The sequence below is a fragment of the Phaeobacter sp. 11ANDIMAR09 genome, assembly GCF_001294455.1.
Lineage (GTDB): Bacteria > Pseudomonadota > Alphaproteobacteria > Rhodobacterales > Rhodobacteraceae > Pseudophaeobacter.
Map to the genome: position 1 here is coordinate 1 of NZ_LIKT01000023.1, position 55,984 is coordinate 55,984.

The 55,984-nt window shown below is 58.7% G+C and carries 56 protein-coding genes and 1 tRNA gene (1 of these 57 cut by a window edge); 36 read left to right on the forward strand and 21 right to left on the reverse strand.

The features are described from left to right. Positions 1-210 precede the first annotated feature (210 nt). Positions 211-402, forward strand: a complete 192-nt coding sequence (locus tag AN476_RS22910) for an AlpA family transcriptional regulator (protein WP_157063792.1) — start codon at positions 211-213, stop codon at positions 400-402. A 95-nt stretch (positions 403-497) separates the two neighbouring features. Here the strand turns inward: AN476_RS22910 and AN476_RS17060 are convergent. The 3 genes from AN476_RS17060 to AN476_RS17070 all read right to left on the reverse strand — a co-directional run bounded on the left by AN476_RS17060 (position 498) and on the right by AN476_RS17070 (position 1,920). Next, positions 498-584: transfer RNA gene (locus AN476_RS17060), tRNA-Leu, on the reverse strand. A gap of 111 nt (positions 585-695) precedes the next feature. Then, positions 696-1,361 (reverse strand): tetratricopeptide repeat protein, encoded by a 666-nt coding sequence (locus AN476_RS17065; protein ID WP_253279923.1) that lies wholly within the window; start codon positions 1,359-1,361, stop codon positions 696-698. Between the two features lie 88 nt (positions 1,362-1,449). Further along, complete coding sequence (locus tag AN476_RS17070) at positions 1,450-1,920, reverse strand: Lrp/AsnC family transcriptional regulator (protein WP_054462854.1); 471 nt, start codon at positions 1,918-1,920, stop codon at positions 1,450-1,452. 125 nt (positions 1,921-2,045) lie between these two features. On the opposite strand from AN476_RS17070, the gene putA reads away from it, so the two are divergent. Genes putA through AN476_RS17085 form a run of 3 tightly spaced genes read left to right on the forward strand, consistent with a single transcriptional unit; the run spans position 2,046 to position 6,706 of the window. Next, entirely contained in the window at positions 2,046-5,453 is a 3,408-nt protein-coding gene (gene putA, locus AN476_RS17075; RefSeq protein WP_054462856.1) for a bifunctional proline dehydrogenase/L-glutamate gamma-semialdehyde dehydrogenase PutA, read from the forward strand. 57 nt (positions 5,454-5,510) lie between these two features. Beyond that, positions 5,511-6,296, forward strand: coding sequence for a rhomboid family intramembrane serine protease (locus AN476_RS17080; RefSeq protein WP_054462859.1), 786 nt, complete (start codon positions 5,511-5,513; stop codon positions 6,294-6,296). Between the two features lie 11 nt (positions 6,297-6,307). Further along, entirely contained in the window at positions 6,308-6,706 is a 399-nt protein-coding gene (locus AN476_RS17085) for a GFA family protein (protein ID WP_054462997.1), read from the forward strand. 110 nt (positions 6,707-6,816) lie between these two features. On the opposite strand, the gene AN476_RS17090 is transcribed toward AN476_RS17085, so the two are convergent. Then, positions 6,817-7,602, reverse strand: a complete 786-nt coding sequence (locus AN476_RS17090) for an inositol monophosphatase family protein (protein WP_054462861.1) — start codon at positions 7,600-7,602, stop codon at positions 6,817-6,819. A gap of 238 nt (positions 7,603-7,840) precedes the next feature. Between AN476_RS17090 and AN476_RS17095 the strand changes: the two genes are divergently transcribed. Together AN476_RS17095 and AN476_RS17100 are read left to right on the forward strand one after the other, a co-directional pair. Further along, positions 7,841-8,881, forward strand: coding sequence for an NADP-dependent oxidoreductase (locus AN476_RS17095; protein ID WP_054462863.1), 1,041 nt, complete (start codon positions 7,841-7,843; stop codon positions 8,879-8,881). A gap of 231 nt (positions 8,882-9,112) precedes the next feature. After that, positions 9,113-10,147 carry a GAF domain-containing protein gene (locus AN476_RS17100; RefSeq protein ID WP_054462865.1) on the forward strand — a complete coding sequence of 345 codons (1,035 nt, stop codon included), beginning with the start codon at positions 9,113-9,115 and terminating at the stop codon, positions 10,145-10,147. A gap of 54 nt (positions 10,148-10,201) precedes the next feature. Here the strand turns inward: AN476_RS17100 and AN476_RS17105 are convergent, their stop codons facing one another. Then, positions 10,202-11,107 carry a LysR family transcriptional regulator gene (locus AN476_RS17105; protein WP_054462866.1) on the reverse strand — a complete coding sequence of 302 codons (906 nt, stop codon included), beginning with the start codon at positions 11,105-11,107 and terminating at the stop codon, positions 10,202-10,204. Between the two features lie 96 nt (positions 11,108-11,203). Here AN476_RS17105 and metF point away from each other — a divergent pair, with 96 nt between their 5' ends. Together metF and AN476_RS17115 are read left to right on the forward strand one after the other, a co-directional pair. After that, entirely contained in the window at positions 11,204-12,073 is an 870-nt protein-coding gene (gene metF / locus AN476_RS17110) for a methylenetetrahydrofolate reductase [NAD(P)H] (RefSeq protein WP_054462869.1), read from the forward strand. A 100-nt stretch (positions 12,074-12,173) separates the two neighbouring features. Further along, positions 12,174-12,665 carry a PaaI family thioesterase gene (locus AN476_RS17115; protein ID WP_054462872.1) on the forward strand — a complete coding sequence of 164 codons (492 nt, stop codon included), beginning with the start codon at positions 12,174-12,176 and terminating at the stop codon, positions 12,663-12,665. 93 nt (positions 12,666-12,758) lie between these two features. Here the strand turns inward: AN476_RS17115 and AN476_RS17120 are convergent, their stop codons facing one another. Genes AN476_RS17120 through AN476_RS17130 form a run of 3 tightly spaced genes read right to left on the reverse strand, consistent with a single transcriptional unit; the run spans position 12,759 to position 17,314 of the window. Beyond that, complete coding sequence (locus tag AN476_RS17120) at positions 12,759-13,838, reverse strand: DUF2235 domain-containing protein (protein ID WP_054462874.1); 1,080 nt, start codon at positions 13,836-13,838, stop codon at positions 12,759-12,761. Then, entirely contained in the window at positions 13,819-16,113 is a 2,295-nt protein-coding gene (locus AN476_RS17125; RefSeq protein WP_054462876.1) for a xanthine dehydrogenase family protein molybdopterin-binding subunit, read from the reverse strand. The genes AN476_RS17120 and AN476_RS17125 overlap by 20 nt, the downstream gene beginning before the upstream one ends. A 49-nt stretch (positions 16,114-16,162) precedes the next feature. Continuing rightward, positions 16,163-17,314, reverse strand: coding sequence for a type III PLP-dependent enzyme (locus AN476_RS17130; protein ID WP_054462878.1), 1,152 nt, complete (start codon positions 17,312-17,314; stop codon positions 16,163-16,165). Positions 17,315-17,421: 107 nt separating this feature from the next. Between AN476_RS17130 and AN476_RS17135 the strand changes: the two genes are divergently transcribed. From AN476_RS17135 to AN476_RS17205, 15 genes are all read left to right on the forward strand, one after another. Beyond that, positions 17,422-17,856 carry an Lrp/AsnC family transcriptional regulator gene (locus tag AN476_RS17135; RefSeq protein WP_054462880.1) on the forward strand — a complete coding sequence of 145 codons (435 nt, stop codon included), beginning with the start codon at positions 17,422-17,424 and terminating at the stop codon, positions 17,854-17,856. A gap of 121 nt (positions 17,857-17,977) precedes the next feature. Further along, positions 17,978-21,088 (forward strand): valine--tRNA ligase, encoded by a 3,111-nt coding sequence (locus AN476_RS17140; protein ID WP_054462882.1) that lies wholly within the window; start codon positions 17,978-17,980, stop codon positions 21,086-21,088. A 203-nt stretch (positions 21,089-21,291) separates the two neighbouring features. Further along, positions 21,292-21,585 (forward strand): DUF1330 domain-containing protein, encoded by a 294-nt coding sequence (locus tag AN476_RS17145; protein WP_054462884.1) that lies wholly within the window; start codon positions 21,292-21,294, stop codon positions 21,583-21,585. 146 nt (positions 21,586-21,731) lie between these two features. Next, on the forward strand, positions 21,732-22,193 hold the full coding sequence (locus AN476_RS17150; protein ID WP_054462886.1) for a TerB family tellurite resistance protein: 462 nt from the start codon (positions 21,732-21,734) through the stop codon (positions 22,191-22,193). Continuing rightward, the gene (locus tag AN476_RS17155; protein WP_054462888.1) at positions 22,193-22,633 is read left to right on the forward strand and encodes a TerB family tellurite resistance protein; all 441 of its coding nucleotides are present in this window, start codon (positions 22,193-22,195) and stop codon (positions 22,631-22,633) included. Before AN476_RS17150 ends, AN476_RS17155 begins: the two co-directional genes overlap by 1 nt. Continuing rightward, positions 22,630-23,400, forward strand: a complete 771-nt coding sequence (locus tag AN476_RS17160) for a phosphate/phosphite/phosphonate ABC transporter substrate-binding protein (protein ID WP_054462890.1) — start codon at positions 22,630-22,632, stop codon at positions 23,398-23,400. Before AN476_RS17155 ends, AN476_RS17160 begins: the two co-directional genes overlap by 4 nt. Before the next feature lie 132 nt (positions 23,401-23,532). After that, a complete protein-coding gene (locus tag AN476_RS17165; protein ID WP_054462892.1) occupies positions 23,533-24,321 on the forward strand; it encodes an ABC transporter ATP-binding protein in 789 nt (262 codons plus the stop codon). A 75-nt stretch (positions 24,322-24,396) separates the two neighbouring features. After that, positions 24,397-25,104: a transporter substrate-binding domain-containing protein gene (locus tag AN476_RS17170; protein ID WP_054462894.1), complete on the forward strand. Its 708-nt coding sequence runs from the start codon at positions 24,397-24,399 to the stop codon at positions 25,102-25,104. A gap of 107 nt (positions 25,105-25,211) precedes the next feature. Further along, on the forward strand, positions 25,212-26,093 hold the full coding sequence (locus tag AN476_RS17175) for an ABC transporter permease (RefSeq protein ID WP_083464378.1): 882 nt from the start codon (positions 25,212-25,214) through the stop codon (positions 26,091-26,093). Beyond that, complete coding sequence (locus AN476_RS17180; protein ID WP_054462900.1) at positions 26,090-26,896, forward strand: ABC transporter permease; 807 nt, start codon at positions 26,090-26,092, stop codon at positions 26,894-26,896. The genes AN476_RS17175 and AN476_RS17180 overlap by 4 nt, the downstream gene beginning before the upstream one ends. Positions 26,897-27,054: 158 nt before the next feature. Continuing rightward, entirely contained in the window at positions 27,055-28,374 is a 1,320-nt protein-coding gene (locus AN476_RS17185; protein ID WP_054462902.1) for a glutamine synthetase family protein, read from the forward strand. Between the two features lie 60 nt (positions 28,375-28,434). Further along, positions 28,435-29,115, forward strand: a complete 681-nt coding sequence (locus AN476_RS17190; protein ID WP_054462903.1) for a type 1 glutamine amidotransferase — start codon at positions 28,435-28,437, stop codon at positions 29,113-29,115. Then, positions 29,115-30,473 carry a glutamine synthetase family protein gene (locus tag AN476_RS17195; protein ID WP_054462905.1) on the forward strand — a complete coding sequence of 453 codons (1,359 nt, stop codon included), beginning with the start codon at positions 29,115-29,117 and terminating at the stop codon, positions 30,471-30,473. Before AN476_RS17190 ends, AN476_RS17195 begins: the two co-directional genes overlap by 1 nt. A gap of 120 nt (positions 30,474-30,593) precedes the next feature. After that, positions 30,594-31,904 (forward strand): FAD-binding oxidoreductase, encoded by a 1,311-nt coding sequence (locus AN476_RS17200; protein WP_054462906.1) that lies wholly within the window; start codon positions 30,594-30,596, stop codon positions 31,902-31,904. Between the two features lie 232 nt (positions 31,905-32,136). Continuing rightward, the gene (locus tag AN476_RS17205; RefSeq protein WP_054462908.1) at positions 32,137-33,348 is read left to right on the forward strand and encodes a DegT/DnrJ/EryC1/StrS aminotransferase family protein; all 1,212 of its coding nucleotides are present in this window, start codon (positions 32,137-32,139) and stop codon (positions 33,346-33,348) included. A 214-nt stretch (positions 33,349-33,562) separates the two neighbouring features. On the opposite strand, the gene phaR is transcribed toward AN476_RS17205, so the two are convergent. Then, positions 33,563-34,138: a polyhydroxyalkanoate synthesis repressor PhaR gene (gene phaR / locus AN476_RS17210; RefSeq protein WP_054463000.1), complete on the reverse strand. Its 576-nt coding sequence runs from the start codon at positions 34,136-34,138 to the stop codon at positions 33,563-33,565. A gap of 210 nt (positions 34,139-34,348) precedes the next feature. On the opposite strand from phaR, the gene AN476_RS17215 reads away from it, so the two are divergent. Then, the gene (locus tag AN476_RS17215; protein ID WP_054463002.1) at positions 34,349-35,221 is read left to right on the forward strand and encodes an NAD-dependent epimerase/dehydratase family protein; all 873 of its coding nucleotides are present in this window, start codon (positions 34,349-34,351) and stop codon (positions 35,219-35,221) included. 167 nt (positions 35,222-35,388) lie between these two features. On the opposite strand, the gene AN476_RS17220 is transcribed toward AN476_RS17215, so the two are convergent. Then, positions 35,389-35,832 (reverse strand): phasin, PhaP, encoded by a 444-nt coding sequence (locus AN476_RS17220; protein ID WP_054462910.1) that lies wholly within the window; start codon positions 35,830-35,832, stop codon positions 35,389-35,391. 132 nt (positions 35,833-35,964) lie between these two features. Next, complete coding sequence (locus tag AN476_RS17225; RefSeq protein ID WP_054462912.1) at positions 35,965-37,770, reverse strand: alpha/beta hydrolase; 1,806 nt, start codon at positions 37,768-37,770, stop codon at positions 35,965-35,967. 141 nt (positions 37,771-37,911) lie between these two features. Between AN476_RS17225 and phaZ the strand changes: the two genes are divergently transcribed. After that, a complete protein-coding gene (gene phaZ, locus AN476_RS17230; protein WP_054462914.1) occupies positions 37,912-39,216 on the forward strand; it encodes a polyhydroxyalkanoate depolymerase in 1,305 nt (434 codons plus the stop codon). A gap of 4 nt (positions 39,217-39,220) precedes the next feature. Then, positions 39,221-39,793 carry a DUF6151 family protein gene (locus tag AN476_RS17235; protein ID WP_054462916.1) on the forward strand — a complete coding sequence of 191 codons (573 nt, stop codon included), beginning with the start codon at positions 39,221-39,223 and terminating at the stop codon, positions 39,791-39,793. 42 nt (positions 39,794-39,835) lie between these two features. Here AN476_RS17235 and AN476_RS17240 read toward each other — a convergent pair whose 3' ends face one another. From AN476_RS17240 to AN476_RS17250, 3 genes are all read right to left on the reverse strand, one after another. After that, complete coding sequence (locus AN476_RS17240) at positions 39,836-40,573, reverse strand: alpha/beta fold hydrolase (RefSeq protein ID WP_054462918.1); 738 nt, start codon at positions 40,571-40,573, stop codon at positions 39,836-39,838. Between the two features lie 195 nt (positions 40,574-40,768). Then, a complete protein-coding gene (locus AN476_RS17245) occupies positions 40,769-41,194 on the reverse strand; it encodes a VOC family protein (RefSeq protein ID WP_054463004.1) in 426 nt (141 codons plus the stop codon). Between the two features lie 46 nt (positions 41,195-41,240). Further along, positions 41,241-41,981 (reverse strand): alpha/beta fold hydrolase, encoded by a 741-nt coding sequence (locus AN476_RS17250; protein ID WP_054462920.1) that lies wholly within the window; start codon positions 41,979-41,981, stop codon positions 41,241-41,243. A 233-nt stretch (positions 41,982-42,214) separates the two neighbouring features. Between AN476_RS17250 and AN476_RS17255 the strand changes: the two genes are divergently transcribed. The 6 genes from AN476_RS17255 (at position 42,215) to AN476_RS17280 (ending at position 48,350) form a co-directional block, all read left to right on the forward strand. Next, on the forward strand, positions 42,215-43,219 hold the full coding sequence (locus AN476_RS17255) for a DUF4105 domain-containing protein (protein ID WP_054462922.1): 1,005 nt from the start codon (positions 42,215-42,217) through the stop codon (positions 43,217-43,219). A gap of 214 nt (positions 43,220-43,433) precedes the next feature. Beyond that, on the forward strand, positions 43,434-45,380 hold the full coding sequence (gene thrS, locus AN476_RS17260; RefSeq protein WP_054462925.1) for a threonine--tRNA ligase: 1,947 nt from the start codon (positions 43,434-43,436) through the stop codon (positions 45,378-45,380). Positions 45,381-45,600: 220 nt separating this feature from the next. After that, positions 45,601-45,906 (forward strand): DUF2282 domain-containing protein, encoded by a 306-nt coding sequence (locus tag AN476_RS17265; protein ID WP_054462927.1) that lies wholly within the window; start codon positions 45,601-45,603, stop codon positions 45,904-45,906. Between the two features lie 200 nt (positions 45,907-46,106). Then, positions 46,107-47,000, forward strand: a complete 894-nt coding sequence (locus AN476_RS17270; protein WP_054462929.1) for a DUF692 family multinuclear iron-containing protein — start codon at positions 46,107-46,109, stop codon at positions 46,998-47,000. Continuing rightward, complete coding sequence (locus AN476_RS17275; protein ID WP_054462931.1) at positions 46,997-47,782, forward strand: DUF2063 domain-containing protein; 786 nt, start codon at positions 46,997-46,999, stop codon at positions 47,780-47,782. Before AN476_RS17270 ends, AN476_RS17275 begins: the two co-directional genes overlap by 4 nt. Positions 47,783-47,786: 4 nt before the next feature. Next, on the forward strand, positions 47,787-48,350 hold the full coding sequence (locus tag AN476_RS17280) for a DoxX family membrane protein (protein WP_054462933.1): 564 nt from the start codon (positions 47,787-47,789) through the stop codon (positions 48,348-48,350). 90 nt (positions 48,351-48,440) lie between these two features. On the opposite strand, the gene AN476_RS17285 is transcribed toward AN476_RS17280, so the two are convergent. Beyond that, positions 48,441-48,755 (reverse strand): ArsC/Spx/MgsR family protein, encoded by a 315-nt coding sequence (locus AN476_RS17285; RefSeq protein ID WP_054462936.1) that lies wholly within the window; start codon positions 48,753-48,755, stop codon positions 48,441-48,443. A gap of 229 nt (positions 48,756-48,984) precedes the next feature. On the opposite strand from AN476_RS17285, the gene AN476_RS17290 reads away from it, so the two are divergent. Then, positions 48,985-49,203, forward strand: a complete 219-nt coding sequence (locus tag AN476_RS17290; protein ID WP_054462938.1) for a cold-shock protein — start codon at positions 48,985-48,987, stop codon at positions 49,201-49,203. 187 nt (positions 49,204-49,390) lie between these two features. Here the strand turns inward: AN476_RS17290 and AN476_RS17295 are convergent, their stop codons facing one another. Together AN476_RS17295 and AN476_RS17300 are read right to left on the reverse strand one after the other, a co-directional pair. Next, entirely contained in the window at positions 49,391-49,879 is a 489-nt protein-coding gene (locus tag AN476_RS17295) for a dihydrofolate reductase (protein ID WP_054462940.1), read from the reverse strand. Positions 49,880-49,957: 78 nt separating this feature from the next. Further along, positions 49,958-50,791, reverse strand: coding sequence for a thymidylate synthase (locus AN476_RS17300; RefSeq protein ID WP_054463006.1), 834 nt, complete (start codon positions 50,789-50,791; stop codon positions 49,958-49,960). A gap of 318 nt (positions 50,792-51,109) precedes the next feature. Here AN476_RS17300 and AN476_RS17305 point away from each other — a divergent pair, with 318 nt between their 5' ends. Next, positions 51,110-51,538 carry a VOC family protein gene (locus AN476_RS17305; RefSeq protein WP_054462942.1) on the forward strand — a complete coding sequence of 143 codons (429 nt, stop codon included), beginning with the start codon at positions 51,110-51,112 and terminating at the stop codon, positions 51,536-51,538. Positions 51,539-51,756: 218 nt separating this feature from the next. On the opposite strand, the gene AN476_RS17310 is transcribed toward AN476_RS17305, so the two are convergent. The 3 genes from AN476_RS17310 to AN476_RS17320 form a co-directional block, all read right to left on the reverse strand. Beyond that, positions 51,757-52,254, reverse strand: coding sequence for a MarR family winged helix-turn-helix transcriptional regulator (locus AN476_RS17310; protein WP_172684845.1), 498 nt, complete (start codon positions 52,252-52,254; stop codon positions 51,757-51,759). A 71-nt stretch (positions 52,255-52,325) separates the two neighbouring features. Further along, positions 52,326-52,595: a succinate dehydrogenase assembly factor 2 gene (locus AN476_RS17315; RefSeq protein WP_054462945.1), complete on the reverse strand. Its 270-nt coding sequence runs from the start codon at positions 52,593-52,595 to the stop codon at positions 52,326-52,328. Positions 52,596-52,605: 10 nt separating this feature from the next. Further along, a complete protein-coding gene (locus AN476_RS17320; protein WP_054462947.1) occupies positions 52,606-53,007 on the reverse strand; it encodes a helix-turn-helix domain-containing protein in 402 nt (133 codons plus the stop codon). 98 nt (positions 53,008-53,105) lie between these two features. Between AN476_RS17320 and AN476_RS17325 the strand changes: the two genes are divergently transcribed. Next, entirely contained in the window at positions 53,106-54,308 is a 1,203-nt protein-coding gene (locus AN476_RS17325) for a pyridoxal phosphate-dependent aminotransferase (RefSeq protein ID WP_054462949.1), read from the forward strand. A gap of 18 nt (positions 54,309-54,326) precedes the next feature. After that, positions 54,327-54,740 (forward strand): hypothetical protein, encoded by a 414-nt coding sequence (locus tag AN476_RS17330; protein WP_054462951.1) that lies wholly within the window; start codon positions 54,327-54,329, stop codon positions 54,738-54,740. A 10-nt stretch (positions 54,741-54,750) separates the two neighbouring features. Here the strand turns inward: AN476_RS17330 and AN476_RS17335 are convergent, their stop codons facing one another. After that, a protein-coding gene (locus AN476_RS17335) for an MATE family efflux transporter (protein ID WP_054462953.1) crosses the window boundary here: on the reverse strand, positions 54,751-55,984 show its 3' portion. Its footprint extends 161 nt past the window's final position; the window shows 1,234 of its 1,395 coding nt (coding positions 162-1,395); the start codon falls outside the window, past its right edge; the stop codon is at positions 54,751-54,753.

Here is a 55,984-nt window from a genome sequence, read left to right on the forward strand (position 1 = left end):
AGCTTGGTGGACCACTTTCAGGGGGCTATTCCACCTTGCCCCATCAGAACTTCAACCTGCCGCAACTTCACGACAATCTCTTCGGGCTTCGGTCCCTTAATGGCCATCTCAGGTCCTCCGCTTTCCTAATCATAGGGGCGGACCACTTCATTGGGGGAGGCTCAACACCAGGCACCGACCCCAATCACATCCAATAAACGGAGCCCCGACATGACCACAGGTGTATTTCAATCGTCGCCTTCACTGAAAATCTACGCTCGGATCAAAGAGGGCAAAGAACTTTTGGGCCTGAGTCGTGCGACGGTTTATCGCCGCGCCAACGAAAGCTGTTTTCAGATCTATAAGAAGAATGGCGTATCTGTGGTGAAGGTTTCGGAAGTATGCGCGTGGCTAGAGAGCTGATTGCAGCAGCACTTAGCCTGGGGGGGGGGCATCTGGGGGCTACTGCAGCTCACTTAGGAAAAATCGACCAAAAACAAAGACTTAACGATTGTAAGTGGTGCGGGCGGTGGGACTCGAACCCACACGGGCACAAGGCCCAACAGATTTTAAGTCTGGTATGTCTACCATTCCATCACGCCCGCAGAGGCGCGCCTCGCTGCAGCGACGGCCTGTGCCAATTCTCTAGCGGCCCTGCACCAAGGGCACAATCAATAATCTGATCCGGAGCCAAATTTTCGCACCACATTGTGATACTAGAGATCTTCCCCTTCAGGGGCTTGCCTCGCCGGAGCCTTTGGCGACAGCGGGCCGCCGGGACTGGCAAGGTTGCGCTCTGGCAGCCAGGGGTTCAGCGCCAGTGCGGACTGCAGGGCGACACGCGCCTCCTCCAGTCGCGACAGCCCATAAAGGGCAAGCGCCCGTCCGCTTAATGCCGCTACATGACGCGGCGATCTGGCCAGGGCGCGATCTAAGTCAGCCAGAGCCGCGGCAAAGTCGCGGCGCAGATAGTGAACAAAGGCGCGCTGATTGTAGCCTTCGGAATAGTCCGGGCAATAGGCGATGAGCTGATCAAAATCCTCTAGCGCGCCTAAGAAATCAAAGGCAGCACGCCGGGTCATCCCACGGTCCAGGATCGCCTGCGCCCTCTCATCCGGTGCGTCCGCCCAGAACTGCCACATCTCGTTTGCCAACAGACGCGCCGCGCCTTGGTCCGGGGCGCCCTGTATCTGGGTGATCAACTGCTCCAGCGCCGCCGAATGGTCCTCGGCGGGTGGGCAGGCTTCTTGGGCAAGGGCCGACTCGGGAACCAGAACCGGGCTGCCGAGGCAGATCAGGCAGACACTGCGCCGCAGCAGGTCCAAGAGCGGCTGACGGATGCCCCCGAAATGGGGAGGGATTGAAGCAGAAACAATAGACATGCCTCATGCTGCAAAATCCCCTGCCCCGCTGGCAAATCAACTTTCCGCGCGCGGGAGGAGACCAGTCCGCCACGGCCCTGCCGCCGCTTTAGACGGGTGCCAAGCCCGCGTCTTCTTTGACGGCCTGCATCGCAACATAGGTTGAGGTCGCCGAGACATGCGGCAGGGACGAGATTTTTTCGCCCAAAACCTGCCGGTAATCCGACATCGACCGAGTGCGCACTTTGAGCAGATAGTCAAAATGTGAGGCCATCATATGGGCCTGTTCGATTTCAGGAATACGCGCCACCGCAGCATTGAACTTGGACAGTGCCGCTTCACGCGTGTCTTCCAGCCGCACCTCAACAAAGGCGACATGATCAAGTCCCAAACGAATTGGATCAATCAGGGCCCGATACCCCATGATAATGCCTTCGGCTTCCAGCCGCTTCAGTCGCGCCTGGGTGGGGGATTTTGACAGGCCGATGCGGCGCGCCAGATCCGCTACAGAGATACGGCCATCTTCGCCCAAGACATTCAGAATCTCACGATCAAACCGATCAAGGTCAGAAAAACCCATTTGAACTTCAATTCCACGATAATTCCGACAATTCACACCGAACTTCTCACAACTTCGGTCGATTGTCCCGCTAAAAAGTCAGTATTCTTGACAAAACACCCTCCGCAGCGAACTGGAGCCACCAAATGACCCTGCACAGCAAATTGCGCGACCGGATTGATGCCGGGACCTATGTCGACCAACAGCAGATGTTTGCTCAGCTCTGTAGCACTGCTGCGCTGAGCGAGGCAGATCGCGCCAAGATCAGCGCCAAGGCCGCAAACCTGGTGCGCGATATTCGCGGCCATTCCAACCCCGGTCTGATGGAGGTCTTTCTGGCCGAATACGGCCTCTCCACCGATGAGGGCGTGGCGCTGATGTGCCTGGCCGAGGCGCTGCTACGCGTGCCGGATGCGGATACCATCGACGCGCTGATCGAAGACAAGATCGCTCCTTCGGATTGGGGCAAGCACCTTGGACGGTCCTCTTCCTCGCTGGTCAATGCTTCGACCTGGGCCCTGATGCTCACCGGCAAGGTTCTGGACGAAGAACGTAGCCCCGTGGGCGCCCTGCGTGGCGCCATCAAACGTCTGGGCGAGCCGGTGATCCGCACGGCCGTTGGCCGCGCCATGAAGGAAATGGGCCGTCAGTTTGTGCTGGGCGAAAGCATTGAATCCGCCATGAAACGCGCCGCCGGCATGGAGGCCAAGGGCTTTACCTATTCCTATGACATGCTTGGCGAAGCCGCCCGCACCGAGGCCGATGCCTCACGCTACCATCTGGCCTATTCCAAGGCGATCTCGGCGATTGCTGCAGGTTGCCCTCATGATGACATCCGCAAAAACCCCGGCATTTCGATCAAGCTCTCGGCGCTGCACCCGCGGTATGAGCTGGCGCAGGAAGAGCGGGTCATGGAAGAACTGGTGCCCCGTATCAAGGCGCTGGCGCTTTTGGCCAAGGCGGCCAAGATGGGGCTCAACATTGATGCTGAAGAGGCCGACCGCCTGTCCCTGTCACTAGAAGTGATTGAAGAGGTTGTCTCGGACCCGGCGCTGGCGGGCTGGGACGGCTTTGGCGTGGTGGTGCAGGCCTATGGGCCGCGCACCGGGCTGGCGATTGATGCGCTCTACGAGATGGCCGAGAAATATGACCGCCGGTTCATGGTGCGTTTGGTCAAGGGCGCCTATTGGGACACTGAGGTCAAACTGGCTCAGGTCGAAGGCGTCGATGGCTTCCCGGTCTATACCAACAAGGCGCTGACCGATGTCAGCTATATCGCCAACGCCCGCAAGCTTTTGGGGATGACTGACCGGATCTATCCGCAGTTTGCCACCCATAACGCCCATACGGTCAGCGCCATCCTGCATATGGCAAACGACCCCGAAAGCTACGAGTTCCAGCGCCTGCATGGCATGGGCGAGACCCTGCACACCATGGTATTGGAGCAGAACCAGACCCGCTGCCGCATCTATGCCCCCGTCGGCGCCCACCGTGACTTGCTGGCCTATCTGGTGCGTCGCCTGCTGGAAAACGGCGCCAACAGCTCCTTTGTGAACCAGATCGTCGACGAGGAGGTCTCGCCGACAATTGTTGCCGCAGATCCCTTCATTGAAGCCTCAAACTGCGCCAATCAAATCCCCACAGGACCAGAGCTTTATGCGCCGGAGCGACCCAACTCCAAAGGGTTTGATCTGGGCCACGCCCCGACACTGGCCCGCATTGAAACGGCCCGTGCGCCCTGGCGCAAGCATGCCTGGCAGGCAGGACCGCTGATTGCCGGTGAGGCCGCACCAGAAGCACCAGAGGATGTTATCAACCCCTCGGATCTGACCGCTATCGGTCAGGTCTCCGCCTCCAGCGCTGCAGATGTAGAACTGGCTCTGGCCTCAGCCCAACCCTGGGCTGCTCCGGCGGCTGAACGCGCCGCGACGCTGAACAGGGCCGCCGATCTCTATGAAGAACACTTTGGCGAGCTTTTTGCCATTTTGGCGCGTGAAGCAGGCAAAAGCATCCCCGACGCCGTGGCTGAACTGCGCGAGGCCGTGGACTTTCTGCGTTACTATGCGGCGCGCATCCCCGATGCCGCCCCCGCAGGCTTGTTCACCTGTATTTCCCCATGGAACTTCCCGCTGGCGATCTTCTCGGGTCAGGTTTCTGCGGCGCTCGCCTGTGGCAATGCGGTGCTGGCGAAACCGGCAGAGCAAACCCCCCTGATTGCCCACCGGGCGATCTCGCTGATGCATGAAGCAGGTGTGCCGCGCGCGGCGCTGCAACTGCTGCCCGGACGCGGCTCCAAGATTGGCGCGGCCCTCACCGGAGATGCCCGTGTGAATGGCGTGGCCTTTACCGGCTCCACCGCCACTGCGCTGCGCATCCGCACCACCATGGCGGACAATCTGCAGCCCGGCGCGCCGTTGATTGCGGAAACTGGTGGTCTGAACGCAATGATCGTCGACAGCACCGCCCTGCCCGAACAGGCGGTGCAGTCGATCATTGAGAGCGCCTTTCAATCCGCCGGCCAACGCTGCTCGGCGCTGCGCTGCCTCTACCTGCAGGAAGATGTCGCCGATGGCGTGCTGACCATGCTCAAAGGCGCGATGGATCTGCTGAACCTGGGCGATCCCTGGCACCTGAACGTGGACAGCGGCCCGGTGATTGATGCGGGCGCGCGAGCGGGCATTCTGGCCCATATCGACCTGGCCCGCAGCGAAGGCCGGGTGCTAAAAGAGATGCAAACTCCCCAGGGCGGAACCTTTGTGGCCCCCACCCTGATCGAAGTCTCAGGCATCGGTGATCTGGAACAGGAGATCTTTGGCCCAGTCCTGCATGTGGCCCGTTTTAAAGCGCAGGACCTGGACAGCGTTATTGCTGACATCAATGCCACCGGCTATGGGCTGACCTTTGGGCTGCACACCCGGATTGATGACCGGGTGCAGCATGTTTGCGATGCCGTGCATGCGGGCAATATCTATGTGAATCGCAACCAGATTGGTGCCATTGTCGGCAGCCAGCCCTTTGGTGGCGAAGGCCTGTCTGGCACCGGCCCCAAGGCGGGTGGTCCCAACTATCTGGCACGGTTCTGCGCGCCGAACCGCCAGCAGGCTGCTGAGACCTGGGGCGATACTGTGGCCGACCTGCCCGGCGAAAGTGGTGTTCCGGGGCGTCCCGTGACCACCTCCCTACCCGGCCCCACTGGCGAGTCGAACCGGCTGACCACCTCTGCCCGTCCGCCGCTTTTGTGCATGGGTCCAGGGCAAGAGGCCGCAGCAGCCCAGGCCAAAGAGGTGATTGGCCTGGGCGGCACCGCGATCGAGGCCCATGGCATGTTTGACCTGCACCGGCTGGAGTTCATCCAGGGCATTTCCGGCGTGCTGTGGTGGGGCGACGAGGTCACTGGCCGCGAGATCGAGCAAACCCTGGCAAAACGGCAAGGCCCGATCCTGCCGCTGATCCCCGGCCATCCCGACCGCGCCCGCGTCCTGGCCGAGCGCCATGTCTGCGTCGATACCACCGCCGCCGGCGGCAATGCCGCGCTGCTGGGCGGTCAGGGCTAGGTCAGAAACCTGCCATAAGATCTTGACGTTGGGCCAAAATCGGCCCAGCGTCGCCTCATGTTTCCTCTGCGCGATCATAACCCGTCAAACTGCACGCCCTATGTCGTCTATGTCCTGATTGCGGCCAATGTCCTGGCCTTTGTGCTCTATGCCGGGCTGAACAACGACCCCCGCGCACTGATGCAATTCTATCAGACCTATGCCATCATCCCCGCCGAAATTGTCGGTGGCGAAAACGCTTCGACCCTGCTGACCTCAACCTTCATCCATGGCGGGTTGATGCATCTGGGGGGCAATATGCTGTTTCTCTGGATCTTTGGCGACAATCTGGAGGATGAGATGGGGCATCTGCCCTTCCTCGCCTTTTACATAGCCTGTGGCCTTGGCGCGGGGCTGATCCATGTGCTGGCGGCGCCGACCTCGCAGGTGCCAACCATTGGCGCCTCTGGGGCGATTGCCGGCGTCATGGGCGGCTATCTGTTGCTGTTTCCCAAAGCCCGCGTCGATATCTTGCTGATCCTGATCATCTTTTTCCGCGTCATCACGGTTCCCGCTTCGCTGATGTTGGGACTGTGGCTGGTGTTGCAGATCTTTGGCGGCTTTGGTTCCAACCCCGATGAGGGCGGTGTCGCCTATTGGGCCCATGCCGGCGGCTTTGCCGTGGGGCTGGTGCTGGTGTTGCCCCTCTGGCTGCGGCGTGGCGGGACGAGGTATTGGAGGCAAACCGCAGGGACGCCGCCAAATCCCAAAACCCAATATACCTATAGCGTCACCCGTGTTCCGCGCCTGCCCCGCAAGAAAAAGAATTCCGACAGATCAAAACCCGGCCCATGGGGCAAATGAAGGACGGCAAAATGGTCGAACTCACTGCAAGCTGCCATTGTGGCGCTGTCGAGCTGGTGGCTGACTTCCCCCAGGGGCTGGCCTCAGCGGCGCGCTGTGACTGTTCCTTTTGTCGCCGACGCGGCGCTGCGGCAGTGACGGCCCTGACCAGTTCTCTCAGGGTCACTAAGGGAATGGAAAACCTGAGCCTCTACACTTGGGGAACCAAAACGGCCAAGCATTACTTTTGCAAGACCTGCGGGATCTACACCCATCACCAGCGGCGTTCAGACCCGTCTGAAAGCGGTGTAAACCTGGGATGTATCAAAGGGGCCAATCCGCGCAGCCATCCTGAAACCTATGGTAAAATCCCATGGCATGATGGCGTGAACCATCCCTCAGACACCTCTCCCTTATCGCCAGAGCAATAGGGGGCGCGGGCCTCTGCTCGCGGCCCCGCACGGAGCTGTTTTTTAGAAGCCAGAAACAAAAACGCGACCCCAAGGGGCCGCGGTTTACAGTCCTCAAGTGTCGGGGGCGTTTAGCCCCGAACCACCTTCGCAAAATTTTCAAAGATCGGTTCGTTGGCGCAGATCACTTCGCCGCTCTCAACGATGCTGTTTTCCGGATCCATGGCTTCCGCCAGTCCGCCGGCCTCTTTGACGATAATGATGCCGGCCGCAAGGTCCCAGGCATTCAGTCGACGCTCCCAGAAGCCCTCGTAGCGACCAGCCGCCACATAGGCCATATCCAGCGCAGCCGAGCCAAAGCGGCGCACACCAGCGGTGGCAGGCAAGAGACGCGCCAGATCCTGCAGGGTTTCAGGCAGATCGGCGCGCCCGGCAAAGGGCAGACCGGTGGCAAAGATCGATTCAATCATCCGGTGACGGGCGGAGACACGGATGCGGGTCTCATTCATCCAGGCGCCGGTGCCTTTTTCAGCAAAGAACATCTCGTCCTTGGCCGGGTCATAGATCACACCCGAGATGATCGTACCCTTGTGCTCCAATGCGATGGAAATCGCCCAATGCGGCAGACCGTGCAAAAAGTTTGTGGTGCCATCCAGCGGGTCAACAATCCAGCGGCGGGTTGGGTCCTCGCCGGGTGTTTCGCCCCCTTCCTCGGCCAGCCAGCCATAGGTGGGACGGGCGCCCATCAGCTCTTCTTTCAGGATCTTCTCAGCAGCGATATCGGCCTTGGAGACAAAGTCACCAGCGCCCTTGCGCGAGACCTGCAGGTTTTCCACTTCCTGGAAATCCTTCACCAGGGAACGGCCAGCCTTGCGGGCGGCTTTGATCATCACATTGAGGTTTGCGCTGCCAATCATGTCTGCTGGATCCTGTTGAGCTCGGGGAGATGTCGGTCAATGCGTGCCTATACGCCGCACATCCGCATTTGCCAAGGGTGAATACGGTATCCGGTAAACAGCCCCCGGCGCCTCGGGTCTTCTGGTTTTCCGCAGGGTCATATCATGCGATAGTTGCCAAAGGCAAAACTGAACTGCACAGTTTAGTAAATCCCTCGGCAACCGCTGTTGCTGGCGGGCGCAAAATCGGGAGAGAGAGATGAGCGAAAAGATGCAACAAATTGTATTGGCCAGCCGCCCAGATGGGGCACCCGTGGCTGAGAACTTTCGGCTGGAAAGCGCCGCGCCTCCACAGCCCGGCGAAGGCGAAGTTCTTGTAAAGCTGCATTATATGTCGCTGGACCCCTATATGCGTGGCCGTATGGATGATGCAAAATCCTATGCGGCTCCGGTGCCAATTGGCGGCCGTATGGAAGCGGGCGGCGTCGGCGAGGTCATTGCCTCAAACAGCCCCCATTTCGAAGTCGGTGATTTTGCCTTTGGCATGTTCGGTTGGGCCAGCCATGGCTGCCTGCCCGCAAAAGAACTGCGCAAGCTGGATCCAAAAATGGGACCAATCACGGCTGCGCTTGGCGTTCTGGGCATGCCCGGGTTTACCGGATGGCATGGCTTGTCCGCCTATGGGCGCCCGCAGGCCGGCGAAACCCTGGTGGTTGCCGCAGCAACCGGCCCCGTCGGGTCAATGGTTGGCCAATTGGCCAAACAGGCCGGGCTGCGCGTGATCGGCATTGCCGGGGGCGCAGACAAATGCAAGCTCGCGGTCGAGACCTTTGGCTTTGACGCCTGCTTGGATCACCGCGCCTACGCCGATGCCCGTGGCTTGCGCGCCGATCTCAAAGAAGCCTGCCCCAAAGGCATCGACATCTATTTTGAAAATGTTGGCGGCAAGGTTCTGGAGGCGGTTCTTCCGATGATGAACCCACATGGGCGCATCCCGGTCTGCGGCATGATTTCCTGGTACAACGCAGGCGGGCTTGGCGCCGGGGCGACGGATGTTGGGCTGACGGGCCCGGGCCTCTGGCGGAATATTCTGGTGAAATTCCTCTCGGTCAATGGCTTTGTCATCTCAAATCACTTTGACCGCTACCCAGACTTCCTAAAAGAAGTCGGCCCGATGGTGGCCAAGGGCGAGGTCCGCTTTATCGAAGACATCGCCGAGGGTTTGGAAAATGCACCAGCCGCCTTTATGTCGATGCTCAATGGCGGCAACACCGGGAAACAGATCGTTAAACTGGTCTAAACCCGCCCAGCCCAAGACAAACCCCTTCAGCGCTGCGCTGCGCTGAAGGGAACGCAAAACACCCATAAAGATAGCCCTCACCCGGCGCCCTCCACCCTGCCGTGTCAAGCTTGCCCAACAGAGGGTAACCGCCTATAAATTCAGGAAGTTTAAGGTCAACCTTGCCCTGCTTCCAATCCAAGCTTACCAAAGGTAAACCTGCAGGCGTATGAGTTAAGGCAGGTAGAGTTTATGGCAATCGAAACCACCAATATCGACGATGCAACCTCTCCGGCTGCCCCGCATGAGGCAGTCTCTTCGGTTTCAGCCGCCAGAAACGATCTGGGGCTTTTGTCGTCCAGAACCGGACAGGAATTCCTGCAGACCTTTGTGGATTTGCTGCAGGATGTGATTCAGGTCGATTTTGTCGCAATCAGTGAACTGCGGGTCACAGACAAGGAAGTCATCCGGGTCAAGGCCGGCTGGATGGATGGGGATTCCCTGCAGAATTTCGAGTATGACGCCTGCTTTACCCCCTGCCTGGAAGCCATCAAGAGCGCGGAAACCGTCCTGGTTTACGAGGGTGTGCAGAGTTCTTTTCCCAATGACGCGCTGCTGCAACACAAAGGCCTAGAGAGTTTCCTGGGCTATCCGGTGATCAACACCTATGGGGAGGTGATCGGCCTCATTCAACTGGCCTGGCGACGGCAGACCTCGCAGGAGGAATGTTACCAGATCCTCGAAACAATCAATGACTTCGCAGACCGCATCGCCACCGAGCTGGAAAACCTCCGTGCCCTGCGGGTTCTACAAACATTGGCGCGCGGACCGGATCTTGCCACCTCCGAAACCGTCTTTCACCTGATCACCAGGCAAATTCAGTCGCTGCTGGGGGTGCGCGCTGTCTTTGTTGCGGAATGCGCCCTGCCGGATAAGACGCACTTTGATATTCTTGCCTATTGCGAGGCTGGCACCTGCCGGACCGAACTGGACGGAACCCCGCTCAGCTATGCCGGACGCCCCTGCGAGAATCTGCAAACCATGGAAGAGTTTCGCCTGGATAGCGGTCTGGCCGATGCCTACCCAGATCAAAGCGTCTACCCTACCAAGGGGTATGACAGCTATCTCGGAATACGCGCCGATGACAAAAACGGCAACGCCCTGGGGCATCTGGTGGTTTTTCACGATGGCCCCATCACCACCCATAAGCTCGAAACTGAGCTGTTGACGATTTTCCGCGATAGGCTGGGGTTTGAAATCCTACAAAAGCGGTCTCAGGCCAAGTGAGCTCCCGAACCGCAGGAGGCCCGCGTGGGCGCCCGTGCAGCAGTACAGTGACAGCTATTGCTGTTGCAGCTTGCGCGCCTCGACCTTGGCCAGGCGGATCAGCTTCTGCATATAGGGTTTCTGCCGATCATCCCTGCGGATTGCCGCATAGAGCCGACGGGTGATGCCCGCCTTGGTGAGGGGCCGCGTGACATAGTCTGAGGAGTATTTCACCTCCCGAACCACCCAATCCGGCAGCACCGATACCCCCCGGTTGGAAGCCACCAAGAGCAGAATCACCGCCGTGAGTTCCACCTGTCGGATGCTTTCTGGCTCCACCCGTGCGGGGATCAACAATTGGCTGAACACGTCCAGCTTGGTCTTGTCGACCGGATAGGTGATCAGGGTTTGGCCAATGAAATCCTCGGCCTCGACACAGGGTTTCTGCGCCAGAGGGTGATGCGAAGAGGCGACAAAAACGGCTTTGTAGTCAAAAAGTTCGATAAAATCGACACCTGGGATCTCTTCGGGGTCAGAGGACACCACCAGATCCACTTCCTCCTTTTGCAGGGCAGGCAGCGCATCAAAGGCCAGGCCGGGGCGGATGTCCACATCCACGTCCGACCAACTTTTGCGAAACCCCTCAAGCACCGGAAACAACCACTCGAAACAAGCGTGACATTCAATGGCGATATGCATCCGCCCGGCGTGACCATCGCGCAGAGAGGAAAACTCCGCCTGCGTCGCTTCAACCTGCGGCAGCACCTGCTCGGCCAGCCTGAGCAACCGCAACCCCGCCGCCGACAGCTTCATCGGCTTGGAGCGGCGCAGGAAAAGTTCCACCCCGGCCTGATCCTCCAAACCTTTGATTTGGTGACTCAATGCGCTCTGGGTGATGTTGAGTTGATCGGCTGCACGCGCCAGCCCACCCGCCTCGTGAATGGCCTTAATGGTGCGCAGATGGCGAAACTCGATATGCATAACTTCAACTCAGTTCATGTTGTTCTTGAGAATTATGAAATTGTCTCACAATGCTGCACATGCAACAAGAGGCTAAATCTATTGGAGAGCAAAGTTATGACCAGCCCTGAGATTTCATTTGAGTTTTTCCCGCCGCAGACGCTGGAGGCCTCATTTCGTCTCTGGGACACGGTGCAGACTTTGGCGCCGCTAGATCCGCGATTTGTGTCCGTCACCTATGGTGCTGGCGGCACCACGCGGGACCTCACCCGCGATGCGGTCAAAACCCTGCATGGCTCCTCGGGTCTCAATGTCGCAGCGCATCTTACCTGTGTGAACGCCAGCCGCGCCGAAACCCTCGAGATCGCTGAAAACTTTGCCGCAGTGGGCGTCACCGAGATCGTCGCCCTGCGCGGCGACCCGCCAAAGGGCAGCGGCCAATTTGTGCCGCATCCTGATGGGTTTGCCAATTCGGTTGAGCTGATCGAAGCCCTGGCGGCAACGGGTAAATTCACACTTCGCGTCGGCGCCTATCCTGATCCCCACCCTGAGGCCCCCAATGCTCAGGCCGATGTCGATTGGCTCAAGCGCAAGCTGGATGCTGGTGCGGATGAGGCCCTGACCCAGTTCTTCTTTGAAGCCGAGACCTTTTTGCGGTTCCGGGATGCCTGCGCCAAGGCGGGCATTGATGGGGATAAGCTGGTGCCCGGTATCCTGCCGATCGAGAATTGGAAAGGCGCGCGCAATTTCGCCAAGCGCTGCGGCACTGTGATCCCCACCTGGGTTGATGAGGCCTTTGAGAAAGCCAGCCGCGACGACCGCGAAGATCTGCTGGCCACCGCGATCTGCACCGAACTCTGCGATGACCTGTTGCAGGAGGGGGTCAGAAAGCTGCATTTCTACACCTTGAACCGTCCCGAACTGACCCGCGATGTCTGCTTTGCTCTAGGTGTCACCCCCAATGTCTCCCTCGAGAACGTAGCGTAAGGCTTGTTGGCCGCCCCGCCCTGAATTAATTCCAAAAAGGAACGCACCGGGATCCATCCCGGGTGCGTCTTTTGTAGGATGCAGCTTAAGGGGCCCAGATATGGCGATTGCAAACTCCCCAGCCGATCTATTGCCGATGGATCAAATTGTTCAATTGTCCGGGCTGGAATTCATGCAGGGCATTCTCGAAGGTCGCCTGCCCGGCCCTCCGATCGGAGGGCAGCTGGGCTATACGCTGCATGAGGTCTCAGAGGGGCGCGCCGTGTTTCGCGGCACCCCAGAGTTTCAGGTCACCAATCCGATGGGGACAGTGCATGGGGGCTGGTACGGCACCCTGCTCGACAGCGCAATGGCCTGTGCCGTGATGACCGCTGTGCCCAAAGGATCCGCTTATACGACGCTGGAATACAAGATCAATATCGTGAAATCCATTCCGCTGGGCACCACCGTCGACTGCGTCGGAATCATCGACCATGTTGGCCGCTCCACCGGTGTTGCCCATGGCGAAATCCGCGGTGTCGAAGATGGCAAACTCTATGCCACCGGCTCGACCACCTGCATTGTAATGAAGATTTTTGGCAACAAGGCCTGAGGTCACAAGACCCATCTCAAGCACACCGGTTTGCTCACGCCAGTGAGCAGCCGTTCCCGTCAGCCTGAACCGATCCTTGCTGCGACTTTTGGCTCAGGGGGTATTGCCGGTCAGCCCGGCAAGCCGGCCCGCAGGCCTTGCCTGCATTTCGACGCCCTGCACGCTGCTGTGCAGCCTCTCGCTGGGTTCCAAGCCGATCTGTCGCCTGCTGCGCAAAAGAAAGATTTTGCCCCAGCCCTGCCAGGTCCCGATCGAGGGGGCCTTTGGGTCCACCGAGAAGCGCATTCGCCAGTCCTGCGGCAGGGGAAGACCACAGTCTTCGGCCTTTTCCAGCATCCAAACCAGCGGCAGATTGGACAACGGGCGCGCCTCTTCGTGCCCGGCCAGCTGTCCGCCAATATCCCCATGGGCACCATGGAACCAGACCTGCTCGATCCGGCCGTTCCAGCCTTCGGGACAGGTCCAGAGCACGGGTTTGAACACATCGCGGGTCTCGTCCAGCGCCAGGGCATGATAGCCATGTTTCACATGGTGCCCCAGTTCGTGGTTGTGAAAAGAATGGCGGCTTTCGGCCCAGCGCCACAGCAGCGGCAGGCGCAGGCCCAGCGCCTTGACCGTATCCCAGACCCCGATCATCTCGATCGCCGTCTCGCTGTGACAATAGGCATTGTGAAAGGCCTGCGCCACCTTTGGAGACCCGCTCTGCTGATAGTGGCGATAAGCGGTGCGAATATTGCGGACCGTGGCATGTTCCGCCTTCAACAGGCCAACCTCACCAATTACCCCGGCCAGAGAGCGCACCGCATAGGCCCCGCGGGAGTAGCCCATCAGATAGATGCGATCGCCCGGACGGTAGCGTGAGGCAAGATAGCCATAGGCCCGCCGAATCTGTCGGTTGATCCCGCGCCCCATCATCACATCCGGAGCACTGGACCATCCTGTCCACTGTACGCCGGATTCATAGAAAACAGAAACCTCAGCCCCCATTTCACAGCACATATGGTACAGCCTGCCGGCATGGGTTTCATGCCCCGGCTCCAGGGTCGACATGGTGCCATCCAGAATGATCACATGGGCCTGCGGCCCCCGCAGCTTGGCCTCAGCCGAATGCTCCGAGCGCATCGGGCGCCCGAGCCATCCGAGAAAGCGATTGCTAAGCTGCTTTAGTACCATCCCTCAAAGCTTCCCATAGTTTCAACGGTGTGAACGGCATGTCCACCTGCCGCAGGCCCCGATCCCAAGTGGCATCTTGAACCGCATTGGCCAGAGCAGCCAGGGCGCCAACTGTCCCTGCCTCGCCGCAGCCCTTCATCCCCATCGGGTTCTGGGTCGAGGGCACCGGTTCAGAGGTAAACCCAATCATGGGGACGTCGTCTGCGCGCGGCAAGGCATAGTCCATAAACGTTGCCGTGAGCAGCTGGCCCTCTTCATCATAGACCACATGTTCCATCATCGCCTGACCAAGCCCCTGAACCACTCCGCCATGCACCTGCCCTTCGGCCAGCATCGGGTTGATCAGATTCCCAAAATCATCAACGACCGTATAGCGATCCACCACGGACACCCCGGTCTCGGGGTCGATCACGACCTCCGCGATATGGGCCCCGTTCGGAAACGAGCGCCCAGGCAATTGCGCCCGCGCCGCGTGACGCTGCAAATCCAGGCGCCCCTGCGCGCGGGCCATCTCTGCCGCCTCCAACATAGATGGTGTCAGGTTTGATCCCGGTGCCCGGAAGGTCTCGCCATCAAAGCTTACCGCTTCTTCCTCGACACCCATTTCTTCGGCCAAGAAGGGGGTAAAGGCGGCCACCATCACATCCACTGTCGCCAAGGTGGCATTGGCCTGGGTCGTCACCGAGCGGGACCCGCCAGTGCCGCCGCCCTTGGCGATGCGATCACTGTCGCCCTGAATGGTGGAGATCATATCGGCCGGAATACCCGTCTGGTCCGCAAGGAACTGGGCATAGACAGTTTCATGCCCCTGCCCGTTGCTCTGCGTCCCCACATAGATATTCACCCGACCATCCTCCAGAAATTCAACCTCTGCGCCTTCTGAAGGGTCGCCCAAAATACTTTCGATATAGTAACACAACCCAACACCCCGCAGTTTTCCTGTCTTTGCATCCGCGGCGCGGCGGGCAGCAAAGCCTGCCATATCCGCCATTTCGGTGGCGCGAGACAGGATCATGCCAAAGTCCCCCACGTCATAGCTTTCGCCGGTGACCGTCGCATAGGGGAAGTTTGCGGGCGCGATAAAGTTGCGCCGGTGCAGCTCAAACGGATCAACCCCCAGCTCGCGGGCAGCGCGATCCATGATACGTTCCAGCACATAGATGGCCTCGGGACGTCCCGCACCCCGGTAGGCATCCACCTGGGTGGTATTGGTATAGATGCCTTCGACCTGCAGCCAGGCAGTTTTGATGTCATAGACCCCGGCCAAAACCCGGCTGAACAGCTGGGTCTGGATGGGCTGGCCAAACTGCGAATTATAAGCTCCAAGGTTGCAGCGGGTCTGCACCCGGTAGGCGGTAATTTTTAGATCCGCGTCAAAGGCCAGTTCCGCCAGCGAGGTGAGGTCGCGGCCCCCATTATCGCTGAGCATGGCCTCGGTGCGGTCCGACATCCAGAACACCGGCCGGCTCAGCGCACGCGCCGCATGGGCCACGACAAAATATTCGGGATAGGTCATCGCCTTCATGCCAAAGCCACCGCCCACATCCGGTGTGACCACATGTACGGCGTCTTCTTCCAGGTGCAGCTTGGCCGCCAGCTGGCTTTTGGCGCCCCAGACGCCCTGGCCGCCATAGGTGAAATGCAGACGGTCCTCCTCCCAGGTGGCAAAACAGCCACGTGGCTCCATCGCATTGACGATGATCCGGTTGTCTTCAACCTGTAACGACACAGTATGAGCGGCGGCATCAAAGGCTGCTTTGGTTGCCGCTTCATCCCCCATACCCCAGTCAAAGGCGCTATTGGTGGGAGCCTCCGGGTGCAGCGGCTCACCACCCACCTGCAGATCCAGCTTTACCGGCAGATCGTCAAAATCCAATTCAATCAGCTCGCCCGCATCGCGTGCCTGGTCCAGGGTATCGGCGATGACCACGGCAATGGGCTCGCCAACAAAGCGCACACGCTCCCCGGCCAGCATATGCCGTTCGGGGGCCGCCCCATCGCTGCCATCGCGGTTCTTGACCACGGTGGCATCCATGGTGGTTGTGATCCCTGCAGCCTGAAGATCCGCCAGTGTCACCACCATATGCACGCCCTCAGCCGCACGCGCATCTTCCAGGTCCAGCCCGGTGATCACCCCATGGGCCACCGGGCTGCGCAGAACCCAGGCCCGCAGCGCGCCTGCCGGGGCGCAGTCTTCGACATAGCGCCCTTCGCCGGTCAAGAACCGAACATCTTCGACCCGTTTGACCGGCTGACTTTTCCCAAACTTTTCCATGCTCGCCCCCTGTTCACACTGGCTGGTGCCGTTGAGGGGGACATTAGCCTCAGGGGCGCGCTTGTCCAGAGAGCTCGATCACCGTCGCCACGTCAGAAAGCCCGTAGCCGTTGAACTGGGTGCTCATGGCGGAAGAATAGGCCCCAAGCCCTGGAAACAGGACATAGTCGCCAGCTTGGGTGTCGTCGGGCAACGGCAACCCATCCGGCAAGCGGTCTAGACTGTCACAGGTGGGGCCAAAAACCACACGCGGGCTGCGCGCAGCCACACGGTGGCGACCGTCAGCGCTGACCACCTCGACACGACCTGGCAATCCCATGTCGCGGATATCAACAAGACCACCGTAGATCCCGTCGTTCAGGAAAACCATTTCGCCGCCCTTGCGCATGCCTTTGATGCGCGCTGCCAAGGTAAAGCTCTCAGAGACCATCGCCCGACCCGGCTCACAGATCAGCTGCGGGTGATCAGTGCCAAAGGCCGCAAGGACTGCCCCATTGATGGCGGCAAAGACCCGTTCCAGATCCGGGGCCACCCCATCACGGTTTGCAGCAAAACCACCGCCCACATTGAGCCGTGCAATCTCAACACCCGAGGCATCAACAATCCGTTTTGCAGCATGGATATACTCGACCCAGGCGGCCTCATCCTCACATTGGGTGCCGGGATGGAAACACAGGGCCGACGTCCAGCCCTCTGCGGCGACACGTTGCAGCAACTTTACGGCCTGCTCCGGAGCTGCGCCAAACTTGCTGCCAAAATCATAGGCCGCGCCTTCCACTGGCAGCGCAAAGCGCACTGCGATTTCCTTGTCCCGGGGCACGTCCCATAGCTTATCCAGCTCTGAATCTTCATCCACCGACCAGCTGGCCACATCATGGGATATCCCTGCCGCGATCTCGAGGTCCGAGCGCACCGGGTTGTTGTAATGCATCACCGCATCCGGGCTGGCCAGACGCACAGCCGCCATCTCGGCCGGCGAGGCCACATCAAAAGCGGAAATCCCGGCTGCCACGAGATTGGACAGCACCGCCTGATGCGGGTTGGCTTTGACCGCATAGGTGACCAGGCCCTCAAACCCAACCTGAAACCGCTCAGCAACCTGGTGTAGCACCCGCGGCGAAAAATACAGGATCGGGTGATCCGGATTGTGGCGCGCCAGATGGGTTTCGGGATCAAGCCAAAGCGGTGGAATTTGCTGCATCGGTAAAAGCCTCATGTGTTTTACCCATTTTCCGGCGGTTTAGCGTCGATATCGCCTGTCATTTCGACTAGAGTGACGAAAAATATCGGCACATCGCAGGCAAATAGATGAAAACAGACGAAATCGACCAGCAGCTATTGACCCTTTTGCGCGAAAACGCCCGCCGCCCCGTAGCGGATCTGGCCCGCGCCCTGGGTCTGGCGCGCACCACCGTGCAGGCGCGGATTGAGCGGCTAGAGAGCTCGGGCGTGATCCAAGGCTATACGCTGCGGTCTTCGGCGGCGACGCGCCCGCCTTTGCAAGCCACGGTGCTGATCTCGATCGAGCCGCGCTCGGGGCCCGAAGTGCTGTCGCGGCTGCGCAGCCTGCCCGGCGTGGAGGTGGTGCATACCACTTCTGGCCGGTTTGATCTGTTGGCGCAGGTGGTTGCGCAGACCACGGCTGAACTGGACCGAACCATTGACCGCATCGGCGAGGCCCGCGGCGTGCGCTCTTCTGAGAGCCTGATCCATCTGGCCACAAAACTGGACCGCACTTCCTAACCCCCCTCCGGGCGGTCAAAACAGGCTTTTGCGGCGCAGGGTTGCGCCATGGCTTCCCCTTTGCGCCCCCATTCGTTATTGGAGGCGCAACCCCGAATTCAACCGACGCAGGACGACCCTCATGGCACTGGACAAGACATTCGACGCGGCCGAAGCAGAAAGCCGCCTTTACAAAGCCTGGGAAGAGGCCGGCTGCTTTAAGGCTGGTGCCAACGCCAAGCCAGAAGCCTCGACCTATTGCATCATGATCCCGCCGCCCAATGTCACCGGCGTTCTGCATATGGGCCATGCCTTTAACAACACCCTGCAGGATATCCTGATCCGTTGGAAGCGCATGCAGGGGTTTGACACCCTGTGGCAGCCCGGCACCGACCACGCAGGCATTGCGACCCAGATGGTGGTGGAGCGGGAACTGGCCAAGGACGGCAAGAAACGCACGGATTTCTCCCGCCCCGACTTCCTGGCCAAGATCTGGGAGTGGAAAGAACAGTCCGGCGGCACCATCATTGAACAGTTGAAACGCCTCGGCGCCTCCTGCGATTTTGACCGCACCGCCTTTACCATGGCGGGCGCCCATGGTGACACCCGCACGGGCCACGAGAACTCGCCCAATTTCCACGACGCCGTGATCAAGGTCTTTGTGGAGATGTACAACAAGGGGCTGATCTATCGCGGCAAGCGCCTGGTCAACTGGGATCCGCATTTTGAAACAGCGATCTCTGACCTTGAGGTCGAGAACATCGAAGTCGCAGGCCACATGTGGCACTTTAAGTACCCGCTCGCGAATGGTGCGACCTATACCTACATCGAGAAGGATGAGGACGGCAACGTCACGCTCGAGGAAGAGCGCGACTATATCTCCATCGCCACCACACGCCCCGAAACCATGCTGGGCGACGGCGCGGTTGCGGTGCACCCCTCGGATGAACGCTACGCGCCGATCGTCGGCATGCTCTGTGAAATTCCGGTTGGCCCCAAGGCGCAGCGCCGTCTGATCCCAATCATCACCGATGAATACCCGGATAAGGACTTTGGCTCCGGCGCGGTGAAAATCACCGGTGCCCATGATTTCAACGACTATCAGGTCGCCAAGCGCGGCGGCATTCCGATGTACAACCTGATGGACACCAAGGCCAATATGCGCGCCGATGGTCGTCCCTATGTCGAGGAAGCCACCATCGCGCAGGCGATTGCCAATGGCGAAGCTAAGTTCACCGAGGCCAGCATCGCCGCGATGAACCTGGTGCCAGAAGAATACCGTGGGTTAGACCGTTTTGAAGCACGCAAACGCGTGGTCGCCGATATCACCGCCGAGGGTCTGGCGGTGATGCAAACCGTTACCAAAACCGTCAATGATGACGAGGGCAACGAGACTGAAGTCTTCGAGACCGTGCCTTATGTTGAGAACAAGCCGATCATGCAGCCCTTTGGCGACCGTTCCAAGGTTGTCATTGAACCCATGCTGACCGATCAGTGGTTTGTTGAGACCGACAAGATCGTCGGACCGGCGCTGGATGCGGTGAAAGACGGTACAGTCAAAATCCTGCCGGAGTCTGGCGAAAAGACCTATTACCACTGGCTGGAGAATATCGAGCCTTGGTGCATCTCGCGCCAGCTGTGGTGGGGGCATCAGATCCCGGTTTGGTATGGCCCGAAACACCTTTGCAATACTTTCGTAAAAGATCCGGAAGCAGCAAAGGCATCAATGGAGCACCATCACAAGGAAGGGCTCGCAGTGTTCTGCGGCACCTCCGAGGCAGATGTTCTAAAGCAAGCGCAAGCTCACTATGGCCATTGGAACCAAGATGTTGTCTTTGCAGCGGACAAAGATGAAGCGATGAGACTTGTCAAAGAAGATAAAGCGCCACTCCTCCGCGACCCCGACGTTCTGGACACCTGGTTCTCCTCCGGTCTCTGGCCGATCGGCACGCTCGGCTGGCCTGAGTGGACCGAGGAAACCTCGAAATACTTCCCGACCTCTACATTGGTCACCGGTCAGGACATCCTGTTCTTCTGGGTTGCGCGCATGATGATGATGCAAATGGCGGTTCTGGATCAGGACCTCCCCGTCGAGCAGCGCATCCCATTCGACACTGTCTACCTGCATGGGCTGGTACGCGACGCCAAGGGCAAGAAGATGTCCAAATCCACCGGTAACGTCGTTGATCCGCTGGAAATCATTGACGAATACGGCGCCGACGCACTGCGCTTTACCAATGCGGCCATGGCCAGCCTTGGCGGGGTGCTCAAGCTCGACATGAAGCGGATCGAGGGCTATCGCAACTTTGTCACCAAGATCTGGCAGGCCTGCTCTTACGGTGACAGCCAGATTGATGCCTTCAGCGTTGAACGTGGCGCGGAGCCGCCCAAGGTGACCCTGCCGCTGAACCGCTGGATCATTGGCGAGATCGCCAAGCTGCGCGAAGAGGTGGATGCGGGCTTTGAAAGCTTCCGCTTCAACGATGCGGCCAATGCGCTCTACTCGACCTTCTGGAACACCTTTTGCGACCGCTATCTGGAATTCACCAAGCCGGTGTTCCAAAGCGACGATCAGGCGGCCAAGGACGAGACCCGCGCGACATTCGCCTGGGCCATCGATCAGGCGCTGATTCTGATGCACCCCATCATGCCCTTTGTCACCGAAGAGCTATGGAACGCCACCGAAGGCCGGGGCGTCAAGATGGGCGATGCGGCGCATATGCTGGCCCACGCCCAGTGGCCCAGCTACACCGCCGCCGATCTGGTCGACGCAGAGGCCGAGGCGGAAATGAACTGGGTCATCGCCGTCATCGGCAATGTCCGTTCGGCGCGCTCCCAGCTCAACGTGCCTTCGGGTTCCATCGTGCCGATGCTGGTCACCGAAATGGACGCCGCTGCCCAAGGTTACTGGGACCGCAACGCAGGCCTGATTATGAACAAGGCCCGCATCGAGAGCCTGACCCAGGCGGACACGCTGCCCAAGGGCTGTATCTCGATCGGTGCGCCGGGGGCCTCCTTTGCGCTGCCGCTGGCCGATATCATTGACGTTGCGGCAGAAAAGGCCCGTCAGGAAAAGAACCTCGGCAAGTTGGCCAAGGAGCTGGGCGGCCTGCGCGGTCGGTTGAAGAACCCCAAATTCGCCGCCTCCGCACCAGAAGAAGTGGTGGCCGAAGCCCGTGAAAACCTCAGCTTACGCGAAGAGGAAGAAGCCAAGATCAAAGAGGCGCTGGCGCGTCTGCAAGAGATCGGCTAACCGCTGCGCGCCCTGCTGCGGCAAGGAAAAAACCCCACAAAAACGCCCGCCAACTGTGCGGGCGTTTTCAGTTCGAACGCTTTGTATTTTTATCAGTTTTTACAGCTTTCAGACCGTTACGGGGAAAATGGCTGACAGCTCACCATTGTCATTTCTCCGGTTCTGTATCAGCTTGGGACAAACATCATGAGGGAGTTCTGAAGATGCCAAAGGGCTATTGGGTTGCGCATGTCGATGTCGATGATCTGGACCGCTACAAGGACTATATCGCGGCCAATGCCGCGCCCTTTGCTGAATATGGCGCATCCTTTCTGGTGCGGGGCGGCCCCAAGGAAGTCCGCGAAGGCAAGTTGCGCGCCCGCACGGTGGTGATCGAATTCAAGGATTTCGAAACCGCCAAATCCTGTTATGATAGTGTCGCTTATCAAGATGCCAAAGCGCTGCGCGACCCGGTCTCAACCGGTGACATGGAGATTGTCGAAGGCTACGATAGCTAAGGTTTTCGCCTGTTGGCGCCATTTAAAAGGGCACATCTGGCACCGGTCAGGTGAGCGCCCTAAAACCGCCCGCAGGCAAGTATTTTTTGGCGAGGCCTGTATCTACCTGCCGCGCCCTTCTCTTGGATCGACGGAGTATCCCAGTTATGCTCAAGAAGTTTTTTCAGGCCTTTCGCCCCACGGACACGCCGGCCCTGCCGGACCCGGATGCCGAGCTGGCGCTTGGCGCTCTTTTGGTGCGGGTGGCCAAGTCGGATCGCGAGTACAAGCTGGAAGAGATCAGCCTGATCGACCGGATCCTGTCGCGCCTTTACCAGCATGACGCGCTAGAGGCCGCAAAGGTCCGGGCGACCTGCGAAAAGCTGCACGCGGCCGCGCCCGAAACCGATACCTTTGGCCGTCTGATCCGGGAAACCACCGGGCTGGATGAACGCCTGGCCGCGCTCGATGCCCTGTGGGAAGTGGTGCTGGCTGACCAAAATGAACACGAAGGTGAGGTGCGCATTCTGGAGGAGGCCTACAAGGCCATGGGACTGTCCTTTGCGGACAATGAGTCCGCCCGCGACAAGGCCCTCGCCAAGCTCGCCACAAGCCTAGAGGGTGAATGATGTTTAAAGAACTGCTGGCGCGCCTCCTTGACCCGGCGCCTGAGCCATTGAACGATGAAGGCGCGCGCATGGCGTTGACTGCGCTGTTGGTTCGTATTGCCCGTTCCGACCACAATTATTCCGAAGTGGAAAAAGACCGTATCGACCGCATCATCTGCTCTCGGTTCGGTCAGGATACCGGTGGGGCCATCATCCTGCGAGAACAGGCAGAAGCCCTGGAAGCCGAGGCCCCGGATACGGTGCGCTTTACCCGCGCTATCAAGGAGGCGGTCGCCTTTGAAGATCGCATCGGTGTTGTCGAGGCACTGTGGCAGGTGGTGCTGGCAGATGGGCACCGTGACGTCGGCGAAGATGCTCTGATGCGGTTGACTGCCAATCTGTTGGGGGTCAGCGATATCGAGAGCGCCAAGGCCCGCAAACGGATGGAGGCGGCCATATGATTGCCTATCTCGGCATGTATGACAGGGCGGAAACCGCAGCCGCCAACGACGCGCTTTGGGCTGCCATTCACAACAATCTGGAAAACAGCCCTGAAAGCCTGACCCGCGACATGGATCCCTGGCAGGCCTGGACCTCCCCGGATTTGCTTCTGGCCCAAACCTGTGGCTGTCCTTTTCGCACCCGGCTTTATGGCGAGGTTGAGCTGGTCGGAACACCTGATTACGGTCACCCCGATTGCCCGCCCGGCTACTATCGCAGCGTGTTTATCGCCAAGAAATCCACGCCTGCGCCAAGGCTAGACCAGTTTGACCGCGCCCGTTTTGCCTATAACGATGCCCTGTCCCAATCCGGTTGGGCAGCGCCCCTGATCCACCTGCAAGACCAAAACATTCTGCCGGGTGCCCTGGTTGAAACCGGCGGCCATCGCGCCTCGGCACAGGCCGTTGCCGAAGGCCGAGCCGATTTTGCGGCCCTCGACATGCTCTCTTGGAACATGATCCAGGACTATGATGATTTTGCCAAAGAGCTCTGCGTAGTCGAGCTGACAGCCCCAACGCCGGGACTGCCCCTGATCACCTCCTTGACGCAGGATCCCTCGGCCCTGTTTTTGGCGGTGAAAGCCGCCATTGGCACCCTGGACGAGGCCACCCGTTCCAGGCTGCGGCTCAAAGGGTTTTTGCATATCCCAACCAGCGAATACCTGGCGGTTCCAACCCCGCCTGGACCTGTGTTGACAGAATTGAAGATCAAGGCGCGCAGGGGATAGTCTCCTGCACGTTTTGGCAGCTGTTGCCTCCATTCCGGGCAGTTATCCCCAAAACTTCCCGGTTTTAACATTGCATTCAGGCAAATTTTCAGTCCAATTAGTGCCAGTTTTTTACAACTGGGCGAAACCGTTTTGAACAATCCGGCACCTGTACTCGAGATCCGCGACCTGCATAAATCCTATGGAGAGTTGGAAGTCATTAAAGGTGTCAACATCACCGCCCACCGTGGTGATGTTGTGTCGCTGATTGGCTCATCCGGATCGGGAAAATCCACCCTTCTGCGCTGCTGCAACCTGCTGGAAAACAGCCAGGATGGCGAAATCCGCTTCAAAGGTGAACCAATCACCTGGTCCGGCACTGGACTGAACCGTCGCCCCAGTGATGCAAAGCAGGTGATCCGAATTCGCACCAATCTGTCGATGGTGTTTCAGCAGTTCAATCTCTGGGCCCATATGACCATTTTGCAAAATGTCATGGAGGCGCCGGTCACCGTCTTGGGACGCGATCCCAAGGAGGTGGAAGAGGCCGCCCGCAAATACCTGGACAAGGTTGGCATCGCCGACAAATGGGACGCCTATCCAGCGCAGCTGTCTGGTGGCCAGCAACAGCGGGCTGCCATTGCGCGGGCCCTGTGCATGGAGCCCGAAGCCCTGCTGTTTGACGAGCCGACCTCGGCCTTGGACCCCGAATTGGAGCAGGAAGTTGTCAAAGTCATCAAAGATCTGGCCGCAGAAGGCCGGACCATGATGATCGTGACACACGATATGAATCTGGCCGCAGATGTGTCAGATCAGGTTGTCTTCCTGCATCAAGGTCTCATCGAGGAACAGGGCACCGCGGATGAGGTGTTTGGCAATACCCAATCCGACCGTCTGCGCACCTTCCTGGCGCCAACCCGGCACCTGCGCGCCAGCTTTTAACCCCTTGCCTGGGGCGCCTACCGGCCCAGGCATCACAATAAGAAACGACAACCAATCATAAACGGGAGTATCACCATGAAATCACTTATCCTGACCACCGCCGCGCTGGCTCTGACTGCTGGCATGGGTATGGCCGACACCGTCCGTCTGGGCACCGAGGGCGCCTACCCTCCCTACAACTTCCTCAACGACAATGGCGAAGTTGACGGATTTGAGCGCGAACTGGGCGATGAGCTGTGCAAGCGCGCCGAGCTGACCTGCGAATGGGTCACCAACGACTGGGATTCGATCATCCCCAACCTGACTTCGGGCAACTACGACGCCATTATCGCTGGTATGTCGATCACCGCCGAGCGTGAAGAACTGGTTGATTTCACCCAGGGCTACACCCAGCCGTCCCCTTCGGCCTATGCCGGCATGAGCGAAGGCGTTGACGTCAAAACCGCCGTTGTTGCAGCCCAGGCTTCGACCATCCAGTCGGCGCATGTTGCCTCCACTGGTGCCACCTTGGTTGAATTCGCCACCCCAGATGAAACCGTTGCTGCGGTTCAGTCCGGCGAAGTGGACGCGGTTCTGTCCGACAAGGACTTCCTGATCCCAATCGTTGCCGAAACCGAGCTGATGTTCCTGGAAGAAGTCCGTCTGGGCGGCGGCATTGGCATGGCCTTCCGTGAATCTGACGACGAGCTGCGCGGCAAATTCGACGCGGCCATCGCCTCCATGAAAGAAGACGGTTCGCTGAACGATATGCTCGACAAATGGGAAATCGAAGGCAAGTTCTGATCGCCTTTAGATCTCCATGACTTTTGGGACAGGGTTCGCCCTGTCCCATTCCCTTTCCTCTCCCGCAACCTCGCCACCGGTTGCGCCTTCACGGTAAGAGGCCCATCATTTTTTCCTATTGCTCTGACCCCTCCCTGCTCGAAGGTCTGAAGTGGCTTAGCTGCTACCTGACCACCGGCAAGCATATGGGCTTCTATGTCTCCTTTGGGACCGTGCTCCTGCTCTTGGCCATCACCGCACCGGCCGCCCTGGCCTTTGGCTTTGGGGCCGCAATGCTGTCGCGCGCGCGGCTTGCTCCGGTGTCCTGGATCGGCAAAGGCTATATCGCCGCCGTCCGCGGTGTGCCTGACATTGCCTTTTTCCTGTTCTTTGTCATTGCTTTGGACCAGGGCATTGAATGGCTGCTGCATCAGGCCCGTTGCCCCGACTGGAGTGACCCCATTCGTCAGGGCAATGATTTTGTTGTGTGCGACATCGCCAAGATGCCGCTGGGCACCTCACCGCAATGGATCCATGAGACCTATGGCTTTGCCCTGGCTGTGCTGACCTTTGCCATTGTCTTTGGTGCCTTTGCCGGCAATGTGCTTTATGGCGCGATGAGCTCGGTCCCGCGGGCGCAGATCGAAACCGCTGAAGCCTATGGCATGACCCGCCGCCAGGCCTTCTGGCGCATTCTGGTGCCGCAGATGTGGGTCTATGCCCTGCCCGGCCTGTCGAACCTCTGGATGGTGTTGATCAAGGCCACGCCTTTGCTGTTCCTGCTGGGGGTGGAAGACATCGTCTATTGGGCACGTGAGCTGGGGGGCTCCAAGATGGCCCGCTTTACCGACTACCCGCATGGGGATTGGCGGATGTGGTACTTCCTGGTGCTCTTGGTCTTCTACCTCGCCTTTACCCGTGTGTCCGAAGTGGTTCTGGCCCGTATTACTCTGAAACTGTCCCATGGTCAGGCGACCGTCGGCGGCGAAGCGCAAAGGAAAGCGGCATGAGCTGTTGGGATACAGTGCAGAAATACGCCTTCCAGTCGATTGGCTACGGCGAGCGGGTTCTGCCAAAATCTGACATCACCCTGTGCGATCAGTTCACCCTGATCGGCTCAGGCATGATGGTAAATCTTTATTTTGGCATCCTGGCCGTGATGTCTGGCTTTATCTTTGCCAATGCTCTGGCGATGGCAAAGTTCTCGGGCAATCCCTGGACGCGCAAACCGGCGGAGTGGTTCATCTTTCTGTTTCGCGGCTCGCCGCTCTTCATCCAGTTCTTCTTTGCCTACTTCCTGTTTATCTACCTCAAAGGCGTCGCCCCGATCTTTGGCCCTCTGAGCGCGGCCTGGCTGGGCGCTTTGATCGTGTTGTTTCTCAATACCGCGGCCTATTCCGGCGAGATCTTCTATGGGGCGCTGTTGTCGATCCCCAAGGGAGATATGGAAGCGGCTGACGCCTATGGACTGACCGGCTGGTCACGCTTCCGCAAGGTGATGTGGCCCACCATGATGCGTCTAGCCTGGCCGGCCTATACCAACGAGGCGATCTTTCTGTTCCATGCCACCACCCTGGTCTATTTCTCGGGGTTCCCGGTCTGGCGCCAACAAGGCGATGCGCTCTATTACGCCAAATACATCGCCGACAAGACCTTCAACCCCTTTGTGCCCTATCCGATTCTGGCCTTCTACTTCATCCTGCTGACCCTGTTGGTCATCTTGCTGTTTGGCCTGATCAACAAGAGGCTGAACCGGCATTTGCCACAGGCCCAACGCTCCAAGGTCAAGTATAAGCCCAATCTGATCCGCTGAAGCATCAACAAAACAACTGAAAAATGGCTCCTTCGGGAGCCATTTTTCATGGTCGGCGTTTCGGTCTCATGGGTGAATTAGAAACTTTTGATCAAATTCTCTTGGCGCGATGCAATTCCTGAAGTACAACAGGAGCACCGCCACCAAGGAGCCCTCCCATGGACCTGTCCCAGCTGAAAACCATCCGCATTGCAGCCTGTGATGTGAACGGACAGATGCGCGGCAAACGTATGCCGTCGTCGCAGGTGGCAAAGCTCGCCGATGGGGCCGCCCGCTTACCGCTCTCGGCCCTGAACGTAGACATCTGGGGGCGCGATATCGACAACAGCCCTCTTGTTTTTGAAACCGGCGATGCCGATGGCATTCTCAAACCAACCGGGCGTGGTCCGGTGGCAATGCCCTGGCTCGACACGCCTTCAGCCCTGATTCCGATGATGATGGAAACAGAGGATGGTGCGCCTTTCCTTGGAGATCCGCGTCAGGTTCTGACAAAGGTGTTGCAGGGCTATGCAGCGCGCGGTTGGCAGGTGATGGCCGCAACCGAAATGGAATTCAATCTGGTGGATGACAGCGGCGCCCAGATCGGCCCGCCAGCGCATCCGCATACAGGCCGCAAACTGGCGCAACAATCGGTGCTGTCGGTCGAAGAGCTCGACGCCTTTGATGCCTTTTTTACCGATCTCTACGCCGGGGCCGAAGAGATGGGCATCCCGGCGCAATCCGCCATTTCCGAGGCGGGCCTGGGTCAGTTCGAAATCAACCTGAACCATCAGGACGCCCTGCGTGCGGCGGATGATGCCTGGCTGTTCAAAGCCTTGGTCAAAGGCCTGGCCCGCAAGCACGGGATGGCGGCGACCTTTATGGCAAAACCCTATGCTGAGGATGCTGGCAACGGTATGCATGTGCATTTTTCGGTGGTGGATGCCGAGGGAAACAACGTCTTTGACGACGGATCGGATACCGGTTCCGAACTGCTGCACCAGGCCGTTGCTGGCTGCCTGGCAGCAATGCCCGCCAGCACCCTGGTCTTTGCGCCCCATGGCAATTCATACGCCCGCCTGGTGCCCGGAGCCCATGCCCCGACCGGCGCAGCCTGGGCCTATGAAAACCGCACCGCAGCCATCCGCATTCCCGGCGGCAGCCCCAAGGCTCGGCGTATCGAGCACCGCACTGCGGGCGGCGATATCAACCCCTACCTGATGCTGTCGATTGTGCTCGGTGCCGCCCTCATGGGGATCGAGGATAAAATGCAGCCGCCCGCCGCTTCCAGCGGGAACATCTACGCGCAGAGCGACCTGCCGCAGCTGGCCCCCGATTGGGAGACGGCTATCACCCGGTTCGAGGAAAGCCCGCTCATCGCGCGCATCCTGCCACAGATGATGATCCGAAACCTTGCCATGACCAAGCGACAGGAGCTGCACCACTTTGCCACCCTGCCCGCAGAGCAGCATTGGCTCAGCTGGTTGGAAGCGGTATGAACGCGGTCAATCCCGAGGCGCGCCCTCGCCCCATCCCTTTTTGATCAAATTTGGTGAACCATGAAAATCGGCATCCTGCAAACCGGCCACGCGCCTGACGACCTCATCCGGGACTCGGGCGATTACGACCAGATGTTTTGTGACCTCCTGGCGGGACAGGGTTTTGAGTTCGAAACCTTTTCTGTGTTGGACGGGATCTTCCCGGCAGATGCAGAGGCTGCGGATGGCTGGATCATCACCGGCTCGCGCCACGGCGTCTATGAACCGCATGACTGGATCCCGCCACTGGAGGAGCTGATCCGACAGATCCACGCCCGCAAACAGCCTCTGGCCGGGATCTGCTTTGGACATCAGATCATTGCTCAGGCCCTGGGCGGCAAGGTCGCCAAATTTGACGGGGGCTGGGCAGTAGGCCCTGTGACCTATCAGCAGGATGGCAAGCCTCTTACTCTGAATGCCTGGCATCAGGATCAGGTGATCGAACGCCCGGCCGAGGCCCGGGTTCTGGCCGGCAACGACTTTTGTGAAAATGGCATCCTGGCCTATGGCGACCATATCTGGACCCTGCAGCCCCACCCCGAGTTCAGCAATGAATTCACGGGCGGGCTGATCGAAAAACGTGGCCGCGGCGTGGTCCCTGACCCGCTTTTGGACCAGGCAAGCCGCCAGCTCGATACCCCCGTAGATTCACCCGCAATTGCAACCTTCCTCGCAGATTTTATGAAGAAAGAGAGGACCTAATGTCAGCCTGGCTCGACGTTCTTCCCGAAGCAGCAAAAACCTATCTGGAGGGCCGTCGTCTCGACGAAGTTGAATGCGTTATCTCGGACCTGCCCGGTATTGCCCGTGGTAAGGCAGTACCGGCGTCGAAATTTGCAAAGCAGGATTTCTTTCACCTGCCGGACAGCATCTTTTACCAGACCATTACCGGAGACTGGGCCGAGGCTGCGGATGAGGATGGCTGGATCGAAAAGGATATGACCCTGCACCCGGACATGTCCACGGCCACGGCCGCCCCCTGGACTGGCGACTGGACCTTGCAGGTGATCCACGATGCGGTGGACCGCAATGGCGACCCCATCCCCTTTAGCCCGCGCAACGTGCTGAAACGGGTGGTGCAGCTCTATCATGATCAGGGCTGGGATCCGATTGTGGCCCCCGAAATGGAGTTCTTTTTGGTGGCCCGCAATGTGGACCCCGGTAAAAAGATCGAACCCATGATGGGCCGTTCCGGCCGCCCGGCTGCGGCGCGCCAGGCCTACTCTATGACGGCGGTCGATGAATTTGGCCCTGTCATCGACGATATCTATGACTTTGCCGAAGCGCAGGGCTTTGAAATCGACGGCATCACCCAGGAGGGGGGTGCCGGTCAGTTAGAGATCAATCTGCTGCATGGGGACCCGGTCAAACTGGCGGATGAGGTCTTTTACTTCAAACGGCTGATCCGCGAAGCCGCTCTGCGCCACGATTGCTTTGCCACCTTTATGGCAAAACCCATCGAAAACGAGCCAGGCTCGGCCATGCATATCCACCATTCGGTGCTGGACCGAAAAACGGGCCAGAATATCTTCTCGGCTGACGACGATTCAGAAACGGACGCGTTTTTCCACTTTATCGCTGGGCTGCAAAACCACCTGCCGGCCGGCATTGCGGTGATGGCGCCCTACGTGAATTCCTATCGTCGCTACGTCAAGGACCACGCAGCGCCGATCAATTTGGAATGGGCCCGCGACAATCGCACCACCGGGATTCGCATCCCGCTGTCCAGCCCGGCAGCCCGCCGGGTCGAGAACCGCATCGCCGGCATGGATTGCAACCCCTACCTCGGGATCGCTGTTTCGCTGGCCTGTGGTTACCTGGGGCTAATGGAAAAACAACAGCCCGACAGGCAGTTCAAAGGCGATGCCTATGAAGGCGAAGGCGATATCCCTCCGGTCATGGGCAGCGCCCTAGATCTGTTTGACGAAGCGACGAAGCTGCATGAGGTTTTGGGGCCTGAGTTTGCCCGGGTCTACAGCATCGTGAAACGCGCCGAATATGAGGAGTTCCTGCAGGTGATCTCTCCTTGGGAGCGCGAACATCTGCTGTTGAACGTCTAAGCCAAAGGCCAATACTCTGACGTCGCCCCCGGGGGCGACGCCAATGCAATTGAATATTTTTAGAAAGATGAAGGGGCAGTGGCGCGCGGATGCCCCGACAACTTCAAGATGAGGTGTGCGATGGGCCTGAACCTGCTCCATTCCAATGACCGCAAGGGGAAATACCCCAACAGCTGGTACGCGGCGACGGCCACGTCTCTGGCGCCTTTCCCCGCCCTGTCAGGCAATCATCGCGCCGATGTGTGCATCATTGGCGGCGGCTTTACCGGCCTGTCGGCTGCGCTGCATTTGGCCGAGGCCGGCCTGTCTGTAATCCTGCTGGAGGCGCATCGGGTTGGCTTTGGGGCCTCTGGACGCAATGGCGGCCAGCTGGGCAGTGGCCAGCGCATGGATCAGGAGGGGCTGGAAGGCTTTGTCGGGCGCGAAGAGGCGCAGAAGCTCTGGCATATGGGAGAGGAGGCCAAGGATCTGGTCAAATCCCTGATTGCCAAACATGAGATCAACTGCCACCTGCGCCCCGGCGTGGCCTGGACTGCCTCCAGCACCCGCGACTGTGGGCATCTTCATGACTATGGGCACCATCTGCGCGATCACTATGGCTATGACCAGATTGAATTTCTGACACCCGAGGCCTGCCACCAGATGTGCCCTTCACCGGATTACAAGGGCGGTATTCTTGATCATGGGGCCGCGCATCTGCATCCGCTCAACCTCTCGCTCGGGCTGGCGCGTGCTGCGGCCAAGGCCGGAGCGGCGCTATACGAGGAAAGCGAAGTTTTGGAAATCGACGAGGGGTCCGAGGTGCGGGTAAAAACCGCCGGTGGCGAGGTGCGGGCTGAGCACCTGATCCTTGCCTGCAACGGTTATCTGGGCGGGCTCAACCGCCAGGTCGCTGCCCGGGTAATGCCGATCAACAATTTTGTGGTGGCAACTGAACCCTTGGGAAAAGAAGCCCATAGGGTACTGGGGCGGGATGTGGCCGTGGCTGATGGCAAGTTTGTGGTCAACTACTTCCGGCTCAGCCATGACAAACGGCTGCTCTTTGGCGGTGGTGAGAGCTATGGCTATCGTTTTCCTGTCGATATCGAGGCGGTGGTGCGCAAACCAATGACCCAGATCTTTCCACATCTGAAGGATGTCCGGGTGGACTATGCCTGGGGCGGCACCCTGGGGATCACTATGAAGCGCATGCCCTATCTGGCCCGTCTGGGCAGAAATGTGCTTTCAGCCTCCGGTTACTCGGGCCACGGGGTCGGCACCGCCGTTCATGCCGGCCAGTTGATGGCGCTTGCCATACAGGGACAGGCTGAAGGCTTTGACACCATGGCTCGCGTCCCAGCGCCCAGCTTTCCTGGCGGCCCATCCATGCGGTCGCCGCTGCTGGCTCTGGCCATGACCTGGTTTGCCCTGCGGGACAGGATCGGGATCTAACCCCCCCACAAATCTTTGCCTTTTCAACATATGCCCCCCGCTCCCAAACTTGGTGAGCGGGGATTCTGCACCTTGGGCCGCGGATCTGACCTGCAGATGCCAAATCTGCATGGGGTCTGCGCAACAGATTTGTGAAATTTCGCCCATCTCGGGACCTGAGGTCAGGCTTGCTCTTGGCTTCTCGACACAGGTGTTTTATATTTATGAAATCCACTATTCAGGAATTTGAAATATGACCAAAGCCCCGAATGTTCATGACGCCGAGCCGATTCCAGAAGCCGCGCGTCAGGCTATTGAAGAGCTGATGCAGTCCGGTGATCTGTTTCGCTACACGGCGCCAGAGAATGCGCCCGTGGCCCTGCTCGAGCAGGAATTTGCCGCCTTGTTGGGCTGTAAATATGCACTGGCTGTCTCCTCCTGCTCGGCGGCTTTATTTCTGTCTCTCAAGGCCCTGAACCTGCCCCGCGACGCTCGCGTGCTGATCCCTGGCTTTACCTTTGCCGCTGTGCCCTCTTCGGTGATCCATGCCGATTGCATTCCTGTCCTCTGCGAGGTGGCTGAAAACTACCGCATCAACATGGCTGATTTTGAAGCCCGGCTGGAGGATGACATCCAGGCGGTAATCATCAGCCACATGCGTGGTCATACCTCTGATATGGATGCCATTCTTGCGCTTTGCGCGGCGCGGGACATTCCGGTGATCGAGGATGCGGCCCATTCGCTGGGCACCACCTGGAACGGGCGCAATATTGGCACCCTTGGCCAAATCGGCTGTTTCTCCTTTCAGTCCTACAAAATGATCAATGCTGGCGAAGGCGGCATTCTGATCACCGATGATGCTGAGCTGGTCGCGCGTGCCGTGATCATGTCCGGCGCCTACGAGCATAACTGGCAAAAGCACAAAGGCCCTGTTGGCGACAACAGCGCCGATCTGGCAGAGGCCTTTGCCAAATGGCAAAACCAGCTGCCGCTGTATAACCTGCGCATGAGCAACCTCTCTGCCGTGGTCATTCGCCCGCAACTGCCGGAATTGGCGCGGCGCGTCCGCGACGGGTTGCAAAACCACGATTACGTGGCGGCACAGCTGAATGCCTCTCCCTATTTTCATGTGCCAGCCCCGTTGTCGCCCGAACAGCGCGCACCGGATTCCATCCAGTTCAATCTCGTGGGGATGACGGATGAGCAGATCACTGATTTCTCTGCCGCGACCGCAAAGGCGGGCGTCAAGGTGCAAGTCTTTGGCCGTTCGGCCGACAATGCCCGCGCCTTCTGGAACTGGCAGTTCATCCAGGACCTGCCAGAGCTGCCACAAACCCGCGCCATGCTGATGCAGGCCTGCGATGTGCGCCTGCCCGTGCGCCTGACCAAGGAAGAGCTGGATGTGGTCGCCGGCATCCTAACGGATGCCGTCACCAGCGTCATGGACCGCGCGGCCGCGGCCTAGTCAGGCAGCGAATATCGCCATCACCCGCTCTGTCACGCAGCCGCGCCGCGCTATAGCGCGGCGCCATGCCCAACGGGAGCAGATCCCAAAGGGATCGCACGACGGGCGGGAGCCCCCCTTTGGCCACAGAAACCAAAACCACAAAAGGCTCTGATGCGATCAGAGCCTTTTGTTTTTATTCTGCAAAACTGAAACTGGGGTTTTCCCCGCCCCTTTAGGTCAGCTTGGACAGCTTTTCTTGCAATTCTGACAGCTGGCGTTTGATGTCATCCAGATCTTCGCCCTCTTCGCCCTTGCTGCTTTCCGCCTCAGTGCCGGGTGTGGTGCCGCCCCAGCCCCCAGCCAACCCACCGGGCAGCCCCCCGGTCATCGCTTTCAAAAAGGCCTCTTGCTGTGCCTTCATGGCGTCAAAGCCCGGAATCTGCGACATTGGGTTCATCGCCGAGATATTTTCTACCATCTGGGACTGGCTGTCACGCAGCATATCAAAAGAGGCCTGCAGGAACTGTGGCATCACCCCGCCCCCCGGCTGCATATAACTGCGCACCAGATCGTTCAGCACATTGACCGGCAGCACATTCTCGCCGCGGCTTTCATGCTCGGCAATGATCTGCAGCAGATACTGACGTGTCAGATCATCGCCGGATTTCAAATCGACAATCTGAACTTCACGTCCATCCCGGATGAACCCCGCAATGTCCTCCAGAGTGACATAGTCGCTGGTCTCAGTGTTATACAAGCGCCGGCTGGCGTAACGCTTGATCAGCAGGGGCTTTTCCTGGTCTGCCATACTGTCCCTCCCCGGACCTGATGCATTGCAGAAAAAGACTATGCGAGCGCAGAACAAAAGAAAAGCCTGCAGAACCCCCCAAGCTGCCCCATTGCCAATGGCAGCCCCTGGAAAGTCGCCGGCCATCCTCGTGGATTGGAAAATTCTGCTTGAGCTCAACTGAGCTTGAGGTTTTACAAGATTCCCCACAGCAGCAAGGGAGATTTGGCTTTGAACATTTTCATCCTCGGCGGCACCGGATCCATCGGCAGCGCGGTGACAGCAGAACTTGTCGCGCATAATCACAGGGTCATCGGCCTGTGCCGTTCAGACGCGTCGGAACAAAAATTGCGGAGCCTGGGGGCCCATCCCTGGCGCGGGGACCTGCGCCGCCCGTCCAGTTGGCGCGCCGCCCTGGCTCAGGTCGATGTGGTCATCCAGTTGGCCGCAAATTTTGATCAGGACATGGCAGCTGTGGATGCTGCCGCCATAACCGCAATACAGCAGGAAGCACGCAGTCGCCTCACCCCGCTCCGGGTCCTCTATACCGGAGGCTGCTGGCTCTATGGCGAAACCGGCGATCAAGCCGCCTGCGAGTCCAGTCCAAAGCGCCCCATTCCGGCCTTTGCCTGGATGCAGGAAAACGCTCTGCCTCTTCTGCAAGACCCCGGTTTGAGCAGCTGCATCATTCACCCCGCTATGACCTATCACGAAGAGGGCGGTGGCGTATTCTCCCGCATGCTCGGCCAGGCGGCCTCTGGTGCGCCACTGGAGGTCTGGGGCAGTATCCACACCCGCTGGCCGCTGGTCCATCGCCGCGATCTCGCCCGCGCCTACCGTCTGCTGGCCGAACAGCCGGATCAATGTGGCCATTTCAACGTTGCAGCGCAGGGCGGTGTTCCGGTACGCGATATCCTTGACGAAATCATTCGCCGCCACCCCCATGATGGCGCCTATGTCGTGCGCAACCGCAAATATGTGATGTTCAAATATGGAACCTGGGCCGAGGGCCCAACGCTCGATCAACAAATGAACGCGGATAAAATTCAGCAGGCCTGCGGCTGGGCTCCCGAAATCCGGGACTTCACCCAGGCGGCGTTTTAAATCCAGCGAAGCCTGTGAGCAGACGACCACAACCAGATTGCCCCCCTTGGGGCGCAAACAAAAAGGGACAGGCCAAATGACCTGCCCCTTTTGGGACACGCAAGAGCCGGATCAATTGACAGGGAGGAGCCTGATCCAGCTCTTGGTGATCAGCCCAGGCGGGCTGCTTATTTCGCGGCCGCTTTTTTGGCAGCGGTGGTCACCTCGGTGGTGGCTTTTTTGACAGCGGCGGTTGCTTCTTCGCCCATGTCTTTGCCAGCAGCCATCAGCAGCTCAACAGTTTCCATCTGAACTTTTTTTGCAACTTCAGCAAAGGCGGCCATGTTTTCGGCTGCAACTTCAGCAGAGGCGCTGGCAAAATCGGTTGCGGATTTTGCGTATTCAGCAGGATCGGACTGTGCTTTGGAAACGCCGGACATTTTGGCCAGCGCGTCTTTTGTCCATTTGCTGGAGATTTCCGAGGACTGCTCAGCAGCACCCAGAACAACCGCGCTCAGCTTTTCGTTCAGCGCAGCAGTGCTTTTGAAAGCGTCTTCCATTGCGGATGTATCCACTGGGAATGCGCCCATCATGTCTTTCATCATAGCGGTAAAATCTTGGGTCTTAGCCATTGTACTGGTTCCTCTGGTTGCCATCTCGGGACCACCCCGCGTTTCAGCATGAGGAATATATACTTTCTGCACCGCAGCATTTCAAGAAAAATTTTGCTGCGATGCAGAATAAATTATCGTAAACCCAAGAAATCAATCTGTTGACCGGATCCGCACATAGCTACCAGGGGCCGCTTCCAGCACCGGGTTATTGGAATCCCCCGGTTCCCGTGCCGGAACCTGCTTGCCAGAGCGCTTCTTCAACCAGCTCTCCCAACGGGGCCACCAAGAGCCTTCGTTGAAAGTGGCCGTTTTCTTCCAGTCTTCCGCAGAGAGCTTCAGATCGTCATTGGTATAGTGACCATATTTGTTGCGGCTGGGCGGATTGACGATGCCCGCGATATGGCCAGACTCGGAAACGATGAAGGTCTTGCTTCGGCTCCCCATCTGTTGCACGCCTTTGTAACAGTTATCCCACGGCGCAATGTGATCCGTCTCGCAGGTGATCGCCATCAGTGGAATATCGACATCTTTGAGCTTCAGCGTCTCGCCAAAGAGCTCAAAGCCGCCTTCCGCAAATTGGTTCGCCTGGCACAGCCCCCGCAGATACTCCCGCGCCATTTTGCCCGGCAGGTTGGCACCATCGCCATTCCAGTAGAGCAGATCAAAGGCCGGCGGTGTCTCGCCCAGCATATAACTGCGAATGGCAGGGCCATAGACCAGATCGTTGGCGCGCAGGTAAGAGAAGGTCCGCGCCATGATATAGGAGGGCAGAATGCCGTCTTCGCCAATTTCTTCGACAATCGCGTCGACAAAATCATTCTGCAGGAAGGGGGTAAAATCTCCCTGGTCTGAGAAATCCGTCAATGCCGTAAACAACGTGGCCGATTTCACCGATTTATCGCCGCGCTTTTTCATCAAGGCCAGCGTCAGGCTGAGGGTGGTGCCCGCGATGCAATAGCCAATGGCATTGACCTGCTTGACCTTGCAGATCTCCTTGGCCTTGTTGATCGCGGTCAAAAAGCCCTCTTCGATGTAGTCTTCCATGCCCACATCGGCATAGTCACTATTGGCGTTGATCCAGGAGACCACAAACAGAGTGTAGCCCTGTTCGGTCACCCATTTGATCAGGCTATTTTGCGCCTTGAGGTCGAGAATATAGAATTTGTTGATCCAGGGCGGAAACAGCACGATGGGGGTTTCATGTACCGTTTCGGTGGTGGGGTGATACTGGATCATCTCCATCATCCGGTTGCGGAACACCACTTCACCTGGGCTGGTGGCGATATTGCGGCCAATCTCAAAGGCGCTTTCATCCGCGAGCCGCACCACCAGCTCGCCATTGTTGGCCTCAAGGTCATTGACCAGGTTCTGCAACCCATCAACCAGTGACTGCCCCTCGGTCTCCAAGGCCTTTTCCAAGGCATCCGGGTTTGTCGGCAGAAAGTTGTTGGGCGCCATCATGTTGATGATCTGATCGGAAAAGTAGCTCAGCCTGTGGCGATCAATGGGATCCAGATCCGTCACCTGCTCCACCGCCGAGCGAATGACTTCAGCATTTGTCAGATATTGTTGTTTTACAAAGTGAAAATAGGGATTGCTGTCCCACATAGGATTGGCAAAGCGGCGATCCCCGGATTTCTCCTTGCTCTCCACGTCTTCGCCCTGTGCCGCCAAAACCTGTTGCGCTTCGGCAAAATTCAGCACCGACTTGCCCCAGAATTCGACCTGTTTTTCCATCAGTTTTGCGGGGTTTTGCAGGATTTCTGACCAGTATGAAGTTGCTGCACGTGCAAAAAGCTCCTGATTCGGACCATCTAATCCGGGATTATGTCCCTTCTTATTGGCCATAACCTGAACAAGTTTTTGCGAGAGCTGATCAACACGCTCCATATTTTCCTTAAGGCGTTCAATGTGTTCTGGCGAAGCGCCATGGTTCAATATGTCACTTGTTGTCATCTTAAGGAATCCCTCATACTCTTTCTGCCATGCAGAATACTGGTTTAACCATGTTACGCCAAAGCGACGAAAGGTCCGAGGCCCTGCATAAATTCCGTCCGCGGTTGCGAGACATGGGCGGGCAGTAAAAAGGAAAGCCATATGCGTTATATGATGTCGTACGACTTGATGGAAACCGCCCGGAACATGAACCAATGGCTGGGCGCCAGTGCCTTGTCGATGGCCTCCTATCCCGCGTTTTCTGCGATCCCCAACCCAGCACTCAGCTGGTTGGCCGCCTGGGGCGAAGTCACCGAGCGCACCTTTCACCGGATGACCGTCAAACCCGACTGGGGCATCCACAGCTTCACCTGCGAAGACGGCAAGGATCATCTGGTCGAGGTAACGCCAATTGTCGAACGTGCCTTTGGGGATCTGATCCATTTCCGCGTTGCCGGCCGTAAAGAACAGCCGCGCAAGGTACTCATCGTCGCGCCAATGTCAGGCCACTATGCCACCCTGCTGCGCTCCACCGTCAAAAGCCTGCTGGTCAATTGCGAAGTCTATATCACCGACTGGCACAATGCCCGCGACATTCCGGTGTCCGCTGGCAAGTTCGACATCGAAGACTATACGCTGTATCTCGTTGATTTCATGCGTGAGCTCGGCCCAGATACCCATGTGGTTGCGGTTTGCCAACCGGCCCCGCTGACCCTGGCAGCCACCGCCTATCTTGCCGAGCAGGACCCCAAGGCTCAGCCCTCTTCGCTGACCCTGATCGGCGGCCCGGTCGACCCCGATGCGACCCCGACCGAAGTCACCGATTTTGGTCGTCGCGTCACCATGGGCCAGCTGGAAGAAACCATGATCCAGCAGGTCGGCTTCAAATACAAAGGTGTGGGGCGCAAGGTCTACCCAGGCCTGTTACAGCTCTCGTCCTTTATGTCCATGAACATGGACCGCCACTCGCAGGCCTTTACCGATCAAATCCAGCGTGCCAGCCGCGGCGAAGCTTCGGATCATGATGCCCACAACCGCTTTTACGATGAGTATTTGGCGGTGATGGATATGACGGCGGAGTTCTATCTTTCCACCGTTGAACGCGTCTTCAAGTCGCGCGAAATCGCCCGCAATGAATTTGTCGTGGATGGTCATAAGGTGGACATCGGGGCAATCACCAATGTGGCAGTGAAAACCGTCGAAGGCGCCAATGACGACATCTCGGCGCCGGGCCAATGTATCGCCGCTCTGGATCTCTGCACTGGCCTGCCGGACAGCAAAAAGGCCAGCCATGTCGAACCCGGTGCGGGCCACTACGGTATCTTTGCCGGCCGCAGCTGGCGCGACAATATCCGCCCGCTGGTCATCGATTTCATGGATGCAAACAGCCGCAAGTCCAATGCCAAAGCCAAGGCCCCTGCCAAACCCAGGGCAACCAAAGCCAAAACTGCGGCGACAAAAGGCTGAGGTGATGAGCGACGGAAATCTTGGTTTTTCCTGCTCCTGTGGCAGCTTGGTCGGGCACATCACCGCTGAGGCGCAAAAGTCGGGTCTCCGACTGTTGTGCCATTGTCCGGATTGTCGCGCGGCAGAGCTGTTTCATCAACAACCCGATCCGGTGGAGGGGGTAGATCTGTTTCAGCTCGCCCCTCATGCCATCTCCATCACCAAAGGCGCCGAGCATCTGCGCCTGATGCGGCTGGGGCCCAAGGGGCTGTTTCGCTGGTATGCGGGATGTTGCGGCACGCCCTTTGCCAATACCCTGGCAAAACCACAGCTTTCCTTTGCCGGGCTGCGTTCAGATATCTTTGACAACAAAGAGGCCTTGGGCAAGGTCAAAGCCCAAGCCAATATCGCGCGTCCCGGCAAGCCGCCCCAGAACAAGGGCATGGCGCGCATGGTCTATGGGATTTTTTCGCGCATGCTTACCGCACGTCTTTCCGGTCTCTGGCGTCAAACTCCGTTTTTTGACGCCGAGACGGGCCAACCTGTGGCAGAGCCAGAGGTTTTGTCAAAAGAGGCGCGGGCCAGGCTCTACTCCTGACGCTTACCCCGTCGCGGCAAGAGCCGGAACAAATTGCAAAAATCAGTTTGCGCTGGAGCCGCTGGGCACGCTCAACCAGTGCAACAGCGCGCGGTTCACGGCTTCAGGCTGCTCCAGACCTGGCAGATGCCCAGCGCCAGCTATGATCTCGAGCCCGGCATGTGGAATTAGTTCGGCCATGAATTCATGGCGTTTCACCGGGGTCAGACGATCATACTCCCCGCACATAATGAGCGTGGGAACCTGACAGCGGCGCGCCGTCGCCTGCTGATCCAGCCGCCTCTGCAGCGCCCGACTTTGATCGACAAAAAGCTCAGCCCCTAGATCCACCCCCATTTCACGGACCAGGTTCAGGACCTCCAAGCGACGCGGCCCCGGTGCCAGAACCTCTGGCGGCAGCGACTGCTGCAGCGCCTTTTCCAGCCCGCCGGTACGCGCGCTGATGATCAAGGGCTCCCGCATCGCGGCCTGATCCGGCGTTTCAGACAGTGGCGTTGTCGCCATAAGGCACAGGCGCGTGATGCGCTCGGGGGCGCGGCGCAACAGTTCCAGCGCAACAATCCCCCCCATCGACAGACCAAGCAGGGCAAATCTCTCAGGCAACATGGACAGGATATGCGTGGCAATAGTTTCCACCCGCGCGCCCCCATGCAGCGGGGCCACCATCACGGGCACATGGGCCGACAGGGCATTCAGCTGCGGCGTAAAGACCCGTGCATCACACATCATCCCCGGCAAAAACACCACCGGCTCACGCCCCCAATTTCCCGCTTGTTCCATGCTACCCCACCCCTATCTCATTGATCTTCTGAAACGATCCAACCGACTATGTCCGGAAGGGTACAAATGCCTGCCTATGTCCAGACCAAGTCTTGCGGTGACTTGGCTCTGCGGGCAAGAGGGATTTCGCCCCGCGCCCTCACGAAACAAGATGCCGCCCATCACCGCCGGCCTTGCGGCTGCCTCATCTTGGGCTCAATAGCCGTTCCAGCGAAAGGCGCCATTCTCTGCCAGCGGAGAAAACGGGTTATGGGCAATCTCCCAGATATGGCCATCCGGAGCTCTGAAATAGCCGATATAGCCGCCCCAAAAGACCTCACCGCCCGGGCGTAAAATCTCCGCTCCCGCCTGTTGGGCAAGCGCCAGAAAATCGTCCACCTCTTCGCGGCTGCGGGTGTTATGGCTCAGGGTCATCGCCCCCGTTCCCAGAGCCTCGACAGGCAGGCCAATGTCTTCGGCCAGTTTTTCCAGAGGATACAGCCCAAGCGTCTGCGAGATCAGATCAAATGCAACCACCCCATCTGGACTTTCCGCCCGGCTCCAGCCCAACGCCGCGTAAAACTCCGCGGCCCGCGCCATATCCGGCACTCCTAGGGTGATCAGGCTCACCCGCTGTTGCATCACCATATCAGCTCCCTTCACCTTTACATTTACATAGTCCAACCGGTCAGAGCAGTTCGGAAATAGAGTTCTCGATCAGACGCAGACAGGCCACGTCCGAAAACCGATGATCGGCATCCTTCACCAGGTTCAGCCGCATGTCCGGGCAGATTGCATGGTGCAACAGCCGCAGGGCCGTCTCAGTCGTGACCGCTGTGTCGGCGGTGCCCTGCAGACAACGCACGGGAAAGGGCAGGTCCAATGGTTCGCGCAGCACCAAATGGTCGCGGCCATCCTCAATCATGCGCTTGCTGATCCGATAGGGCTCCATATAGTCGCTTGGCAGCTCCACATAGCCCTGGGTCTCCAGCTCCGCCTTTTGCGCCGCCGAGAAACTGGCCCAATAGCCATCTTCGGTGAAATCAGGCGCAGCCGCTATGGTCACCAGGCCCTGGATGCGCGCGGGCATGGCTTTGGCCAATAGCAGGGCCTGCCATCCCCCCATAGAGGAGCCCACAACCAGCAGCGGTCCCGTGGTCAAAGAAGAGACCGCCGCCAGGGTATCCTCATGCCAGTCCCCAATACAGCCCTCTTCAAACAGCCCCGCACTCACGCCATGACCGGAGTAGTCAAACCGGAGGAACCCCAGCCCTGTCGCCTTGGCCCATGCTTCCAGATGAATGGCCTTGGTACCTTCCATGTCGGACTTGAGCCCTCCCAGGAAAACCAGCGTCGGGCCGGTGCCGCTTTGGCAATGATAGGCGATTGAACGCCCCTGTTCGGTTTTTAGAAAACGGGTTTCGGCCATGTCTTTGCTCTCCTTCTTATCTCCAGATGTCTCACGCAAAAGACTAGGCTGCAATTGTCAAATCCGTCTCTCGGCCAAGTTCAAACCATTTCCCCCTGCTCCGCTCAAAACCTGCAGACAGACCGCCGCAGAAAGCCGCCCTGCCCGACGTCTGGAAAATGTCCCGGGCTTGCCCCATATCCGCCCAGCTTTTAGGGTGCGCCAGATTGCCAGCCAAAGCCTAAGGAATCCCAATGACCCAGATAATCCTCAGCTGCTCCCGGGCTCTGCTTTGCCTGGCGGTGGCCCTCTCGGGCTGCTGGGCCGTTCTGGCTCTGTGGTTTCGGCTGCCCTTTGACCTCTGGCTGCGTTTGGGTTTTGCTGCGGGCTTTGCCCTCCTGACCCTGGCGGTGATCTTTGGCCTCTCCCGCCCCCGGCGCCTGCGGGCCCTGGCCACCTATGCCCTGGCCCTGGCAACGGTGATCACCTGGTGGGCCAGCCTCACCCCACCCGCCACAAGAAACTGGTCTCCCGATGTGGAACGCCAGGTCACCGGCGAGCTCAATGGATCCCATCTGACCCTCACCAATATCCGCAATTTCACCTGGCGCAGCGCGGATGATTTTGATGCCACCTGGGAAAACCGCAGCTACGACCTGGAGCAGTTGCAAAGCCTCGACCTCTTCATGTCCTATTGGTCCGGCAAATCCATCGCCCATATGATCATCAGTTTTGGTTTTGCCGATGGCCAACAAATCGCCTGGTCGGTCGAAGTCCGCCGCGAAAGGGGCGGCGGTTTCTCTCCGATTGCAGATCTGTTCAAAGCCAATACCCTCTCCCTGATCGCGGCAGATGAACGCGACGTGATCGGAATCCGCACCAATATCCGCGGCGAAGACGTACAGCTCTTTCGCACCAACACCAGCCCAGAGACAGCACGCGCGCTTTTGTTGCACTATGTAGCAACCGCCAACCATCTGGCCGACCAGCCGCAATGGTACAATTCTCTCGCCACCAATTGCACCACCGTGGTGCTGCAGATGATCCGCAGGATCGTTGGCGAATTGCCACTGGATTGGCGGGTGCTGGCCAATGGCTACCTTCCAAGCTATGCCTATGACGCAGGCGTCCTCGACAGCCGCCTCTCCCTCCAGACCCTGGTTGAGCGGGGCCGCATTACCGCCCGCGCCCGTGCCCATGGTCTGCAGCAGGATTACTCCACGTTCATTCGCCAGGACGTGCCCTCTCCAGGAGACTGACCGCAGAAAAAATCCCGCGCCTCTCTCCCTTTTCATTTGGCCAAAAATATCCCGGGGAGCGCGAGGGGCTGGCCCCTCGCCCACCTGCACAAACCCCTCCCCTCGCCATGACATGATCTTGACAGAGCCGCGGACACCTGCGACATCAGCCCCCATCACATAACCCGCAACCGGGCGTTCAGTGGGCGCCAAACCGACGAGGAGCAGCCAGACCATGGCCCAAATCTCTCTCACCTTCCCCGATGGCAATGCACGTGAATTCGATGCAGGGATCACCCCTGCCGAAGTGGCCTCTTCCATTTCCACCTCGCTGGGCAAAAAAGCAATCTCCGCCACCGTTGATGGCGCCCATTGGGATCTGCAATGGCCGATTACCTCTGACGCCTCCATCGCCCTTCACACCCTAAAGGACGAGGCGCAGGCCAATGAGCTCATCCGCCACGACCTCGCCCATGTGATGGCGCGCGCGGTACAGGAAATCTGGCCCGACACCAAGGTCACCATCGGCCCCGTCATTGAAAACGGTTGGTATTACGACTTTGACCGCGCCGAGCCCTTCACCCCCGAAGATCTGGGGGTGATCGAGAAAAAGATGAAAGAAATCATCAACAAGCGTGACGCGGTGCGCACCGAGGTCTGGGACCGCGCCCGCGCCATCCAGCATTACACCGACCTAGGTGAACCCTATAAGGTCGAACTGATCGAAAGCATCCCCGGCGATGAACCGCTGCGCATGTATTGGCATGGCGACTGGCAGGATCTCTGCCGTGGTCCGCACCTACAACACACCGGCCAATTGCCCGGCGACGCCTTCAAGTTGATGAGCATTGCCGGCGCCTACTGGCGTGGCGATTCTGACCGTGCCATGCTGCAGCGCATCTATGGCGTTGCCTTCACCGGCAAGGAAAAGCTCAAAGCCCACCTCCATATGCTGGAAGAGGCCGCAAAACGCGACCACCGCAAACTGGGCCGCGAGATGAACCTCTATCACATGCAGGAAGAGGCCCCTGGCCAGGTGTTCTGGCATCCAAACGGCTGGAAGATCTACACCACCCTGCAGGACTATATGCGCCGCATGCAGGAGCGTGATGGCTACGTCGAGGTGAACACCCCCCAGGTGGTGGATCGCAAACTCTGGGAAGCCTCGGGCCACTGGGACAAATACCAGGAAAACATGTTCATCGTTGAAGTTGACGAAGAACACGCCCGCGAAAAAGCCGTCAACGCGCTGAAACCGATGAACTGCCCCTGCCATGTGCAGGTGTTCAATCAGGGTCTCAAGAGCTACCGCGACCTGCCGCTGCGCATGGCCGAGTTTGGCTCCTGCGCCCGCTATGAGCCCTCGGGCGCGCTGCATGGCATCATGAGGGTGCGCGGCTTTACCCAAGATGATGGCCATATCTTCTGCGCCGAAGATCAGATCGAGTCGGAAACCGCAAAATTCATTGCCTTCCTGTCCAAGGTCTATGCCGATCTCGGCTTCCACAACTGGACCATCAAGCTCTCCACCCGCCCCGAAAAGCGCATCGGCTCGGATGAAAGCTGGGATCTGGTGGAAAAAGCCCTGGGCGATGCCTGTAGGGCAGCAGGGTATGAATATGAGTTGCTGGAAGGTGAAGGCGCGTTCTACGGCCCCAAGCTGGAGTTCACCCTGACCGATGCCATCGGCCGGAACTGGCAATGCGGCACCCTGCAGGTTGACCCCAACCTGCCGGAACGTCTAGAGGCCAATTTCATCGGTGCCGATGGCAACAAACACCGCCCCTTCATGCTCCACCGCGCCACCCTTGGCTCCTTTGAGCGCTTCATTGGCATTCTGATCGAAGAACATGCCGGCAAGCTGCCCTTCTGGCTGGCGCCGCGTCAGGTTGTTGTCGCCTCCATCACCTCGGATGCGGATGACTACGTGCATGAGGTCGTTGCCGAACTTCAGGCAGCAGGGGTGCGGGCCGAGGCGGATATCCGCAATGAAAAGATCAACTACAAGGTCCGCGAACATTCGCTCGGCAAGGTTCCGGTAATCCTGGCCATCGGACACCGCGAAGTGGAGGAGCGCACCGTCTCTATCCGCCGTCTTGGTGAAAAGCAGACCAAGGTGGACAGCCTCGAAAATGTTACAAAGGCGTTGAAGGTCGAAGCGACGCCGCCCGACCTGCTGTAACATTCGCCCGACATTGATCCCTTTGCGGCCCCCATTTGGGGCCGTTTTGTTTCAAACTTTTCAAAAAATACTTGTTTTCAACATCTTAACACACACCCCTCTCTCACAACCCCTGACGCAGACGTGAGACACGCTCTCGTGACTTAAACTCTCACTCACCTCGGGTTAGGTTTTTCATGTCAACAAGACAGCGCAAGACCAACCGAAAGGAATTCACGAGATGTCGAAAACTTCCAAATCTCTCGCCGTTGCCGGTGCCGTTGCCGCAGCTCTGACCGCCGCCGCCACCATGCCTGCCGCTGCTGGCACCAAGGAAAAATGCTACGGTGTTTCTTTGGCCGGTCAAAACGACTGCGCCGCCGGTCCAGGCACCACCTGCGCTGGCACCTCCACCGTTGACTACCAAGGCAACGCCTGGACTCTGGTGGACGCCGGCACCTGCGCCGACATCGACCTTCCCGCTCTGGCCGATGGCGGTGAGCGCAAAGGCTCGCTGGAACCACAAGAACGCGATCTGCCCGCCTAAACGCCTCGTCCAAAACCTCTTTGCAAGAGGGCGGCCCCGGTTGCTGCCCTCTTGCTCGCCCCCCATGCCTAAGTAGGCAGCCAGCCCCATCAAACAGACAGCCATTGATCCGCAGAGCTTCCTGCCTTGGCTCTTTGCCCCTCTTTGATTTCTTGCCCCAGATCCCGCCAGATCGCCCCCCGCTTGATACGAGATACGCCATGCTTCAGTCCCCGTCCCAGACAGCGCTGCCAAATGCGCCCGGTGTCGGCTACAAGCCGCAGCATTTTGCCGAGATCATCGACCAGGCCGATCCGGTGCAATGGCTGGAGATTCACGCGGAAAACTACATGGGGGATGGCGGGCGCCCCTTGGCACAACTGCGCCATCTGGCCGAGTCTTTCCCCATTTCGATACATGGTGTCGGACTTTCAATTGGCGGGGAATCCCCGCTAGACCCCGAACACCTGGCCCGCCTGAAACGTCTGGTCGACTGGCTGAACCCGGCCAGTTTCTCGGAACATCTGGCCTGGTCGACCCATGATGGCCATTTCTATAATGATCTGCTGCCCCTGCCCTATACGGATGCAACCCTGAACCGGGTCTGCACCCATATTGATCAGCTGCAAGACACCATCGGCCGCAAGATGCTGCTGGAAAACCCCTCGAGCTATCTCGCCTTTGCTGAGAGCACCTGGTCCGAGCCCGAGTTCTTGGCCGAAATCAGCCGTCAAACCGGCTGTGGGCTGCTGCTTGATGTGAACAACGTCTTTGTTTCCGCCACCAATCTTGAGTTCTCGCCACAGGGCTACATTGATGCCTTTGCCTTGGACAAGGTGGGAGAGATTCACCTTGGTGGCCATGATGAGGATGAAGATGATCAAGGCCGCCCGCTATTGATCGACAGTCATGGGCGCGAAGTGGTGGATCCGGTTTGGGCGCTGCTTGACTACACTCTGGAGCGCTCCGGCCCCAAGCCGGTACTGATTGAATGGGACAATGACGTGCCAGATTGGCCGACCCTGGCTGCCGAAGCCGAACGGGCGGCCTTTGCCCTCAAGGGTCTGCCAAGCTCTGGAGCAGTCTCCACCGCTGCCAACAGGGCAACCGCATGAGCCAGACTGAGCCAGAAACAGTGCCGGGAACCGTAGATCAGACAACATTCACCGAGGCGATGATGGATGGCGCGCGCAATGTGCCTTTAGGATTGGTGGATCATGAGGGCGCCGCTGCGGGGCGGAGATTTTCTGTCTACCGCAACAATGTCGCGGTTTCCCTGACCGAGGCCATGCACAGCGCCTTTCCCGTTATCGCCAAACTTCTGGGCAAGAAAAACATGGATGGTCTGTCAGGTATCTTTCTGCGCGCCCATCCGCCCAACTCACCCCTGATGATGTTCTATGGCGCTGAATTTCCAGCCTTTCTTGAAAACATGCAACAACTGAGCCATCTGGGCTATCTGGGCGATGTGGCCCGATTGGAACTGGCGCTGCGCCACGCCTATCACGCTGCCGATGTCGCCCCCATGGATCCGATGGCGCTGGCAGGCCTGTCCGAACCGGCGCTGCTAGACAGCAGGGTTGTCTTGGCCCCAGCCCTGCAACTCATCCGCTCCCCCTGGCCAATAGGCTCGATCTGGCAGTTCAACACCAATGCCGGTGCCACCAAACCACAGGCGGGTGCCGAGACTGTGCTGATCACCCGTCCCGACTTTGATCCCATCCCGCAGGTCCTTCAGCCTACTGACGCCATCTGCATAGAGGCCCTGATTCAGGGGGCCAGCATTGGCGACGCACTGGAACAGGCCCGGACCACCGATACTGAATTTGACCTCAGCTCCCCACTCACCCTGCTGCTGCAGGGCGGAGCCATCACTGGACTAGAAAGCAAAGGGTAACGACATGCACCTCCTTGTCACCATTCACAACGCCATCTTTGACCTCGTCGAAAAGGCCGGCAGCTGGGTGCTGCCCCTGGCAGCCCGCTTTGTCTTTGCCGCAACGCTGCTGCTCTATTACTGGAACTCGGGCCTGACAAAACTGGGAGATGGCTTTTTCGGACTGTTCAGCCCCTCGATCGGCGCCTATTCTCAGATCTTCCCCAAACAGCTGGAAGCCGTCGGATATGACGTATCACAGTTTGGGCTGTTTCATCAGCTGGTGGTTCTGGCAGGCACCTATGCCGAATTCATCCTGCCGCTACTGATCCTGCTGGGCCTGTTCACGCGTCTGGCCTCGCTGGGGATGATTGGCTTTATCGTTGTTCAGTCCCTCACGGATGTGATTGGCCATGGTGCCACAGACGCAAAAACGCTGGGCGCGCTCTTTGACCGCTTCCCCGATGGGGTCATCCTGGATCAGCGCCTGTTCTGGGTCTTTGTTCTTGCGGTGCTGGTGATCAAAGGCGCAGGCGCCCTGTCCCTGGATCGGGTCCTGCAGCGCCGGATGGAATCCGACCCCGCATAGCCCTCGCTGCCAAGGCCACAAAGAAAGGCGCCCTGCTTTTGGCAGCGGCGCCTTTTGCATTTTACCCGGGCGTCAAAGCCCTGCCATGTGCTAGCTCTGAAGCGCCTCTTGGGTGGATTTATCCCAACCCAAATACAGCCTGTCCTCTACCGCAATCAGCGGTCGCTTCATCAGCGTGGGATGCTGCTGCAACAGCTCAAGCGGTGCTGCCGAGCGCTCTGCTTCGCTGAGGCCTCGCCAGGTTGTTGAGCGGGTATTGACCAGACGATCGCCAAACTCTGCCAGTGCCTTGATTAACACCGCGCTGGGGACACCTTCGCCACGCACCTCCACCAGGTGCGCCTGTGGTAATTGTTTCAACGCCTTACGGCAGGTGTCGCAGTTCTTTAACCCATAGAGGATCATCAATTTCCCTTCCCTCTGCCCCACATTCTATCAATCTAAGGTAGAATGCAGATAGTCTCTTGATTTATTCTCAACTCGTGCAAGAGTTGCAAAAGGGGGACTGATGTCCGTTATCCGCGCAGCCTGCCATCGCCTGTGCCAGCTATGACCATGGATGAATGACCGTCCAGAACCCCTCCAACATCTGGGCTGACCCAGAGCAACATATAAGTAGAAGGAGACACGGGAAATGCCAAGCGGCACCGTGAAATGGTTTAACACGACCAAAGGATTTGGGTTCATCGAACCCGACGGCGGCGGAAATGACGTCTTTGTACATATCTCTCAGGTAGAAAGATCGGGGCTCACCGGGCTTTCTGACAATATGAAGGTGGACTACGAGCTCACCGAAGGCCGTGATGGTCGACAGATGGCCGGCGAGATCAAACCCCTGATGAGTTCGAGCTAGCCCGGGGGTCTCTCCGGGTCTGGGCCCCACCGCGCGGATATATCCCATCTGCCGGTGGGGTGATTTCATGCGCGGACAGGCAAGCCCGCGCCTTCCGCCCCCCCGAACTCACCCACCTAGCCCAATCCCGCAAGTCGACCTGACCAAAGGACCACAGCCCTGCCGACAAGAGGTCAGCAGCGCGGTTTCAGCTGCCGGGCGAGACGCGCAGATATTCCACCATGACGCAGGAAGGCTCTTCGGAGCGCAGCAGGGTTTCCCCCTGTCGCTGCCATTCCCCTGCCACGATTTCGGGGAAATAGGTATCGCCAGCTTCAACCTCCAAACCCACTTCGGTGATCAGCAACCGGTCCGCGATCTGCATCATTTCGCGGTAAATCCCTGCCCCACCAATGCCATAGACCCGGCGATAGCCCTCGGCATAGGCCGCCGCAACCGCTTCTACCACTGAGGCATGAACATGTTCTGCCGCCTTTGGGCTCGAAGACACCACTAGATTCAATCTGTTTTTCAAAGGCTTGAAAGGCAAACTATCCCAAGTATTGCGCCCCATAACAATGGCCCCGCCCAGGGTCTCGCGTTGAAAGGCCTTGAGGTCCTCAGGCGCATGCCAGGGAATGGTATTGTCCTTGCCAATGGCACCATTGCGGTCACGGGCAACAATCAGGGTAATCATCGTGCGATCTGCCTTGAAACTGAACCGCCTGGGCCACAGCCAAAGCGGGGAAAAAACTGTCAGAAGTTGCGGAGAGCCCTAGACAGCGACGGGCGCTTTGATGCCCGGATCGGGATCATAGTTCAGGAATTCAAAATCATCATAGCTGAAGTCAAAAATCGACGCGACCTGCCGTTTGATCCGCAGCCGCGGCAGCGGTTTCGGGCTGCGGGAGAGCTGTAGAGCCACCTGCTCCTGGTGGTTGGAATAGATATGAGCATCGCCAAATGTATGGACAAAATCCCCCGGCTCATAGCCCGTCACATGGGCCAGCATCGCCTGCAACAGAGCATAGGAGGCGATATTGAAGGGCACGCCCAGGAACATATCCGCCGAGCGCTGATAGAGCTGCAGATGCAGTTTACCCCCCAGAATGCGAACCTGCCAGAGTGTGTGGCAGGGTGGCAGCGCCATATCCGGGACATCCGCAGGGTTCCAAGCGGAGACAATCAGGCGACGACTGTCCGGGCTGGTTTTGATCATCTCCACCAGATCGGCAATCTGATCCACCGTTCCGGCGCGATAAAGCGGCTCGTCGCCAGTGGTTCCTGGCAAGAGTTCGAGCTTGGGGAAGTGACGCCACTGATGGCCATAGACGGGACCAAGATCCCCGTTTTCATCAGCCCATTCATCCCAGATCGAGACGCCATTATCCTTGAGGTATTTGATATTGGTATCGCCGGACAGGAACCACAACAGCTCATGCACAATGGACTTGAGATGTAGTTTCTTGGTCGTCACCAACGGGAATCCATCCGCCAGCGGATAGCGCATCTGCATACCAAAACAAGAAATCGTTCCGGTGCCGGTGCGGTCGCTGCTGGGCACTCCGGTTTCCAGAATTTGGCGCAAAGCTGCATGATACTGCTGCACTGTGATCCCCCTTTGACGGTCGCTCTCTTTGGTCTTGTCATAACCGCTCGCTTCGCCAAATGACAGAGCCAAGCGCCGACGCCGCTTGGAATGCCTCTGGTATCAAATGAGGTACGCAAATCGGTTGCTTCTTTCAGGTATTCACGAGCCAAATCCTGGATGAAGGTGGTCCAAGTCCGCATGACGTTGCGGCTCTGCGAATCGATTGGAACTGGCCTATAGTTCGGACAGATTGTAGCAATGACCTCCAATTCTCCCCTGACCCGCTGGCGCTCATGCCCGTCTCCGGGGCGAACAAACCATCAAGGATCCTCGCATATGGCGCTTACATATCTGCACGTAATGGTTCGAGTAAAAGACCTGGAAAAATCCAGAGAATTTTACGAGCTTCTGGGGCTGCGCGAAACCCGCCGCTATGACAGCGAACAAGGCCGCTTTACCCTGCTTTACCTGGCCGCGCCCGGACAAGAGGAAACGCCCGTAGAACTCACCTACAACTGGGACGGCGACGAGGGCCTGCCCAGCGACAGCCGTCATTTTGGCCATCTGGCCTATGGCGTCGACAATATCTACGAGACCTGCCAGTTCCTGCAGGACAATGGAGTCACCATCAACCGCCCCCCTCATGACGGGCGCATGGCCTTTATCCGCTCACCGGACAATATCTCGATCGAGCTTTTGCAAAACGGTGAAGCCCTGGAACCTGCCGAACCCTGGACCAGCATGGGCAATACCGGCCACTGGTAGCCGTCACTCTGGGCGGGATGTCCGGCTAAAGCTGTACCAAAAATAAAAACGCACCGCTAATCCTCTGGGGACTATGCGGTGCGTTTTAAAGCGAACCCGAATTCTTCAAGCCTAGATGCGACTGATCTCCAGCCGAACCAGAATTTTTTGCTTTGAGCGGAGCATTTCTTGCGCCCCTCAGATAGATGCTCGGGACATTTTGCCCCAAAGCCTGTTTTTTAATAGATATAGCGGATCTGATCCGACCAATACCGTTCCACGCGCTTCAGGGAACTGGTGATATCAGCGATGCCTTCGCGGCTGATAACATCCTTGCCCTCCAGACCTTCGGCATGGCGCGCAAAGAGGCCCGCAACGATATCGCGGATCTCCCGACCGCGTGGCGTCAGGCGAACCCGAACAGACCGGCGGTCAATCTCGCAGCGCTGATGATGCATATAATCCAGCTCAACCAGTTTTTTCAGGTTATAACTGACATTACTGCCCTGATAGTAGCCACGGCTCTTGAGCTCGCCGGCGGTGACCTCATTGTCACCGACATTGAACAAGAGCAGTGCCTGCACTGCGTTTATTTCCAGAACGCCGACGCGCTCGAATTCATCCTTGATCACGTCCAACAGCAGTCGGTGCAGTCGCTCCACCAGTGCCAGCGCTTCAAGGTAACCAGTCATGAACCCTTTGCGGTCCTGCTGGCCAATTGGCATTTCCATACTCATTCGCATCTCCGACTCGAGTTTGCTCAGGAGAGAATGCAGAAAATTCCCCAAAAATGCGTTAAGCTGGTTTTTTATTCAGTTTGATGGGTTTGTGCGATGTCCTTGATCAGCTCTTCATAGGGGCTGGGTGTTGCAACCTGGCCCGTGACCCATTGGTAGAGATCCTGATCATTCTCGCGCAGCAGCTGATCATACAGGTCCAGCTTCACCGCATCCATGGCGGCCAGATTTGCATCCGCATAGGCCGCCAGCAGAATATCCATCTCTTTGATGCCGCGCCGCATCGACCACATCTTGAGACGCTTCAAGCGGTGCTCGTGCTGTTCTTCACCCCCGGTCATGTTGCTGGCCTCATGTGGTGGTCGAGCTTTGGATAATGGTGCGCAGTCGCTTTTCCAACCGGGCGGCGCGTTCTGCATTGCTGCGCATCTCATTCCGCAGAGCCCGCAGCTCGTTCAGCACTCCGGCAAAATCGCCCGCGTCGACATCCATCTCGCTGGGCTCGGACATGCCTTCGCCTTCGCCAGTCAACAGCCAGGACATAGAGACATTGAGCAACCCGGAAACCATCGACAGCTTGTTGGCGCGGGGTTCGGACAGGTCCTGTTCCCAGCCCATCAGTGTCGTCTTCTTGATGCCCAGGCGCCGCGCAAGCTGCGCTTGGGTCATATCAGCGGCTTCGCGGGCGGCTGCAACGCGATCCCCAAAGGTTGCTGCCTCTGGTCCGAACCAATCCGTTGTTTCATCAGCCATTTGCCATCTCCGTTCCGGTCTTTATCAATGTTGCTTGATCGAGGTTTGGTGGCACCCTATGACAGTTGCCAAGAACATTCAAACAGGGACCAGCCGCTATGTCTTTCCTCTCCAAGACCCTCGAGCGTGTAAAACCGTCGCCTACTATCGCGATCACGGCCATGGCCGCAGAATTGCGCGCCGCAGGCCGCGATGTGATTGGCCTCAGCGCAGGCGAGCCCGATTTTGACACGCCACAAAACATCAAGGATGCCGCCGTGGCAGCCATCGCGGCGGGCAAGACCAAATACACGGCACCGGATGGAATCATCGAGCTGAAACAGGCAATCTGCGCCAAATTTGAACGCGAGAATGGCCTGTCTTACGAACCGGCGCAGGTTTCGGTCGGGACAGGTGGCAAGCAGACGCTGTATAATGCGCTGATGGCGACCTTGAACCCTGGTGATGAGGTGATCATCCCAGCCCCCTATTGGGTCAGCTATCCGGATATGGTGCTGCTGGCTGGCGGCACGCCAGTTGCGGTCGAGGCAAGCCTTGAAACCGACTTTAAACTGACGCCTGAGCAGCTGGAGGCGGCGATCACGCCCCAGACCAAGTGGTTCATCTTCAACTCGCCTTCCAACCCCAGCGGTGCAGGCTACAGCCGGGACGAGTTGAAAGCGCTGACAGATGTGCTGATGCGCCACCCGCATGTCTGGGTGATGTCGGATGATATGTACGAGCATCTGGTCTTTGACGGCTTTGAATTTGCCACCCCCGCTCAGGTAGAACCCGGCCTCTATGAGCGCACCCTCACCTGCAACGGTGTGTCCAAGGGCTATGCCATGACCGGCTGGCGCATTGGCTATGCCGCAGGCCCGCAACCTCTGATCGCCGCGATGCGCAAGGTGCAGTCACAGTCCACCTCCAACCCCTCCTCCATCAGCCAATGGGCTGCAGTCGAGGCCCTGAATGGCCCACAGGATTTCCTTCCGGCCAACAATGTCGCCTTCAAACGCCGCCGAGACCTGGTGGTCGCCGCCTTGAACGCGATCGAGGGTGTGACCTGCCCCAGGCCTGAAGGCGCCTTTTATGTCTACCCCTCGATTGCCGGCCTGATCGGGAAAACCACCCCGCAGGGCACAGTGATCGAGAATGACGAGGCCTTTGCCAAGGCGCTTTTGGCCGAAGCAGATGTCGCGGTGGTCTTTGGGGCTGCCTTTGGTCTGTCGCCCAATTTCCGCGTTAGCTATGCGACCTCAGACGAGGCCCTGACCGAGGCCTGCGCCCGTATCGCTGCCTTCTGCGCCGCTCTCACTTAAGTCAAAGGATCCAATCTGATGGCTGCGATGCTGCCCGAGTATTTCTTTCGTGTCCGCGAAAACGGTGCCTTTGTGTTTCGGGTTGATACCGAAAACCGGCAGCGCCGTATCGACATGGAGCAGATCGCAGCCGTCAACATCCGCAACGGCGAGATCAAGCCTCACGGCGGGCGAGCGCTGTCAGAGCAGGATCTGACGGAGATTAAAACCTGGATGGCCGAGCGCCAGGCCGTACTGGCCGCGCGCGACATCGACGATATCAAACGGGCGGTGGATCATTTGAACCTCACGGCCCATTGGGCCCAGACCAAGGCCACGGATGATCAGCTCGAGGCCGTCACGGATGATCTGTTGCTGACCATGCATGACCTGCGCAGCGTCTTGGTGCGCAAAAAGGCGGATCGGCTGATGAAGGGCAAGAAGCCCGGCTAAGCTCGACCGCCTAAGCTGCCATTTTCTCGGGGGTGCGTTTGATGGAATGGCGCCAGAACCGCAGCATCAGGAAGACCCCGGCAAAGCTGAGCCCCAGAACCAGGCCGGACCAGACGCCAACCCCACCCCAGCCAAAGGTAAAGCCAAAGAGGTAGGAGGCCGGAACGCCAATTGCCCAATAGCTGAGCGCTGCAATCACCATGGGCCAGTTGGTATCCTGCACGCCGCGCAACACGCCCAGCGCAATGACCTGCATCCCATCCGCCAGTTGAAACAGGGCTGCCATGGCCAAAAGGCTGGCGCCGACAATCAGGATTTCAGGCTTGTTGGGCTCATTGGGGTCCAGGAACAGCGAGATCAGCTGGTCCGGCAGCAGCAAGAAGGCGGCAATACCAATCAGCGCCATCACCAAAGACATCACAATCACCACCTGAGCCCCTAGTGCCATATGGGCCCGATCTCCACGCCCATAGGCATTGCCCGCCCGAATCGTGGCCGCATTGCTGAGACCGAGATGCACCATGAAGGTGAGCCCCGCCAGGGTCATCGCCACGCCATGGGCTGCCAGTGGGATCGTCCCCAGCCAACCCATCATCATGGCTGAGGCCGCAAAGAGGCTGACTTCGCTGAGGTTGGTCAGGCCAATGGGCATGCCCAGTTTGAAAACCCGTGCAAACATCTCCCAATCCGGGCGATGGAAATTCTTCAGGATCTCATGTTCCGGCAGCACCCAAAGCGCATAGGCCCCCACCGCCAACAAAGAGACCGTCTGGGTCGCAATCGAGGCATAGGCCGCCCCGGCAATGCCCAGCTCGGGCGCGCCCCAGTTGCCAAAGATCAACGCATAGTTCACCAGCCCGTTGACCACAGCCGCCAGGATAGTGATCCAGAGCACGATCTGAGTGCGCTCCAGTGCCGCCAGATAGGACTTCAGCACCATGACCAAGAGCGCCGGGAACAGCCCCCAGCCCGCCAGCTGCAAATAGGCAGAGGCAGGCCCCGCCACTTCGGGCTTCTGCCCCAGAGACAGCAGGATCTGTTCAGAATAGAGCAGCACCGGCATCGCCGCCACACCATAGAGCAGCGACAGCCACAGCCCCATGCGGGTTGCGCGCCGGATCTGGCGCTCTTCGCCCGCACCAGCGGCCGCAGCCACCAGCGGCATCACCGCAATAGCGAATCCCGCCCCCATTAAAAAGAACACAAAGAAATAAGAGCCAGCTAGCGTGACAGCTGCCAGAGCT

Bases quoted from the DNA above. Each gene is read 5' to 3' on its own strand.
- phaR (WP_054463000.1), bottom strand. From the start codon at position 34,138: ATGGCAGACCAGGAAAAGCCCCTGCTGATCAAGCGTTACGCCAGCCGG.
- metF (WP_054462869.1), top strand. From the start codon at position 11,204: ATGACCAGCCCTGAGATTTCATTTGAGTTTTTCCCGCCGCAGACGCTG.
- AN476_RS17225 (WP_054462912.1), bottom strand. From the start codon at position 37,770: ATGACAACAAGTGACATATTGAACCATGGCGCTTCGCCAGAACACATT.
- AN476_RS17275 (WP_054462931.1), top strand. From the start codon at position 46,997: ATGAGCCAGACTGAGCCAGAAACAGTGCCGGGAACCGTAGATCAGACA.
- AN476_RS17280 (WP_054462933.1), top strand. From the start codon at position 47,787: ATGCACCTCCTTGTCACCATTCACAACGCCATCTTTGACCTCGTCGAA.
- AN476_RS17115 (WP_054462872.1), top strand. From the start codon at position 12,174: ATGGCGATTGCAAACTCCCCAGCCGATCTATTGCCGATGGATCAAATT.
- AN476_RS17270 (WP_054462929.1), top strand. From the start codon at position 46,107: ATGCTTCAGTCCCCGTCCCAGACAGCGCTGCCAAATGCGCCCGGTGTC.
- AN476_RS17240 (WP_054462918.1), bottom strand. From the start codon at position 40,573: ATGGAACAAGCGGGAAATTGGGGGCGTGAGCCGGTGGTGTTTTTGCCG.
- AN476_RS17070 (WP_054462854.1), bottom strand. From the start codon at position 1,920: ATGGGTTTTTCTGACCTTGATCGGTTTGATCGTGAGATTCTGAATGTC.
- AN476_RS17195 (WP_054462905.1), top strand. From the start codon at position 29,115: ATGTCAGCCTGGCTCGACGTTCTTCCCGAAGCAGCAAAAACCTATCTG.
- AN476_RS17200 (WP_054462906.1), top strand. From the start codon at position 30,594: ATGGGCCTGAACCTGCTCCATTCCAATGACCGCAAGGGGAAATACCCC.
- AN476_RS17090 (WP_054462861.1), bottom strand. From the start codon at position 7,602: ATGATTGGCAGCGCAAACCTCAATGTGATGATCAAAGCCGCCCGCAAG.
- AN476_RS17220 (WP_054462910.1), bottom strand. From the start codon at position 35,832: ATGGCTAAGACCCAAGATTTTACCGCTATGATGAAAGACATGATGGGC.
- AN476_RS17330 (WP_054462951.1), top strand. From the start codon at position 54,327: ATGGCTGCGATGCTGCCCGAGTATTTCTTTCGTGTCCGCGAAAACGGT.
- AN476_RS17185 (WP_054462902.1), top strand. From the start codon at position 27,055: ATGGACCTGTCCCAGCTGAAAACCATCCGCATTGCAGCCTGTGATGTG.
- AN476_RS17255 (WP_054462922.1), top strand. From the start codon at position 42,215: ATGACCCAGATAATCCTCAGCTGCTCCCGGGCTCTGCTTTGCCTGGCG.
- AN476_RS17315 (WP_054462945.1), bottom strand. From the start codon at position 52,595: ATGACCGGGGGTGAAGAACAGCACGAGCACCGCTTGAAGCGTCTCAAG.
- AN476_RS17325 (WP_054462949.1), top strand. From the start codon at position 53,106: ATGTCTTTCCTCTCCAAGACCCTCGAGCGTGTAAAACCGTCGCCTACT.
- AN476_RS17140 (WP_054462882.1), top strand. From the start codon at position 17,978: ATGGCACTGGACAAGACATTCGACGCGGCCGAAGCAGAAAGCCGCCTT.
- AN476_RS17145 (WP_054462884.1), top strand. From the start codon at position 21,292: ATGCCAAAGGGCTATTGGGTTGCGCATGTCGATGTCGATGATCTGGAC.
- phaZ (WP_054462914.1), top strand. From the start codon at position 37,912: ATGCGTTATATGATGTCGTACGACTTGATGGAAACCGCCCGGAACATG.
- AN476_RS17100 (WP_054462865.1), top strand. From the start codon at position 9,113: ATGGCAATCGAAACCACCAATATCGACGATGCAACCTCTCCGGCTGCC.
- AN476_RS17125 (WP_054462876.1), bottom strand. From the start codon at position 16,113: ATGGAAAAGTTTGGGAAAAGTCAGCCGGTCAAACGGGTCGAAGATGTT.
- AN476_RS17190 (WP_054462903.1), top strand. From the start codon at position 28,435: ATGAAAATCGGCATCCTGCAAACCGGCCACGCGCCTGACGACCTCATC.
- AN476_RS17205 (WP_054462908.1), top strand. From the start codon at position 32,137: ATGACCAAAGCCCCGAATGTTCATGACGCCGAGCCGATTCCAGAAGCC.
- AN476_RS17250 (WP_054462920.1), bottom strand. From the start codon at position 41,981: ATGGCCGAAACCCGTTTTCTAAAAACCGAACAGGGGCGTTCAATCGCC.
- AN476_RS17245 (WP_054463004.1), bottom strand. From the start codon at position 41,194: ATGCAACAGCGGGTGAGCCTGATCACCCTAGGAGTGCCGGATATGGCG.
- AN476_RS22910 (WP_157063792.1), top strand. From the start codon at position 211: ATGACCACAGGTGTATTTCAATCGTCGCCTTCACTGAAAATCTACGCT.
- AN476_RS17135 (WP_054462880.1), top strand. From the start codon at position 17,422: ATGAAAACAGACGAAATCGACCAGCAGCTATTGACCCTTTTGCGCGAA.
- AN476_RS17180 (WP_054462900.1), top strand. From the start codon at position 26,090: ATGAGCTGTTGGGATACAGTGCAGAAATACGCCTTCCAGTCGATTGGC.
- AN476_RS17130 (WP_054462878.1), bottom strand. From the start codon at position 17,314: ATGCAGCAAATTCCACCGCTTTGGCTTGATCCCGAAACCCATCTGGCG.
- AN476_RS17310 (WP_172684845.1), bottom strand. From the start codon at position 52,254: ATGAGTATGGAAATGCCAATTGGCCAGCAGGACCGCAAAGGGTTCATG.
- AN476_RS17295 (WP_054462940.1), bottom strand. From the start codon at position 49,879: ATGATTACCCTGATTGTTGCCCGTGACCGCAATGGTGCCATTGGCAAG.
- AN476_RS17095 (WP_054462863.1), top strand. From the start codon at position 7,841: ATGAGCGAAAAGATGCAACAAATTGTATTGGCCAGCCGCCCAGATGGG.
- AN476_RS17285 (WP_054462936.1), bottom strand. From the start codon at position 48,755: ATGATCCTCTATGGGTTAAAGAACTGCGACACCTGCCGTAAGGCGTTG.
- AN476_RS17305 (WP_054462942.1), top strand. From the start codon at position 51,110: ATGGCGCTTACATATCTGCACGTAATGGTTCGAGTAAAAGACCTGGAA.
- AN476_RS17290 (WP_054462938.1), top strand. From the start codon at position 48,985: ATGCCAAGCGGCACCGTGAAATGGTTTAACACGACCAAAGGATTTGGG.
- AN476_RS17105 (WP_054462866.1), bottom strand. From the start codon at position 11,107: ATGCATATCGAGTTTCGCCATCTGCGCACCATTAAGGCCATTCACGAG.
- AN476_RS17065 (WP_253279923.1), bottom strand. From the start codon at position 1,361: ATGTCTATTGTTTCTGCTTCAATCCCTCCCCATTTCGGGGGCATCCGT.
- AN476_RS17235 (WP_054462916.1), top strand. From the start codon at position 39,221: ATGAGCGACGGAAATCTTGGTTTTTCCTGCTCCTGTGGCAGCTTGGTC.
- putA (WP_054462856.1), top strand. From the start codon at position 2,046: ATGACCCTGCACAGCAAATTGCGCGACCGGATTGATGCCGGGACCTAT.
- AN476_RS17120 (WP_054462874.1), bottom strand. From the start codon at position 13,838: ATGGTACTAAAGCAGCTTAGCAATCGCTTTCTCGGATGGCTCGGGCGC.
- AN476_RS17265 (WP_054462927.1), top strand. From the start codon at position 45,601: ATGTCGAAAACTTCCAAATCTCTCGCCGTTGCCGGTGCCGTTGCCGCA.
- AN476_RS17170 (WP_054462894.1), top strand. From the start codon at position 24,397: ATGAAATCACTTATCCTGACCACCGCCGCGCTGGCTCTGACTGCTGGC.
- thrS (WP_054462925.1), top strand. From the start codon at position 43,434: ATGGCCCAAATCTCTCTCACCTTCCCCGATGGCAATGCACGTGAATTC.
- AN476_RS17080 (WP_054462859.1), top strand. From the start codon at position 5,511: ATGTTTCCTCTGCGCGATCATAACCCGTCAAACTGCACGCCCTATGTC.
- AN476_RS17160 (WP_054462890.1), top strand. From the start codon at position 22,630: ATGATTGCCTATCTCGGCATGTATGACAGGGCGGAAACCGCAGCCGCC.
- AN476_RS17085 (WP_054462997.1), top strand. From the start codon at position 6,308: ATGGTCGAACTCACTGCAAGCTGCCATTGTGGCGCTGTCGAGCTGGTG.
- AN476_RS17320 (WP_054462947.1), bottom strand. From the start codon at position 53,007: ATGGCTGATGAAACAACGGATTGGTTCGGACCAGAGGCAGCAACCTTT.
- AN476_RS17150 (WP_054462886.1), top strand. From the start codon at position 21,732: ATGCTCAAGAAGTTTTTTCAGGCCTTTCGCCCCACGGACACGCCGGCC.
- AN476_RS17155 (WP_054462888.1), top strand. From the start codon at position 22,193: ATGTTTAAAGAACTGCTGGCGCGCCTCCTTGACCCGGCGCCTGAGCCA.